Origin of the sequence: Ramlibacter albus, from assembly GCF_014297445.1 — a bacterium.
GTDB classification, from domain to species: Bacteria; Pseudomonadota; Gammaproteobacteria; order Burkholderiales; family Burkholderiaceae_C; genus Ramlibacter; species Ramlibacter albus.
Window position 1 is genome coordinate 281,532 of record NZ_JACORU010000002.1, and the last position, 56,885, is coordinate 338,416.

The window sequence follows — 56,885 nt, forward strand, 5'->3', positions numbered from 1 at the left end:
GCTCAGGCCATTGACCGTCTCAAGCTTCAACTTCTGGTGGGCGAGCGGGAAGCGCTGCCGCAGAAGCTCGTGCAGCTTGCGGAACTCGGCTTCGTTGGCCTTCGGGTCCTCGCGGACCGAAACCGTGCGCAGCCGCACCGCCTGGGCAAGCTTGTCGGCGACTGCCTTCTCGTCGACGGCCACCGGCGGCGCAGGCGGCACGTCGAGCTGGCGCGAACCCTGGCGCACGGTATTGATCGCCACTGCCGCAACCAGCAGGGCGAGCAACGCCAGGACAGCCAGGACCGCGCGCTTCAACACGTCGTCAGTTGAACGTCTTGCCTTCGGCGGCCAGCTTCGCCAGCAGCGGCGCCGGCTCCCAGAACTTCGCGTCGTCGCGCGGGTTCTTCGCGAAGCGCTTCATGGCCTGCGCCACATTGAAGAGGCCCACCTGGTCCGCGTAGAGCATCGGGCCGCCGCGATGGATCGGGAAGCCGTAGCCCGTGATGTAGACCATATCGATGTCGCTCGCGCGGGCGGCGATGCCCTCTTCCACGATGCGCGCGCCTTCGTTCACGAGCGCGAACACGAGGCGCTGCACGATCTCCTCATCGCTGATCTTGCGTGGCTCGATCCCCAGCGACTTGCGGTGCTCGACGATCATCTCCTCGACCAGCTTGGACGGGATCGCGTCGCGCTTGCCTTCCTTGTAGTCGTACCAGCCGGCGCCGGTCTTCTGGCCGAAGCGGCCCAGCTCGCACAGCTTGTCGGCGGTGCGGCTGTAGATCATGTTCGGGCGCTCGGCCGCGCGGCGCTTGCGAATGGCCCAGCCGATGTCGTTGCCCGCGAGGTCGCCCATGCGGAACGGGCCCATCGCGAAGCCGAACTTCTCGATGGCCTTGTCCACCTGCTGCGGCGTGGCGCCTTCGTCCAGCAGGAAGCCCGCTTGCCGGCTGTACTGCTCGATCATGCGGTTGCCGATGAAGCCGTCGCACACGCCGGAGACCACGGCGGTCTTCTTGATCTTCTTCGCGACGGTCATCACCGTGGCCATCACGTCCTTGCCGGTCTTGTCGCCGCGCACCACTTCCAGCAGCTTCATCACGTTGGCCGGGCTGAAGAAGTGCAGGCCGACCACGTCCTGCGGGCGCTTGGTGAAGGACGCGATCTTGTTCACGTCGAGCGTCGAGGTGTTGGAAGCGAGGATCGCGCCTTGCTTCATCACGGAGTCGAGCGTCTCGAACACCTTCTGCTTGACGCCCATCTCCTCGAACACGGCCTCGATCACGAGGTCGGCGTCGGCGATGTCCTTGTAGTCCAGCGTCGTCTTGAGCAGCGACATGCGCGTGTCGTACTTGTCCTGCTTGAGCTTGCCCTTCTTGACCTGCGCCTCGTAGTTCTTGCGGATCGTCGCGACGCCGCGGTCGATGGCCTCCTGCTTCATCTCCAGCATCGTCACGGGGATGCCGGCGTTCAGGAAGTTCATCGTGATGCCGCCGCCCATGGTGCCGGCACCGATGACGGCCACCTTCTCGATCTTGCGCTGCGGCGTGTCTTCCGGCACGTCGGGGATCTTGCTCGCGGCGCGCTCGGACACGAACAGGTGGCGCAGCGCGCGCGACTCCGGCGTGAGCATGAGGTTCATGAAGATCTCGCGCTCGGTCGCCAACGCGTCGTCGAACTTCTTCTTCGTGGCGTTCTCCACCGCGTCCACGCATTTGGCCGGCGCCGGGAAGTTTTTCGCCATGCCCTTGACCATGTTGCGCGCGAACTGGAAGTACGCGTCGCCCATCGGGTGCTTGCATGGCAGGTCGCGCACGCGCGGGTGCGTCTTGTTGCCCGCCACTTCACGCGCATAGGCCAGCGCCTCTTCGGCCAGCGACTCGGGCGACTTCGCCATCCGGTCGAACAGCTTCTGGCCCGGCAGCATGGCGAGCATCTCGCTCTTGACCGGCTCGCCACTCACGATCATGTTGAGCGCGGGCTCGACACCCAGCACGCGCGGCAGGCGCACCGTGCCGCCGGCGCCGGGGATCAGGCCCAGCTTCACTTCGGGCAGTGCAATGCTCGTGCCGGGCGCGGCGATGCGATAGTGGCAGCCCAGCGCCAGCTCGAGGCCGCCGCCCATGGCAACCGAATGGATGGCCGCAACGACCGGCTTGGTGGAGTTTTCCACCGCGGCAATCACAGACAGAAGGTTCGGTTCCGCCGACGCCTTGGCCGTGCCGAACTCCTTGATGTCCGCCCCGCCCGAGAACGCCTTGCCGGCGCCGGTGATCACGATCGCTTTCACAGCCGGGTCCGCTGCCGCCTGCTCCAGGCCCTGCGCAATGCCTTGCCGCACCGCGTAGCCCAGGCCGTTGACCGGCGGGTTGCTCATCGTGATCACGGCCACGTCGCCGTGCACCTTGTATTCAGCCGTCATGGCGGTTCCTTTGAAGAAAGAAAAAGAACGGTCGTTCGCTTTCGCGGATTCTAGGGGGGAGCGCGGCTGCGCCGAATTTCATTTGTCGCAGCGGGGACAAGAGTGACGGTCTATCACCAAGAGGCGCGGATTGCCAGCGCGACCGTGACAAATTCGCCGCTTCGCTCCGATCGGGGGAACGGGTCCTCCCGTTGCGTGACTCAGCACCTGAAGACATCAACTCCCGGAGATCGAAATGCCAGTGAGTCCCATCGCCCATCGCGTCACGCAGGTCGCGGAACAGGTCGCGCCCCCGACCGGCCCGAACACAGCCCAGGCCGCGGAGGTGGCTGAAGCCCCGGCGCACGACGCGCCGGCCGGCCCGCCCAACCTGAACCTGTCGGCTGCGGTCCGTAACAGGCCGGGCGTCAACAGCACCCAGGCGTTCTGGGCCAAGGTGAACGCTTCGGATTCTCACGCGAACGAGGCTACGCCGGCCGCGCAGCCGCTTCTGCCTCCTGCGACCGCAGCTGCCGTGCCGGTTGCCCCGCCGGTGGCCGCAGTGCAAGCCCAGCCCGCCGGAACGGCGCGCAAGCTGCTGGGCATGCTCTCGAAGTTTGGAAGCGCAATTGCCGGCATCTTCCGCAAACCGCAAACCCCGGCTGCCCCGCCACCCGAGCTGAACGACGTGAACTATCCAATGGACCACACGCTCAAGTCCGAGGCCAATCGCACGAAGTTCGAGGCGTACCTGAAAAAGGAATTCAGCTCCGAGAACCTGGAGTTCCAGAAAGATTGCGCCGGCCTCGCCGCGCTTCCACGCGCCGAGCGCGCAGAAAGGGCACGTGAGCTCGTCGAGAAGTACATCGTGCAGGGCGCCGCGGACCAGATCAACATCCCCGCTGGCACCCGTGAAAAGATCGAGAGCGCTGTCAAAGCCAAGAACGACATCGCCTTGCTCAAGGCACTCGGGCAGGCTCAGGTGGACATCAACACGCTCGTGAGGCGCGACTCGTACCCTCGATTTCTGAAGGAGACCTACAAGGGGGACCAAAGGCCTGAAGCTTCACCCGACATTGCCGTCTGGCCTGCCAAACTGCACGAAGCCATCCCGATGATCCTCGCGCGAGACAGGCTCCAGGAAGAGCGAGCGGCCCAGGCGGGACGTCGCGCGCAGGTTGCCGGAGGGTGACGACAGGGTGCTCGGCGAGCTCAGTGCCGCCAGACCTTCAAGCCCCGCAGCGACTCCAGCGCATCGAAGTCCCGGTCGCCATGCAGCAGCGCGTGGTCGTGCTCGATGCAATAGCTGGCCAGCATCACGTCGACGGGGCTGCGCACCGTGACGCCCGCCGCGCGTAGCGCGCGGTAGTGGTGGGCGGCGCGCAAGGCGTTGTCCTCGCCGCCGATCTCGACGATGGGCAGCGCGTGCAGCGCCCGCCGCGCCGCCTGGAAGTCCTGTTCGTGGCGAAAGCCGCGCAGGACCTCGAAGAGCACCAGGTCCGCAACGCCCAGCGGCGCACCGCCGTCCTGCAGCAATTCCGCCAGCCGCTCCTCGGCCGGCCCGGGCTGGCCGTTGAAGAAATCGATCCAGACCGAGGAGTCGACGAGGATCATTTCCTGCGCTTCGCCGGCGCCTTCGCGGCACCGTACGCCGGGCGCGGCTCGGAGACCATGAGGCCGGCCGCCTTTGGCGCGTCGTCCCACCGCAGCTTGCCCCGCAACGCGAGGATTTCGCGATAGGCCGCCTGGCGTGCAAGCAAGCGCAACCCAGCCTCGACAGCGTCCTTCTTGGTGCTGAAAGGGCCGGCTTTCATGGCGGCGTCGAGGAGTTCGTCGTCGATGACGATGTTAGTGCGCATGATGTGTACGGAATCAGCAAACCATGCACATTATGCGCCTGGGCGCGCATCCCGGGGGAGAGGGGGCCGGCTCAGACCTCCAGCCACTCCTTGCGCACATAGGCATCGTCCTTCAGCGTCTGCGGCGTGCCGCTGAAGACGATGCTGCCGTGCCCCATCACGAGGGCGCGGTCGCTGATCGACATCGCGATCGTCAGCTTCTGCTCGATCAGCAGCACCGAAATCCCACGCGCTTTCAGCTTCTGCAGGTACTCGCCGACGAGCTCCACGATCTTCGGCGCCAGGCCCTCGGTCGGCTCGTCGATGATGATCAGGTCCGGGTCGCCCATCAGCGTGCGGCACAGCGTGAGCATCTGCTGCTCGCCACCTGACAACACACCCGCCTCGGTGTGCTGCCTCTCCCGCAGCCGCGGGAACATCTCGTACATGTCGTCGAATGACCAGCGGCCCTTCTGCTTGGCCGACTTCTGCCCGAGCATCAGGTTCTGGTGCACGGTGAGCTTGGGGAAGATGTCGCGGTTCTCCGGCACGTAGCCTAGCCCCATGTGTGCGATCTCGTAGGGCTTGCGGCCCATGATGTGCTGGCCGCGCCAGTCCACGACGCCGGTGCACTCCACCATGCCCATGATGGCCTTCGCGGTGGTCGAGCGCCCGCTGCCGTTGCGCCCGAGCAGCGCGACGATCTCGCCCTGCCCCACGTCGAAATGCACGCCGTGCAGCACGTGGCTCTTGCCGTAGTACGCATGCAGGTCGTTGATCTTGAGGATCGGCTCCATCAGTGGCCCCCCGCCTGCTGGTCGGCGACGGAGGAGCCGAGGTAGGCCTCCTGCACCTTCTGGTTCGCGCGCACGTTCTCGGGTGTGTCGAAGGCGATGACCTCACCGTACACCACCACCGCGATGCGGTCCGCGAGCCCGAACACCACGCCCATGTCGTGCTCCACCGTCAGCAGCGTCTTGCCCACGGTCACTTCCTTGATCAGCTCGATGAAGCGCTTGGTCTCGGGCCGGCTCATACCCGCGGTGGGCTCGTCCAGCAGGATCACGTTGGCGCCGCCGGCGATGGTGATGCCCACCTCCAGCGCACGCTGCTCCGCGTAGGTGAGGTTCATGGCCAGCACGTCGCGCTTCTTGTGCAGGCGGATCATGTCCATCAGCTCCTCGGCGCGGTCGTTCGCGTCGTCGAGGTCGGCGAGGAATTTCCAGAAGCTGTACTTGTAGCCCAGGCTCCACAGCACGCCGCAGCGCAGGTTCTCGAACACCGACAGCTTGGGGAAGATGTTGGTGATCTGGAAGCTGCGCGACAAGCCCATGCGGTTGATCTCGAACGGCTTCTTGCCGTCGATGCGCTGGCCGTTGAGGAGGACTTCGCCGCTCGTGGGCGCGAAACGGCCGGAAATCAGGTTGAACAGCGTCGACTTGCCCGCGCCGTTCGGCCCGATCACCGCAACGCGCTCGCCCTGGTTCACCGCGAGGTTGGCGCCACGGATGATCTCGGTCTTGCCGAAGGACTTGCGCAAGTCCTTCAGTTCCAGTGCGACGGCGCTCACAGCGTCTCCCTCCGCTTCATCTCTTTCTCGATGTATTCCTGGATCTCGCCCCATTGCCGCTTGAAGTGCCTTCGCGTCAGCTCGAAGAGCGCGATGCCGGTGACGATGACGAAGATCGCGCCGAACCAGCTGTTCACGCCGTTGGAGTCGAGCGTCGCGCCCATGAACTTCAGCTCCGAGCCGAGCGCCGCGTTCAGCTTGATGTGGTAGACCATCTCGATGACGGCCGCCGCGCCCAGCAGCGTGAGCAGCGCCGTCGCGCCAAGGGCGAGGTAACTCACCCACAGCTCCTTCAGCCGCCCGAAGGCCGCCACCCGCAGGTTCATCATGATGAGGCTCGCTATGCCGCCCGGCGCATACATCACCATGAAGAGGAACACGAGGCCCAGGTACAGCAGCCACGCCTTCGTGAGCTCCGACAGCAGCACGCCCGCCAGCACCATCAGCACGCCGCCGATGATGGGCCCGAAGAAGAACGTCGCGCCGCCGAGGAAGGTGAAGAGCAGGTACGCACCGGAGCGGTTGCCGCTCACGACCTCCGACGTCACGATCTCGAAGTTCAGCGCGCCCAGCCCGCCCGCGATCCCCGCGAAGAACGCGGAAATCATGAACGCGAGGTAGCGCACGCGCTGCGTGTCGTAGCCCACGAACTCCACGCGCTCGGGGTTGTCGCGCACGGCGTTGAGCATGCGGCCCAGCGGCGTGCGCGTGAAGGCGAACATCAGCGCGGTGCAGATGAACGTGTAGATCGCGATCAGGTAATACAGCTGGATCTGCGGCCCGAAGGTGATGCCCAGGGGCTTGGGGCCCGCCACGCGGTTGCCGGAGATGCCGCCCTCGCCGCCGAAGAACTCGGGGAACATCAGCGACATGGCCCACACCAGCTCGCCGATGCCCAGCGTGATCATCGCGAACGGCGTCCCGGCCTTCTTGGTCGTGACGTAGCCGAACAGCACTGCGAACAGCAGCGCCGACACGCCGCCCACCAGCGGCAGCAGGCTCACCGGAAGGGGCAGCGAACCCTTGCTGATCATGTTCAGCGTGTGCATGGCGAGGAACGAGCCCATGCCGCTGTACACGGCGTGCCCGAAACTCAGCATGCCGCCGTGCCCCAGGAGCATGTTGTACGAGAGGCAGACGATGATCGCGATGCCCATCTGCGACAGCATCGTCTGCGCGAGGCCGCTCGTGAAGATCAGCGGCGCCACCGCGAGCACGAGTGCGAACAGGCTCCAGACGACCCAGCGCCCGACGTTGTACGGCTTGAATTCGTAGTGGGTTTTCATCGGCTCAACCCTCCCGCGTCCCGAGCAGGCCCTTGGGGCGGAAGATCAGCATCAGCACGAGGAACACATAGGGCAGGATCGGCGCGACCTGCGCCACCTTGAGTTTCCACAGCGGAAACCCGAAGGTCTCCGGCGTGATGTTGAAGCCGATGGCGTTCAGCCCGCTCATGAGCGATGCGTCCACGCCCACGGCGAACGTCTGGATGATGCCGATCAGGAGCGACGCGACGAACGCACCCGCCAGCGACCCCATCCCGCCCACAACCACGACGACGAAGATCACCGACCCCACCGTCGCCGCCATGCCCGGCTCCGTGACGAAGGCATTGCCACCGATCACGCCCGCCAGCGCCGCCAGCGCGCAGCCGCCGCCGAACACGAGCATGAAGACGCGCGGCACGTTGTGCCCCAGCGCCTCCACCGTTTCGGGGTGCGTGAGCGCCGCCTGGATCACGAGGCCGACCCGCGTGCGCGTGAGCAGCAGCCACACCGCCAGCAGCATCACCATCGCCACCAGCATCATGAAGCCGCGATAGATGGGGAATTGCGTGCCGTAGATGTGGAACAGCGGCCCGGTCAGCTCCGGCGGGATGCGGTAGTCCGCCGAGCTCGTGCCCCAGACCAGCTGCACCATCTCCAGGATGATGAACGACAGGCCGAAGGTGATGAGCAGTTCCGGCACGTGCCCGAACTTGTGCACGCGCCGCAGGCAGTACTTCTCGAACAGCGCGCCCAGCGCCGCCACGAGCAGCGGGGCGACCACGAGGGCCGGCCAGAACCCCACCAGCTGCGTGGTGGTGTACGCGAAATACGCCCCCAGCATGTAGAAGCTGGCGTGCGCGAAATTGAGCACGCCCATCATGCTGAAGATCAGCGTGAGGCCCGAGCTGAGCATGAACAGCAGCAGCCCGTAGCTGATGCCGTTCAACATCGAGATGGAGAAGAATTCCATGGCGGCGAAGAATAGCCAAAAAAAAGCCGGGGAACTGTCGCCCCGGCTTCAGGTCAGGTCGGTTTTCAGGCGCCGGAGGGCCGCTTCATCTGGCAGCTGGTGGGCGTGCTGGAGACGTACGGGTCCATCTGCTTGACCGGAACGAACGTGTACCCGGTGTTCTCCACCGAGTAGTTGTTCTTGGCGTCCACCTTCTGCCACTTGGTGATGTACATCGTCTGCTGCAGCTGGTGGTCGGAGGCGCGCATCTTCACGTCGCCCGCGAAGCTCTTGACGGTGAGGTCTTCCATCGCGCGCGCCACCTTGACGGGGTCGGTGGACTTGGCCTTGGCCATCGCGCCGGCCAGCAGGTTGATGCCGTTGTAGCTGGCGTAGGTGTAGTAGTCGTCGTTGAACTTCTTCTTGAACTCGTCGACGATCTGGCGGATCTCGCCGGTGGGGTTGGAGTGGTTGTACGACACGCCGTACACCTCGAGGTCCTTGCCCGCCGCCAGCGCCGTGGGCGTGCCGCTCACGCCGGCGTAGTAGGCGTACAGCGGCGTCTTCATGCCGGCGTCGTTCATGGCCTTCACCAGCAGGGTCATGTCGGTGCCCCAGTTGCCGGTGACGATGGTGTCGGCGCCCGCGGCCTTGATCTTGGCGACGTACGGCGCGAAGTCCTTCACCTGGCCCAGCGGGTGCAGCTCGTCGCCCACGATCTGCACGTCGGGGCGCTTGCGCTTCATCGCGTCCTTGAAGTACTTGCTGACCTGCTGGCCGTGCGCGTAGTTCTGGTTGATCAGGTATACCTTCTTGATGGACGGCTGGTCCTTCATGAAGGAGGTCAGCGCCTCCATCTTCATCGACGTGTCGGCGTCGAGGCGGAAGTGCCAGAAGCTGCAGCCCGGGGCGCCATCCTTCTCGGGCGCGTTGGTCAGCGCGGGGTCCACGGCGGCGTAATTGAGGTACACGACCTCCTTGCCGGGGTTGCGCTCGTTGTGCTTGTTCACGGCGTCCAGGATGGCCCACGCGGCGCCGGAGCCGTTGCCCTGCGTGATGTAGCGGAAGCCCTGGTCGATGGCCGCCTTCACGGTGTTCAGGCTTTCCTGCGGGGTGCCCTTGTTGTCGAAGCCGACCACCTCGAACTTCACGCCCGCGGGGTTCTTGCCATTGAGCTTCTCGGCCACCATCTGCCAGCCGCGCAGCTGGTTCTGGCCCACGTTGGCGAACGGGCCCGACAGCGGGTCCATGAAGGCGATCTTCACCGTCTCGCCCTTCTGCGCCATTGCCACGCCCGCGGCCGCGCACATCACGGAGGCCGCCACCAACTTCATCGCAAACTTCATCGCTGTCTCCTGGGTTTTGAGGAACAGCGCGCAGGTTACAAGTGTTTGGTGCAGTGCAACTTCAGGGATTGCCCTGAAGCCGCACCTTACCTATCGCGCAGGCGACAGAGGGTCAACTCGGCAGCTTGTAGTCCTTCAGCTGCTCGCGCAGGCGGGTCTTGAGCATCTTGCCGGTCGCGCCCAGCGGGATGGCGTCCACGAAAACGATGTCGTCCGGGATCTGCCACTTGGCGACGGTCTTGCCCTTGAAGAAGTCCAGCAGCTCCTCGCGCGTCACGTTCGTGCCCGGCTTTTTCACCACGGCGACGATCGGCCGCTCGTCCCACTTCGGGTGCGGCATGCCGACGCAGGCGGCCATCTGCACAGCGGGGTGTGCCATGGCGATGTTCTCGATGTCGATGGAGCTGATCCACTCGCCGCCGGACTTGATGACGTCCTTGCTGCGGTCGGTGATCTGCATGTAGCCGTCAGGGTCTATCGTCGCGACGTCGCCGGTCGGGAACCAGCCCACCCCATTCTGATACTCCAGCGGGTCACCTCCCTCGCCCTTGAAGTATTCGCGCACCACCCAGGGGCCCTTGACCAGCAGGTCGCCGTAGGCCTTGCCGTCCCACGGCTGCTCCTTGCCGTCGTCGCCCACGATCTTCATGTCCACGCCGAAGATCGCACGGCCCTGCTTCAGCCGGATCTTCATCCGCTCGTCGGGCGCCATGTCCAGGTGCTTGTTCTTCAAGGTGCACAGCGTACCGAGCGGGCTCATCTCGGTCATGCCCCACGCATGGAGCACCTCGACGCCGTAGTCCTCCTGGAAGGCGTTGATCATCGCCGGCGGGCAGGCGCTGCCGCCGATGACCGTGCGCCTGAGCGTCGAGAAGCGCAGGCCGGCCGGCTTCATGTGGCCGAGCAGCATCTGCCAGACGGTGGGCACGCCGGCGGCATAGGTCACCTTCTCGGCCTCGATCAGCTCGTACACCGACTTGCCGTCGAGCGACGCGCCCGGGAAAACGAGCTTGCAGCCGGTGAGCGCGGCCGAATACGGGATACCCCAGGCGTTGACGTGGAACATCGGCACCACCGGCAGCACCGAGTCGCGCGCCGACAGGCACATCACGTCCGGCAAGGCAGCGGCGTACGCATGCAGCAGGGTGGAGCGGTGGCTGTAGAGCGCGGCCTTGGGGTTGCCCGTGGTGCCGCTCGTGTAGCACATGCTCGACGCCGAGTTCTCGTCGAACTTCGGCCAGTCGTAGTCGGTGGGCTGGCCGCCGATCCAGCTCTCGTAAGCCATCAGGCCCGGGATGCCGCTGTCCTTGGGCAGCCGGTCCGCGTCGCACAGGGCGACGTACGACTTGATCGTGGGGCACTTCGCATGGATCGCCTGCACCAGCGGCAGGAAAGTGAGGTCGAAGCACAGCACCTGGTCCTCGGCGTGGTTGGCGATCCACGCGATCTGGTCGGGGTGCAGGCGCGGGTTGATGGTGTGAAGGACCCGCCCGGAGCCCGACACGCCGAAGTACAGCTCCAGGTGGCGGTAGCCGTTCCACGCCAGCGTGGCCACGCGGTCGGAGAACAGCAGGCTCATGCCGTCGAGCGAGCGCGCGACCTGCTTGGCGCGCCGCGCGACGTCACGCCACGTGTAGCGGTGGATGTCGCCCTCGACGCGGCGCGAGACGATCTCGCCGTCGCCATGGTGCCTTTCGGCGAACTCGATCAGGGACGAGATCAAAAGGGGTTGGCTCTGCATCAGGCCCAGCATGGGAAGCTCCTCTTGTGTTCGACTGCAGGAGCGAATGCTAAACCTAGACCGGCACGAGCCCCGCGTAACTGCACAGGACCTGCAGCACCGCGTCCATCGACAGCTTGCTCGTGCCCGCGAAGCCCCGTGTGCAGAAGTGCTCGAAGTCGTACTTCGACACCTCGTCGCCCACGTACAGGCGCACGACCTCGAACAGTACCGCGGGCAGGTCGATGTCCACGCCCACCACCACGTCCACGCCGTTGGGAAGCAGGACGCGAAAGCCGGGCAGGCCCGTCTCCGCACCCTCGATCGCGCCGAGCTGCGCGCGCGGGTGGGCAGCACGTATGAGCGGGGCGAGGCGGCGCAGCGGCGCGGCCGGGGTGGCTTGGGCTGGCATGGACTGGCGGCACTTTAGACAGCTTCAGCCGAAATGCCTACTGTCGGAACTGACAGGGTGCACCCCGTATCCGGTATCCTTTCACGCCAGCAGTGACCGGGGAGCGACAGCGATGGATCCACAACCGACGGGCCAGTTGCGCGCCGCGCGCGCGCAGATCGTGCAGGAGCTCGGGACCGAGCAGCTCGCCCGCCTGCACCGCGGCAACCTCTTCCTCGACGCACTGGCCATCTTCGGCGCCCCCCTGCTTTTCCTGGCCTGCGCCTGGCACCTCGCCACCGGCAGCGTGCGCGACGTGTTGTGGTGGGTGGCGCTCATCGTCCAGGGCGACCTGGTCCTGGTGATGGCCTTCATCAACCACGACGCGTTCGTGCACCGCAAGCTGTTCGCGCCGCGCTTGCGCTGGGTGCTGGGCTCCATCCTCGTGTGGCCGACGCTCGTGCGGGCCGCGGTCTACGAGAAGCAGCACCTCACGCACCACCGCGCGCTGGGCACGGAGGACGACTCCGAGCTGTACAAGATGGGCATCGACACGCCTCTCAAGCGCCTGGCCTATGCCTCGCCGCTGGTGGTGGTCTACCGCTCGTTCTTCCTCGGCGGCAAGACGGCGGCGCTGGGGCGCTCCGACGCCGCCACCGCCGTCAAGCGGGCCGACCCGGCGCGCGACCGCTGGGAGCGCGGCACGCGCCTGGCCCTCTTCGCCACGGCCGCGGCCAGCCTCGCGTGGGACTGGCGCTTCGTCGTGCTGGGCTACCTGCTGCCCTTCGTGCTGGTCACGCCGCCCATCAACACCATGCGCATCGTGCTCGAGCACTTCGACCTGGAGCGTGGCAACCCGCTGTGGGTGGGAACCTTCTACCGCACGGGCCCGCTCACGCGTCTGGCTTTCTGGTGGGACGCGGGCGACTGCCACCTCGTGCACCACTTCTACGCCAACATCCCGTTCTACCGGGTCGGCGAGGCGCTGCGGCTGATGCGGCCCATCATGGCGCGCGCCGGCGTGCTGGAGCAGCGGTCGCTGCCCCGGCTGCTGCTGGAGTGGTTCAGCGGCGCGCGCCAGCACTGGTCGGTGCCGGGGCCCGCTAGGAATTCTTGAAGTAGAGCGTGACGGTGGCGCCCGCGCCGGGCGTCGACTGGATCTCGATGCCGCCGCCGATGGATTCCATGACGCGCCGGCAGAACATCAGGCCCATGCCGTTGCCGCCCTGCTCCGCGCGCGTGGTCACCGGCTCGCGCGTGAGCTTGGCAAGGACGTCGGGCGGTATGCCCGGCCCGTTGTCGATGAAGTCGATGCAAGGCCGCCGCTGGCCGCCGGGCTCCTCGCCGATGTCGATCACCAGCCGCGGCCCGTGCCGCCCGCGCAGCGCGATGAGCGCGTTCTTGGTGAGGGTGCACAGCACGAGGTAGAGCAGGTCCCTGCGGCCGGGCAGCGCGAAGTCCTTCGAGACCTGGCGGGTGACGATCGCGCGCTCGTCGCGCTCGAACGGGAATTCGTCGAGCAGCGCCTCCACCAGCTGCGACGCGGCCACCTGCTGCGGCACCGCGCCGGGGTAGGCGTCGCGCGCCGATTGCACGAACGTGGACACGAGCGACTGGCAATACAGCGCGCGGCGCTCCGCGCGTTCGAGCGCCGCCAGCAGCTCGCCCGGCTCGTGCTCCGTGAAGCAGGCCACGCCGGGGGGGTCGCCCGGCTTCGGCGGCAGGTAACGCGAGGCGATGCTCGCGACCGAGCCGCGCACCGTGACGAGCGGGGTGTTCAGCTCGTGCGCGAGGAAGCCCAGCGTCTCGCGCAGGGCCGCCGCGCGGCGCTCGTTCATCGCGCGTTCGAGGCTCTGCGCGCGGTACAGCGCCACCGCCTCGTGCAGGGCGGCCCGCGTCTGGGCCGGGTCGAGCGGTTTCTCCAGGATGCGCAGCACCTTCGCGTCGTTGACCGCCTCGATCGCGACGTGCTTCTCCGCGTACGCCGTCGCGAGCAGGCGGATGACGTGGCGGTGGTCGCGCTGCACGGCGCGCAGCAGCTTCATGCCGTCGCGCTCCGGCATGCGGTAGTCGGTGACCAGCACCGCGAATTCGTGGGCGCCCGCGGCAAGCACGTCCAGCGCCTCGGCCGCGCTCTCCGCCGTGACGATGGTGAACTCGTCGGCGTACATCCGCGCGAAGATCTTGCGCGAGACGGGGTCGTCGTCGACGAAGAGGACGGCCACGGCGTGCCGGCTGGCCGGCGGCGCAACCTCCGTCATGCGCGGCTGCGAGCCTCGGCCGCCCACTCCCGAAGCGCCGTGCCGGTCTGGCCGGCGAGTTCGCGGATGCGCGGCAGCCACTCGGCCGACGCGGGCCACACGTGCTGTTCGAGCATCGGGATGTAGGTCTGGCGCGCGTGGCGGTAGAGCGCCTGCGCGCCCGCCTCGCCGCTCATGCCCACCAGCGAGTGCAGGCCGTCGATCGCTTCCTGCAGGTCGCCGCTGTCGACAGCGTCCTGCAGGCGGTCCACCAGCCGGTCGATCTCGGGAAGGAACTCCTCGACCAGTTCGTCCAGCATGCCGATGCGCACGTAGCCCATGAGCCGATTCTCGTCCAGGAGCGCCCCCGCGGGTGCGGGCGGCGCGGCCGGAGCCGCTCGCTGCGGCGGCTCCACGCCCATCAGCATCGCGAGCTTCTCGTGCAGCAGCGGCGCCTCCACCGGCTTGAGGATGAAGTCGCCGAAGCCGGCCTCGCGACCGGCCGCGACCAGCGCGGGGTCGGCATGGGCCGTGATCGCGAGCAGCGGGACCGAGCTTTGCGCGATGTCGGCGCCGCGGATGGCACGCGCCGTCTCGATGCCGCCCAGCACGGGCATGTGGATGTCCAGCAGCACCACGTCGAACAGGTCCACGCCCGCGAGCTCGCGCAGCGCCGCGTCGCCGCTGCCCACCTCCACCACCTGCGCACCCGCGTGGCGCAGGTAGCCGCCGACCGCCGCGCGGTTGTAGGCGTTGTCGTCGGCGAGCAGGAAGCGCCGGCCGCTGAGCCAGCCCTTGCCGCGGCCGCGCGATGCTTCGCGCGCCGCCATGGCGTCGCACAGCACGCGAACCAGCGTCGCCTGGTCGCTCGGCTTGGAGACGAAACCGTCAAAGCCGGCACTTTGCGTCTTGACGCGGGCCAGGTGCGGCGGCTCGCTCGTGTACGCGACGAGGCAGGTGCCGCGGTTGGCCGGCGCGCGGCCGCTGCGCAGCGCGTCCGCCAGCTCGTAGCCGTCCATGCGCGGCATGTTGAGGTCGGCAAGCACCAGGTCGTAGGTGCCCGACTGCAGGGCCTGCATCGCTTCCACGCCGTCGGCGGCCTCGCGCACGACGCAGCACAGCTCCAGGAGTTTCAGGCGCGTGGCGGCGCGGATCGCGGCATCGTCCTCCACCACCAGCACGCGGCGGTCGGCAAAGACGCGGCGTGCCTGCGCGGTGGCCTCGGCCTGCTTGGCGCGCAGCTCCTCGCCGGCCACGACCGGGAAAGCCAGCGTGAATTCGGTGTGGCTGCCTTCCACGGAGTCGCAGCGGATCGTGCCGCCGAAAGCGGCCACCACGCGGCGGCAGTACGACAGCCCCAGGCCGGTGCCGCCCGCCTTGCCGCTGGTGCGGAAGGGCTGGAAGAGCCGCGCCAGCACATCCGGCTTGATGCCCGGGCCGGTGTCGCGCACGCGGATCTCGCCGCCCGCGACCGTGACCTCGATGCGCAGGCCCGGCGATGCCGGCAGGTAATACAGCGCGTTCTTCAACAGGTTGAACAGCACGAAGACGAAGGCCGTCTCGTCGCCGCGGAAGAAGAAGTCCTCTCGCACGTGCAGCTGCACGCTCGCTCGCTCGTGCTCGTTCGCGTACCCGTACTCTTCCACGGCCTTGCTGCAGGCGTCGCCTGCCGACAGGCATCCCAGCCGGCTCGCGTCCAGCGGCTTGGCGTTCACCTCGTCCAGCGTCATCGCGATGACCTGCAACCCGCGCTTGACGGCCATTTCGCCGTGCGCCACGTGCCGGTACAGCTGGTCCACGGCCCGGCCGTCGACGAGGTGCGTCTGCGCGTTCAGGCTCGGCAGCGGCAGCGCCTGCCGGATGTTCTCCAGGCTGTGGCGCACCTGCGCCATCGGGTTGCGCATCTCGTGGGCGATGGAGCCGGCCAGCGACGCGTACGCCTGCCGCACCCGCTCGGCCGTGGCCTCCTCCAGCGCGAACTTGAAGAGGCTGCCGCCCACCACGCCGACGAGCAGCACCGGCAGGCGTGCGACGTAGTCCATCGGCAGCCGGGGCGCCGGGTCCAGCACCGCGTACGCAAGTGCAGCCAGCCCGATGCCCGCTGCGAGCATCACGATGACGTTGCGCCAGTCCGCCAGCAGGATCAGCAGGAAAACCGCCATGAAGGTGTTGCCGACTGCCGCCGGGCCGCCGCCGTTCTTCAGCGACGTGAAGACGAAGAGGAACGGCAGGGCGAAGGTGACAGCGAAGTAGGAGAAGTGCAGGTAGTACGCCTTCAGCGCCTTCGGCCACAGGTCGCGCAGCAGCAGCACGAGCAGTGACGCGACCACGGCCAGGCGCAGCCAGAAGTCGTCGTAGCCGGTGCCGCCCTTGACGAAGCGCAGCAGGTACAGCAGGGGGTAGCCGACCAGCCCAAACAGGCAGATGTAGCGCAGCAGCAGCGGGCTGGGCTGGTGGTAGGCGCGGTAGTACGCGAACAGTCGCGCGGGCCAGGTACGGATGGAGGTCACAACGTTCGCCTTATTGGGGCCGGGCAACGGCAGAGCGCGTCCCCACCGCGGCGGCCACGGTGGCGCAGTCCCCGCGGATGAGGGTATAGACCTTCTCGGTCCCGGGCAAGCACACGTCGCGGGCGATCACGGAGTAGCCGAAACGGCGGTAGAGGCGGCTGAGCGCATGGGTGCATGTGCCGTAGAGGGCGTCGATGCGGGCCAGCGAGCAGACATGTTCCAGGCCGACCTGCAGGCAGTGGCGCAGCACCTCGACGTCGCCGCGCCAGGCGGGCGCCAGCACCAGGCGCCCGACCTCCCATTCGCCCGGCCGCGGCGGCGGGACGGTGCCGGCAAGGGTGTCCAGCAGCTGCTCGGTGAGCGTCAGGCCCAGGCCGAGAGGGACGATGCGGATGGTGCCGATGCGCTCTCCGTCCAGGTCGAAACCGACCACCACCCCGAATTCATCTCTTTTTTTTCGAGCGAAAGGAATTGCTCCACGCCGCCGCGCGTGTGCACGGACAGGTCGATCTCGTCGCGCAGGTGCAGCACCGAGGCGATCTCGGCGGCGCCATGCAGCGGCGTGACGACGATGTCGGAAACGTCGAACTCGGGGCGGGCCGCCGGGTTGGCTTGGTAGGCAGGCTGCTCGCTGGCGTGGATCATGGACATGGGAACTGCTCCGTACTTCTTCCGTAACGATTATCCGGACCCGTAAGCCCTTGCAACACTGTCAGAACTGACAGGGGGGCAAAATGCCGGCATGAAGAACGACGCACTTTTCCCGGTCCAGAAGAGCGACGACGAGTGGAAGGCCCTGCTCGCCGCCAAGGGCGCCGAGGCGGGCGCCTTCCAGGTGACGCGCCGTGCCGCCACGGAGCGGCCGTTTACCGGAAAGTATGAACGGGTGTGGGCGGACGGCAGCTACCACTGCATCTGCTGCGGCGCCAAGCTCTTCGACAGCGACACGAAATTCGACGCGGGCTGCGGCTGGCCCAGCTTCAACCAAGCGGTGCCGGGTGCCATCAAGGAGATCCGGGACACCAGCCACGGGATGGTTCGCACCGAGACCGTCTGCGCGCAGTGCGGCGCCCACCTCGGCCATGTCTTCGACGACGGCCCCGGCCCCACGGGGCTGCGGTATTGCATGAACTCGGCCTCGCTGGACTTCAAGCCCGAGGGACAATAGGGGGCAATGAAGCTTTTCCTCGACTTCTTCCCGATCGTCCTTTTCTTCGCCGCCTTCCAGTTCTGGGGCATCTACGTCGCCACCGGCGTGGCCATGGCGGCGCAGGTGGCCACCATCGTCTACGTGTGGGCCACCACGCGCAAGGTGGAGCCGATGCAGTGGGTGAGCCTGGGCATCATCCTCGTGTTCGGCGGCGCGACCATCCTCGCGCACGACGAGACGTTCATCAAGTGGAAGCCCACGGTGCTCTATTGGGTGATGGGCGCCACGCTCATGGCGGGCCAGCTGTTCTTCCGCAAGAACCTGCTCAAGACGCTCATGGGCTCGCAGATGGAGCTGCCGGACGACGCCTGGCGCGTGATGAACTGGAGCTGGATCGCGTTCTTCGCCGTCATGGGCGTGCTGAACCTGTGGGTGGCGTACAGCTTCGAGACGGCGACGTGGGTCAAATTCAAGCTGTTCGGCGGCTTGGGGCTGATGGCCTTGTTCGTCGTGGGCCAGGCGTTCTACCTGGGCCGCTACATGAAGCCGGACACGCCCGACGCATGACCGTGGGCACCGGCATCACCGTGGACGCCCTGCGCGCCCGCCTCGACGAGACGCTGGCGCCGACCTCCGTCGAAGTGATCGACGAGAGCTGGCAGCACGCAGGCCACGCCGGCGCCGACGGCACCGGCTTCGGCACCCATTTCCGCGTGCGCATCGCCTCGCCGCTCTTCGCCGGCAAGGCCAAGGTGGCGTGCCACCGCCTTGTGTATGATGCGCTGCGCCCGTTCATCGACCGGGGCCTGCATGCCCTGGCGATCGAGACGCTGCAACCTCCCCCCTGAGCTGGAACCCTCCATGAAGAAGATCCTCATCGCGGCCGCCGCTGCCGCAGCCTTCTGCGCCCACGCGCAGAACATCGCCATCGTCAACGGCAAGCCCGTGCCGACCACCCGCGTCGAGATGCTCAAGCAGCAGCTGGCCAAGGCCGGCCGCCCGGTCTCCGCCGAGATGGACGGCCAGCTGAAGGACGAGGTCATCGCCCGCGAGATCTTCATGCAGGAAGCGCAGAAGCGCGGCCTGGACGCCAACGACGACTACAAGGCGCAGATGGAGCTGGCCCGCCAGACCATCCTGATCCGCGAGCTGTTCGCCGACTTCCAGAAGAAGAACCCCGTCACCGACGCCGAGATCAAGGCCGAATACGACAAGTTCGCGGCGGCCAACGGCGGCAAGGAATACCGCGCCCGCCACATCCTCGTGGAGAAGGAAGACGAGGCCAAGAAGATCATCGCGGACCTGAAGAAGGGCCAGAAGTTCGAGGACATCGCCAAGAAGCAGTCGAAGGACCCGGGGTCCGGCGCCAACGGCGGCGACCTCGACTGGGCCACGCCGAACAGCTACGTGCCCGAGTTCGCGCAGGCGCTGATCAAGCTGAACAAGGGCCAGGTCACCGAGGCCCCCGTGAAGTCCCAGTTCGGCTGGCACGTCATCAAGCTGGAAGACACGCGCGAGGCGCAGCTTCCGAAGCTCGATGACGTCAAGCCGCAGATCGCGCAACAGCTGCAGCAGCAGAAGCTGGCGAAGTTCCAGGACGAGCTGCGGCAGAAGGCGAAGGTCGAATAACGAGGCTGTCATGCCGGGCTCGACCCGGCATCCATGCCTTCAGCGGCCCGCGGGCCGCTTTTTCTTTGCCTGCCCCTGCCCCTGCAGCTGCTGCTGGCGTTCCCGCATCTGCTCACCGAGCGCCGCGAGGTCCACGCCGCGCGCAGCCTTGGCTTTCGCGAACAGGTAGCAGCGCTCCTCCTTCACGTGGTGCTCCACGGACGTCGCCAGCTTCGAGACGAGCTCGTCCATCGTCTCGCCCGCCGCGCGCTCGGCCTGGATCTGCGCGATGAGTTGCTTCGCTTCGGCGTGTTCGGACTCGGCTTCGTCCAGCAGCTCGCCCGCATCCGGCACACCCCGCAGCGCCGGATAGAAGATCTCCTCTTCGATCTGCGCATGCACGGTGAGCTCGTCGCAGATCTGCATCGCGAGCGAGCGGCGCTCACCCGCTTCGTCCATGCCGGACACGGCCATGCGCGCGTACTCCACGAACAGGTGCTTCACGGCGATGTGGTCCGCATCCAGCAGTTCCACCGCGTCCTTGTCGGTCACTTCGATCATTCCGGTTCCTCCTAGATCAACGGCGGGTCCATCTCGCGGCCGAAGTGGCGGTGCTTGGCCACATCCGCGATGAACTGCGCAACCGCCGCATCGGCCTGCGCCGCCGCGGCAAACGTGAGTCCGGTGCGGCCCTGCGCCTGGCTCTTGTCCATGGTCACTGGCAACCCGGCCTTGGCCATCAGCAGCTCGGACGCGCCGAGCACGAGGATCATCTTGCAGTGGCGGAACTGGTCCTTGATGAATTCGACGGTGTGGCCATCCTGCGCGAGCGCCGCAACGGCCTCTTCGCCATCGGGCAGCACGAGCGCATCGAACAGGAAGCCCGGTTCGTTCTCCATCGACGCGTCCGCGTCGATGACTTCGCCCGACGCGGTCTTCATCGGCCCGATGCGACCGCCAACGAGGCGCGCCACCGCGCCCTGCTCCACCAGCGCGGCCTGCACGGCCTGCAGCGATTCACCTTCGACACCCGGCGCGACGAGCAGCGCGATCTTGCGGCCCGCAATGGAGCCGTCACCCGGCCGCGACAGCAGCGACAGCGCGGGCGACTTCGCCACTTCAGGCTCGGGCGGGTTCTCCAGCGCGAGCGGCAGCGGGTCGGGCAGCGGGTCGATGCCCAGGCCCATCGCGACGTTCTTCGCGAGTTCCTCCGACGCATTGCGCAGCATCGCGACCGTGCGCTCGCGGATCGCGGGCACCGTCACCTTCGACAGCTCGAAGCGGAAGGCGTTGGCGATGTGGTCCTGCTCCACCGGCGTCTGGCTCTCGAAGAACAACCGCGCCTGCGTGTAGTGGTCGGCGAACTTCTCGGGCTTGGCGCGCACCTTGCCCTGCTCCTCGCGCGCCTCGATGCGTGCGGGCACGCTGACGAACCCCTGCGCCGCACCGGCCTGGAACGGGCAGCCACCCGCCAGCGAGTTCGGCTCGTAAGACACGCGCCCGCGCGGGATCGCCTGCCGGTGGAAGCCGTCGCGCTGGTTGTTGTGGACCTGCACGACCGGCGCGTTGATCGGGATCTCGTGGAAGTTGGGCCCGCCCAGGCGCGTGATCTGCGTGTCGACGTACGAGTGGATGCGGCCGGCCAGCAGCGGATCGTTGCTGAAGTCGATGCCCGGGATGATGTTGGCGGTGCAGAAGGCTACCTGCTCCGTCTCGGCGAAGAAGTTGTCCGGGTTGCGGTTCAGCACGAGCCGGCCCACGGGGCGCAAGGGCACGAGTTCCTCGGGGATGATCTTGGTCGCGTCGAGGATGTCGAAGGTGAACTGCTCCGCCTCTTCTTCCGTGAAGACCTGCAGGCCCAGCTCGTACTCCGGGTACACGCCCGCCTCGATGCGCTCCCACAAGTCACGGCGGTGGTAGTCGGGGTCCGGCCCCGAGATCTTCACCGCCTCGTCCCACACCAGCGAGTGCGTCCCGGCAATAGGCGTCCAGTGGAACTTGACGAACACTGACTCGCCCGCCTCGTTGACCATGCGGAAAGTGTGCACGCCGAAGCCCTGCATCGTGGCGTAGCTGCGCGGGATGGCGCGGTCGCTCATCACCCACATCAGCATGTGCGTGGACTCGGGCATGAGCGACACGAAGTCCCAGAACGTGTCGTGCGCGCTCGCCGCCTGCGGCATCTGGTGATGCGGCTCCGGCTTGACGGCGTGGACGAGGTCCGGGAACTTCATCGCGTCCTGGATGAAGAACACCGGGATGTTGTTGCCCACGAGGTCCCAGTTGCCTTCGTCGGTGTAGAACTTCACCGCGAAGCCGCGCACGTCGCGCGCGGTGTCCTTGGAGCCGCGCTCGCCCTGCACGGTGGAAAAGCGCACGAACACCGGCGTGCGCTTGCCCGCCTGGCGGAAAGGCGCGGCCTTCGTGATGTCCCTGAGCGGCTCGTAGCACTCGAAGAAGCCATGCGCCGCCGAGCCGCGCGCGTGGACGATGCGTTCGGGGATGCGCTCGTGGTCGAAGTGCGTGATCTTCTCGCGCAGGATGAAGTCTTCCAGCAGCACGGGCCCGCGCGTGCCGTACTTCAGCGAGTCCTGGTTGTCGGCGATCGCGACGCCCATGTTGGTGGTGAGCGCGCGGCCGGAGGAATCGACGCGCACGCGGTCCAGCGGCTCAGTGGTGGCGTTCAGGCCGGGGATGGCCTGGCTGCCGACCTTCTCGGACATCGCACCTTCGCTGAGCGTGCTGGCCGTCGGTAGCGTCGACGGCGGCTGCACGCTGGCGCCCTGCTGCGGCTGCACGCCGTTGGCGAAGCCGTGTTCGCCCGGCTTGGTGGGGTTGAAGGGCATCGCGGCGGCAAGGGCCTGCGTATCGGCCATCTTGCGCGAGGGCGGGTCGCCTTCGGCGGCGGCGACGTGGGCCGGCCCGCTGTCCGTATTGCGGGCGGCAGACTTGGCCGCGGCCTTGCGCGGCGACGCAGGTCCCTTCGGGATCATTGGCATGGGTACTTCTTCTTGGTTTGGCGGCGACATTGCCGACCCGCCAAAGTACGGGGCGCGAAGCGCGACGGTTTGTAGGCCGAAACCGACTAAACAGCCTTGCGCACGAGCATCAACAAGCCGATGAGCACCGGCTGGTGGACCATGTACCACGAGAGGCTCCATCGCCCGAGCCAGCTCAACGCGGCGGGCGCGGGCCGCTGCACCCATTGCGGCCGCTCGCGCAGCAGCCACTGGCCCGCGGCCATGCCCCACCACATCACGCCCAGCCATGGGAAGAGCGGCACGTAGTCTTCGGTGAGCGGCTTGTGCGTGACCCAGCCGACCCAGTTGAGGGCCGGGTGATCGAACGCTTCGAGCGCAATGAGCTTCGACGCGATCGCCACGGCCCCTACGAGCCACAGCCACGGCCCCCAGCCCGCGGTGAGCCGCACGATCACCAGCATCACCGCGATGCCGTGCAGCACGCCGAACCAGATGAAGCTGCGCGGGTACATCCAGTACGAGCCGATCGTGACGAGCAGTGCGCAACCGGCGACCTGCGCCCAGCGCTTCCAGAACCTCGGCCACGTCTGGCCCTGCACCACCGCCACGGCTTGCCCGAGCCCGGCGCAGAAGAGGAACAGGCTGAGGATGCAGGTGCGCTGCCAGGTCCACACCGGGTCCTCGTAGAAGTCCTGGTGGATGAAGCGGAAGTGGTTCAGGTCGAAACAGAAGTGGTAGGCCGTCATCCAGAGGATGGCCACGCCCCGCAACGCATCGATCGCGTCATAACGCTTCGGCTTCATTGCGGCGCAGTCTAACGAAACGCACAATCGCGCCATGAACAAGAAACTGCTGTCCCTCGCCTTCGTCGCCACCCTCCTCGCCGGATGCGCAAGCGCTCCGCCGGCGCCAACCGCCCAAGCCGCGCCCACCGCCAAGCTGCGTGCCGTCATCAACTACGGCAACCCCGTGCTCGCCAAGCGCGGGCCGGACGGGCAGCCCACCGGCGTGTCCGTGGACCTCGCGCGAGAAATGGCCAGGCGCCTCGGCGTGCCGGTGGAGTTCACCACGGTGGACAGTGCGCGCGTCACGAGCGAGCTGCTGCGCGACGGCAAGGCCGACGTGGGGTTCGTCGCCCGCGACCCGGCGCGCAGCGCGGACTTCGACCAGACCACGCCCTACGTGATCATCGAAGGTGCTTACATGGTCCGCGCGAACTCGCCCGTGCAGCGCAACGAGGAGGTCGACAAGGCCGGCACACGCATCGCGGTCGGCCGCGGCAGCGCCTACGACCTGTACCTCACCCGCGAGATCAAGGCGGCGACGCTCGTGCGCACGCAGACCTCCGCGGTCGTCGTGGACGAATTCATGAAGCAGAACCTCGAAGTGGCCGCTGGGGTGAAGCAGCAGCTCGAAGCAGACGCGAAGCGCGTCGGCGGCGTGCGCATCCTGCCCGGCCGCTTCATGGTGATCGAGCAGGCGGTCGGCGTACCCAAGGGCCGGCCGCAGGCCTATGCCTGGCTCGGCAATTTTGTGGAAGAGATGAAGGCGAGCGGCTTCGTGGCGGAGGCCCTCAAGCGGCACGGGATCGAAGGGGCGGCGGTGGCGCCGGCGGCGGCCGGCCGGTAAAATCGCGGGCTCCCCGAGGCCCGCCCCATGTCCCTGCTGAGCCACCAGCTCGAACTCCTTTCGCCCGCGCGCGACGCCGACATCGGCATCGAGGCCATCAACCATGGCGCCGACGCCGTGTACATCGGCGGGCCGGAATTCGGCGCGCGCGTGTCGGCGGGCAACACGGTCAAGGACATCGAGCGGCTGTGCAAACACGCGCACCGCTTCGGCGCGAAGATCTTCATCACGCACAACACGATCCTGCGCGACGACGAGCTGGAGCCCGCGCGCAAGATGGCGTGGGACGTGTACAACGCCGGCGCCGACGTGCTGATCGTGCAGGACATGGCGCTCATCGAGATGGACGACATGCCGCCCATCCAGCTGCACGCGAGCACGCAGACGGACATCCGCACGGTCGAGAAGGCGAAGTTCCTGCAGGACGCCGGCTTCTCCCAGATGGTGCTGGCGCGCGAGCTCACGCTCGAGCAGATCCGCGAGATCAACGCCGCCATCGACCCCGAGCGCTGCAAGCTGGAGTTCTTCATCCACGGCGCCTTGTGCGTGGCGTACAGCGGCCAGTGCTACATCAGCCACGCGCACACGGGCCGCAGCGCCAACCGCGGCGACTGCTCGCAGGCCTGCCGGCTGCCCTACCACGTGATCGACGACAAGGGCCGCTACATCGCGCACGACAAGCACGTGCTGTCGATGAAGGACAACAACCAGAGCGCCAACCTCGCGGCGCTGGTGGGTGCGGGTGTGCGCAGCTTCAAGATCGAAGGCCGCTACAAGGACATGGGCTACGTGAAGAACATCACGGCCCACTACCGCAAGCTGTTCGACGAGCTGATCGAGTCGCGCGAGGGCTCCGCGCAGCCGTTCGCGCGCGCGTCGAGCGGGCGCACGACGTTCACCTTCACGCCCGACCCGAACCAGAACTTCAACCGCGAGTTCACCGACTACTTCGTCAACGGCCGCAAGGACGACATCGGCGCGTTCGATTCGCCGAAGAACCCGGGCCAGCCCATCGGCTTCGTGACCAAGGTCGGCGCGGACTGGATCGAACTCGCGCTCGACAAGCCCGGGACCGAGCTGCACAACGGCGACGGGCTGTGCTACTTCGACCTGCAGAAGGAGCTGGTGGGCGTGGCGATCAACCGCGCCGAAGCGCTGCACGCGCAGGGCCAGTGGAGAGTCTTCCCGAAGGACCCGATCGCGGGCATGAAGGACCTGCGCAAGGGCACCGTCATCAACCGCAACCGCGACATGAGCTGGGTGCGCGTGCTGGAGAAGAAATCGAGCGACCGGCGCATCGGCGTCTGGGCGAAGTTCGCGGAGACGGCGGATGGCTTCTCGCTCACGCTGACGGACGAAGACGGGCACGTCGGCAGCGCTTCGGTCGCGCATGCGAAGGAGCTGTCGAAGGACGTTGCGAAAGCGGAGTCGAGCCTGCGCGAGCACCTCGCCCGCTTCGGCGGCACCATCTTCGAGCCGATCGACATCGCGCTCGCGATCACGAAGCCCTGGTTCGTGCCGTCATCGCTCGTCAACCACCTGCGCCGCGACGCGACGGCCGCGCTCGAGGAAGTGCGCCTGAAGGCCTACCAGCGCCCGCAGCGCACGAAGCCCGTCGAGCCTCCGGTACCGTTCCCCGAGGACACCCTCACCTACCTCGGCAACGTGTTCAACCAGAAGGCGCACGACTTCTACGCGAAGCACGGCGTCAAGGTGATCGGCGCCGCCTACGAAAGCCACGAGGAAGACGGCGAAGTGAGCCTCATGATCACCAAGCACTGTGTGCGCTGGTCCATGAGCCTGTGCCCCAAGCAGGCCAAGGGCGTGGTGGGCGTCAAGGGCACGATCAAGGCCGAGCCCCTGCAGCTGGTGAACGGCAGCGAGAAACTCACGCTGCGCTTCGACTGCAAGCCGTGCGAGATGCACGTGGTGGGCCGAATGAAGGCCGGCGTCAAGAACCGCTTCGCGCAGGAAGCGGCCGAATCGCCCCTCACCTTCTACCGGACCCGGCCGGCGCCCGCTCGTTGAGCCGCTGACGGGTTTGGCTTACCCTTCGGGCAGGCCGCTCGAGGCTGCCCGTTGGGGGGTGCCATCCGTATCCTGCTCGCCATTGCCGTCTTGTTGCTCGCCTTCCGCGCCGAAGCGGCCGGGGCAGCCGGCGGCAGGCTGGACCTCGGCGCGTGGGCCTTCGACAGCCAGGGCCCGGTGTCGCTGGCCGGCGAATGGCAGTTCGTGCGAGGCAGGTTCGTCGGCCCGGCCGATCCCTGGCCGGCCGATTCCACCCTGATCAAGGTGCCGGGCGCCTGGACCGGCATCCGCAGCTTCGGCTACGGCGCCGGCACGTACCGCCTCACCGTCGACTGCAGCTGGCCACGGACGCTCGCGGTGAACACCCCTTACCAGCACACCGCGATGGCGTTGTCTGTCAACGGCCGCGAGCTCGCGCGGCAGGGCACGCCGGGCACGACGAAATCGACCCATGTGCCGGGTGTCGCCGGCCAGACCGTGCTGCTGCAGGGCCTCCATTGCCCGCTCGACATCCGGGTGCAGGTCTCCAATTTCGAGATCTACCGCGCGGGCATGGTGCGCGCGCTGACGCTCGGCCCGCCCGCCCGGCTGCTCACGCAGCGCGAGTCCGAAGTGACCCTGACCACGATCGGGGCCTCGGCCGCCGCGGCCATCGGTGTGTTCGGCCTGTTTTCCGTGCTGGCCCGGCGGCGCGACTGGAGCAGCATCGTCCTGGGGCTGTACGCGCTGACGCTGGCTTCCTACGTGGCGTTTTCGCCCGACGGCGCGCTGCAGTCGTGGCTGGCCGGTGTCGGCTTCGAAGGCCGCCAGCGCATCTGGTTCGGCAACTCGTACCTGCTCTGGGCCATGCACCCCGTGCTGGCGCAGGCGCTCTTCCCGCGCCACAGCTGGCGGCCCGCGGCCGCGGCGCTCGCGGCGTTCTGCGCCGCCGGCTTCCTGCTGGCGCTGCTGGCGCCGCTGGACGTGTTCCTGCGCTCCGGGCCGCTGTCGTGGCTCGGCTGGATGACGACGTCGGCCTACCTCGCGGTCGTCCTGCTGCGTGCCGTGCGCCATGGGGACCGCAGCGCCCGCATCCTGCTCGTGGGCCTGTGCGCGCTCGTGGGCGCCGTGATCCATGACCTCGCCAGCCCGTCGGCCTCGTACCTCGGGCGCCTCGTCCCCATCGGCAACAGCATCTACCTCGTGACGCTGGCGATGCTGCTCGGCCAGCGCTACGCCCGCGCCCTGGCCACCGAGGAGCTGCGCGCGGCTGAACAGAAGCACCGCGCCGACCTGCTGGTCACGGCGACGAAGGCCGGCGTGCTCGACTGGGAGACGTCCACGGGCGTCGTGCGCGCATCCGCCCGCTACCGGGAGATGCTGGGGCTCGATGCCGGCCGCGATGCGGCCGAGTTGCCCGCGCTGCCCACCCTCGTCCACCCCGACGACCGAGAAGCGGTCCGGCGCGTGCTGGAAACCCACGAAAACGACCGCGCCGGGCCCGGCCTGCGGCGCTGGGAGCCGCTCGAGTTCCGCATGCGCGCGGCGACCGGCGAAACGGTGTGGGTGCACCTGGAAGCAGTCACCGTGGCCGCCGAGGACGGGCGGCCCCTGCGCCACATCTGCACCTTCATCGACATCTCGGAGCTCAAGTCCGCCGAGGAGCGCCTGCAGGAGGCGCAGGTGCGGCTCGCCAGCGAGGCGCAGCGCGCGGGCCTGGCGCAGGTCACGACCAACGTGCTGCACAACGTGGGCAACGTGCTGACCAGCGTCAACGTGTCCGCGCACGTGCTGTCGGGGCGGCTGGAGAGCGGGCGCTCGGGCCGGCTGCGCGACGTGGCCGACCTGCTGGAGGCGGAGATGGCGCGCATCGAGGCCGGCACGCGCGGCGAGAAGATGCAGCTGCTGCCGGGTTACGTGCGCGACCTGGCCAACGCGCTGGAGGCCGAGCGCAGCGAGATGCTCGGCGAGGTGCACCGGCTGTTCTCGAGCGTGGACCACATCAAGAACGTCGTGGCCATGCAGCAAAGCTACGCGGGTGGCGGCGGCGGCGGCAGCCGCGAGCAGGTCTCGATGGCCACGCTGGTGGGAGACACCCTGACCTTGCAGCAGGACGTGCTGGCCCGCAACCGCGTGACGGTGCAGCGTGACTTCGCCCGGGTGTCGCCGGCGCCGCTGGACCGCACGCGCATCATGCAGGTGCTGGTGAACCTGGTGGGCAACGCCTGCGACGCGATGGCGGCCAACGGCGGCGAGAGGATCCTGCGCGTAGCGGTGCGCCAGGGCTCCAGCGATGTGTCGGTCAGCGTCTCCGACAACGGCAGCGGCATCTCGCCGGAACATCGCGCGAAGCTCTTCGCGCACGGCTTCACCACACGCGCCGAGGGCCACGGCTTCGGGCTGCACAGCTGCGCGCAGGCGGCGCGCGAGATGGGCGGCGAGCTGACGGTGGAGAGCGACGGCCCCGGCAAGGGCGCGACGTTCACGCTGCGGCTGCCGCGATGAGACGGCTCACGGAAGGAAGTCCGCCAGCTGCCGGCCGGACCGCAACCCGTCGATCGCCGCGAAGTGCGCGTCGAAGGTGAGTAGCGCGGCGCCGTGTTCGAGCGCGCTGGCAGCGATCCACAGGTCATTGGTCGGCACCGGCTTGCCCTTGCGGCGCAAGGCGGCATACACCAGCGCGTAGTTATCCGCCGTGGCTTCGGTCGCGTGCACGATGCGCACTCGCGGCGACACGGAGAACTCGGCGAGTTCCAGCCGATTTCGCGATTCGCGTGTGCCGGCCGCGAAGCCGGCGAGCAGTTCACCCAGCACTGTGGTCGAAAGCAGGATTTCCCCGGCGCGCCTGAGCACTTCGAGCACGGCCTCCTCGCCGCGCTTGAACGCGACGTAGGCGTTGGTGTCGAGAGCGACCGGCTTCATTTCCAGAGCGACTCGTCGACCTCGCAGAACGGCGCGATGGCCTCCTCGAACGCCTTCGCGTCCGCGGCCTTCCACGTGCCGGCCAGCGAGTCGAGATCGTCGTAGGTGCGCGGCTTGGGCGGCTCGGGGCGGGCGCTGCCCTGCCCCTCCAGCAGCCGCACAGCCAAGGCGTTGAGGCTGATGCGCTCGCGCTGGGCACGGTGCTTCAGGCGGGCCAGCGCCTTCTCGTCGAGGCCACGGATGCTGATGGCTGCCATGAGATCACCTTGCTATCAGTGTGACAGCACAATGCTAGCACATCGAGCGCCGGCGCTCAGCCCACCCACTTGCGCGCATTGCGCCAGATGCGGATCCATGGGCTCAGGTCGCCCTTGTCCCCGCTCGTCCACGACATCTGCACGTTGCGGAAAACCCGTTCCGGGTGCGGCATCAGCGCCGTGAAGCGGCCGTCGGCCGTGGTCACCGCGGTGAGGCCCTGCGGACTGCCGTTCGGGTTGAACGGGTAGCGATCGGTCGGTGCGCCGTGGTTGTCCACGAAGCGCATCGCCGCGATCACCTTGTCCTTGTCGCCGCGGTACGCGAAGTTGGCATAGCCCTCCCCGTGCGCCACGGCGATGGGTAGCTTGCTGCCTGCCATGCCCGCGAAGAAGAGGCTCGGCGACTCCAGCACTTCCACCATCGACAGGCGTGCCTCGAAGCGCTCGCTCCTGTTGGTGGTGAACCGCGGCCACGCCTGCGCGCCGGGGATGATGTCCGCGAGCTCGGCGAACATCTGGCAGCCGTTGCACACGCCGAGGCCGAACGTGTCCTTGCGCGCGAAGAACGACTGGAACTGCTCCGACAGCACCGGGTTGAAGGTGACGCTGCGCGCCCAGCCGATGCCCGCGCCCAGCGTGTCGCCGTAGCTGAAGCCGCCGCAGGCGACGATGCCGGCGAAGTCGGCCAGCGTCGCGCGGCTGGTCTGCAGGTCGGTCATGTGGACGTCGACCGCGTCGAAGCCGGCTTCGGTGAAGCAGTACGCCATCTCGACGTGCGAGTTGACGCCCTGCTCGCGCAGGATCGCGACCTTGGGACGGGCGAGGTTGAGGAAGGGCGCCGCGACGTTGTCCTTCGGGTCGAAGGTGAGCGACACCGACAGGCCCGGGTCGTTCGGCTCGCCGGCCGCCGCGTGCTCGCTGTCGGCGCCGACAGGGTTGTCGCGCTGCTGGCAGATCTTCCAGCTCACGCTGTCCCACACCTGGTGCAGGTCGGAGAGCTTCGCTGAGAACACCGACTTGGTGTCGCGCCACACCTGCACCTCGCCCTTGCCCACGTCGATGGACGAATCGGCGGGACGCGTCTTGCCGACGAAGTGGCTGTACTTGGACAGGTTGTGCCGGCGCAGCACCTGCATCACGTCGTTGCGGTCGTCGGTGCGCACCTGCAGCAGCACGCCCAGCTCCTCGTTGAAGAGGGCCTTGAGCGTGAGCTCCTCGCGCCGTGCGCTGACCTGCGACGCCCAGTTCTTGGCGTCACCGTATTCGGCCCTGCTGTCGGTGATGCCGTCGCCTTCGGTGACGAGCATGTCGACGTTGAGCGATACGCCGACGTGGCCCGCGAACGCCATCTCGCACGCGGCGGCGAACAAGCCGCCGTCGCTGCGGTCGTGGTACGCGAGGATGCGGCCTTCGTCGCGCAGCTCGTTCACCGCGTTGACGAGGTTCACGAGGTCCTGCGGGTCGCCCAGGTCCGGTACCTCGCCGCCCGGCTGCTCCAGCGCCTGCGCGAGGATGCTGCCGCCCATGCGGTGCCTGCCCTTGCCCAGGTCCACGAGCACGAGCGTCGTGTCCTGTGTCGGCTCCAGCTGGGGCGTGAGCGTGGTGCGCACGTCGTCCAGCGAGCAGAACGCGCTGACGATCAGGCTCACCGGCGAGACGACCTTCTTGTCCTCCCACTGGGTTCGCATGGACAGGCTGTCCTTGCCGACGGGCACCGACACGCCCAGCGTGGGGCAAAGCTCCATGCCGACGGCGCGCACGGTGTCGTACAGCGCCGCGTCTTCCCCTGGCTCCCCACAGGCCGCCATCCAGTTGGCCGAGAGCTTCACCTTGGACAGCTGGATCGGCGCAGCCAGCAGGTTCGTGATCGCCTCGGCGACCGCCATGCGGCCGGAGGCAGGACCATCGACTGCCGCAAGCGGCGTGCGCTCGCCCATGCTCATGGCCTCGCCCGCGAAACCGTTGTAATCGGCAAGCGTGACGGCGCAGTCGGCCACCGGCACCTGCCAGGGGCCCACCATCTGGTCGCGCGAAGACAGTCCGCCCACGGTGCGGTCGCCGATGGTGACGAGGAAGCGCTTGGAAGCCACCGTCGGATTCGACAGCACCTGGATCGCGGCATCCTGCAGCGACACGCCCGTCAGGTCGATCGCCGGTACTTCACGCGCGATGCGCTTCACGTCGCGATGCATGCGCGGCGGCTTGCCGAGCAGCACGTCCATGGGCATGTCCACCGGCGTGTCGTGGCCCTCGTCGGCGACGACCAGTTGCCGCTCTTCGGTGGCGACACCGACCACCGCGAACGGGCAGCGCTCACGCTCGCAAAACGCGCGGAACTGCTCCAGCGATTCCGGCGCGATCGCCATCACGTAACGTTCCTGGCTCTCGTTGGACCAGATCTCCTTGGGCGCGAGGCCGCTTTCCTCCAACGGTACCGCGCGCAGGTCGAAGCGCGCGCCGCGGCCCGCGTCGTTGGTCAGCTCGGGGAACGCGTTGGACAAGCCACCCGCGCCCACGTCGTGGATCGCGAGGATGGGGTTGTGCTCGCCGAGCGACCAGCAGTGGTTGATGACCTCCTGCGCGCGCCGCTGGATTTCCGGGTTGCCGCGCTGCACCGAGTCGAAGTCCAGCTCCGCGGTGTTCGCGCCCGTGGCCATCGAGCTGGCCGCGCCGCCCCCCATGCCGATGCGCATGCCGGGGCCGCCCAACTGCACCAGCAGCGTGCCGGCCGGGAACAGGATCTTCTTCGTCAGCCTGGCGTCGATCGTGCCGACGCCGCCCGCGATCATGATCGGCTTGTGGTAGCCGCGCTGGACGCCCGCCACCTCCTGCTCGTACTCGCGGAAGTAGCCCAGCAGGTTCGGCCGTCCGAACTCGTTGTTGAAGGCGGCACCGCCCAGCGGGCCTTCGGTCATGACCTGCAAGGGGCTCGCGATGTGGCCGGGCTTGCCGAACTTCGGGTCCCACAGCTTCGATACCGTGAAGCCCGTGAGGCCCGCCTTCGGCTTCGCGCCGCGGCCGGTGGCGCCTTCGTCGCGGATCTCCCCGCCCGCACCGGTGGACGCACCGGGAAAGGGCGAGATCGCCGTCGGGTGGTTGTGCGTCTCCACCTTCATCAGCACGTGGTGCGTGGCCGCGGCCTTCGCGTAGTGCCGCTGCGAATCCGGCAGGAAGCGCTCGACGTCGTGGCCTTCCATCACCGCCGCGTTGTCGGCGTAGGCGATCATGGTGTGCTGCGGGTTCTTCTGGTGCGTGTTGCGGATCATGCCGAACATGCTCTTTTCCTGCGGCTCGCCGTCGATGGTGAAGCTCGCATTGAAGATCTTGTGCCGGCAGTGCTCGCTGTTCGCCTGCGCGAACATCATCAGCTCCACGTCGGTGGGGTTGCGCTTCAGCGACTTGAAGGCGTCGACCAGGTAGTCGATCTCGTCGTCCGCCAGCGCCAGGCCGAAGCGCGTGTTGGCCTCCTCCAGCGCGCCGCGGCCGCCCTCCAGCACGTCGACGTGCTCCATGGGCGCGGGCTGCAGCTCCGTGAAGAGCTTCCACGCCTGGTCCCGCGACGGCACCACGCTTTCGGTCATGCGGTCGTGCAGCAGCGCCGCCACGGCGCCCAGCTGCTCCTGCGACAGGGACGGCTTGCCCAGCAACCCGCCTTTGAGCTGCACGCGGTATTCGACGACGCGCTCGACGCGCTTGAGGGCGATGCCGCAGTTGTGCGCGATGTCCGTCGCCTTGGACGCCCACGGGGACACGGTGCCGATGCGCGGCGTGACCACCACAAGCGGCCCTTCCAGCGGGCCCTTGTACGGGTCGCCGTAGGTCAGCAGCGCGGCGAGCCTCTGCCTTTCGGCCGCATCGGGGGCGTGGTCGGCCGCCACGAGGTGCACATAGCGGGCGGCGATGCCGGAAATCCTGTCGTGGAGGGCCTGGAGTTGCGGCAGGAGCTGCCGGGCCCGGAACTCGCTAAGGGCATTGCCGCCCTCGAACTCGGTGATGTGGAGGGACACTGGTGGCGTCTACAGGGGTTAGCCCCCTATTCTACCGGCGAGGACTTTATCGCTCTGGGATAATCCCGGCCATGAGCATTACGTACAAGGACGCTGCAGGTATCGAGGGCATGCGCACGGCCGGGCGGCTGGCCGCCGAGGTGCTGGACCACCTCACGCCCTTCATCAAGCCGGGCATCACCACCCGCGAGATCGACCAGCTGGCCGCCGAGTACATGAAGAAGCAGGGCACGCTGTCCGCCACGCTGGGGTACCAGCCGGCCGGCTACCCGCCCTACCCTGCGTCCCTGTGCACCTCCGTCAACAACGTGGTGTGCCACGGCATCCCCAACGAAAAGCCGCTGAAGAAGGGCGACATCGTCAACGTCGACGTCACCGTCATCAAGGACGGCTGGTACGGCGACACCAGCCGCATGTTCCTCGTGGGCGAGGCGTCGATCGCCGCGAAGCGGCTCGTGCAGATCACCTACGAGGCCATGTGGCACGGCATCGTGCAGGTCAAGCCGGGCGTGCGCCTGGGCGACATCGGCTGGCAGATCCAGAAATTCGCCGAGAGCAACGGCTTCTCGGTGGTGCGCGAGTTCTGCGGCCACGGCATCGGCCGCAACTTCCACGAGGAGCCGCAGGTGCTGCATTACGGCAAGCCCGGCACGCTGGAAGAGCTCAAGCCCGGCATGACCTTCACCATCGAGCCCATGATCAACGCGGGCCGCCGCGAGGTGAAGGAGTTCGGCAACGACGGCTGGACCATCGTCACCAAGGACCATTCGCTGTCCGCGCAGTGGGAGCACACGGTGCTGGTCACCGACACCGGCTACGAGGTGCTCACGCTGTCGGCCGGCAGCCCGCCGCCGCCGGCGTTCGTCAACAAGTAAAGGATGAACGCCGTCCTTGAAGGCAACGGCTCGTCGCTGCAGCAATTGCGGGGCGACTACCGTGCCCGCAAGGAGCAGCTGCTCGCCGGCCTGCGCACCACCGGCAGCTCCACGCGCGGCATCGGCAAGCTGCTGAAGGACCTGGCCGGCCTCGCCGACGGCCTTCTGCGCACGCTCTGGGACCAGGCCGGGTTTCCGGCGTCCTTCGCGCTCGTGGCCGTGGGTGGCTACGGCCGCGGCGAGCTGTTCCCGCATTCGGACGTGGACGTGCTCGTGCTCATGCCCGATGGCACCCATGCCGACGGCGACGACGACCTCAAGCAGAAGCTCGAGGCCTTCATCGGCAGCTGCTGGGACGCGGGCCTGGAGATCGGCTCCAGCGTGCGAACCGTGGGCGAGTGCGTCGCGCAGGCGCAGGCCGACGTCACCGTGCAGACCTCGCTGCTCGAGTCGCGCGTCATCGCGGGGGACAGGAAGCTCTATGCGATGTTCTGGCGCGCCTTCAAGGACACGCTGGACCCCAGCGCCTTCTTCATCGCCAAGACGCTGGAGATGCGCCAGCGGCACAACAAGTACGAGAACACGCCTTACGCGCTGGAGCCCAACTGCAAGGAGTCGCCTGGCGGCTTGCGCGACCTGCAGGTGATCCTGTGGGTGGCCAAGGCAGCCGACCTGGGCAGGAGTTGGGACGAGCTCGCGCGCAAGGGCCTTGCGACCGCTTTCGAGGCGCGGCAGATCAAGCGAAATGAAGCGCTGCTGAACCTCATCCGCGCCAAGCTGCACGTGCTGGCCAACCGGCGCGAGGACCGCCTCGTGTTCGACCTGCAGACGGCCGTGGCCGAGTCCTTCGGCTACAGCAACGTCACCAAGCCCAACGGGAAGATCGTCACGCGCGCCAGCGAGCAGCTGATGAAGCGCTTCTACTGGGCGGCCAAGGCCGTCGATCAGCTCAACCAGATCCTGCTGCTCAACATCGAGGAGCGGCTGAACCCGAGCACGCATGCGCCGCGGCCGATCAACGAGCGCTTCTTCGAGAAGGCCGGGATGATCGACGTGGCGAGCGACGACCTGTACGAGAAGAACCCGCACGCCATCCTCGAGACCTTCCTGCTCTACCAGACCACGGTGGGCGTCAAGGGCCTGTCGGCGCGCACGCTGCGCGCGCTCTACAACGCGCGCGACGTGATGGACGCGAAGTTCCGCGACGACCCCGTCAACCACAACACCTTCCGCGCCATCCTGATGCAGCCGCGCGGCATCACGCACGCCATGCGGCTGATGAACCAGACCTCGGTGCTGGGGCGCTACCTGTGGGTGTTTCGCCGCATCGTGGGGCAGATGCAGCACGACCTGTTCCACGTGTACACGGTCGACCAGCACATCCTGATGGTGCTGCGCAACGTGCGGCGCTTCTTCATCCCGGAGCATGCGCACGAGTACCCGTTCTGCTCGCAGCTGGCCGCCGGCTGGGACAAGCCGTACGTGCTGTACATCGCGGCGCTCTTCCACGACATCGCCAAGGGCCGCGGCGGCGACCACTCCGAGCTGGGCGCGAAAGAGGTGCGCCACTTCTGCAAGCAGCACGGCATCGAGAAGGAAGACTGCGCGCTCATCGAGTTCCTCGTGCGCCAGCACCTGGCCATGAGCCACATAGCGCAGAAGGCGGACCTCGGCGACCCGGACGTGATCAAGGCTTTCGCGCAGCGCGTGGGCAACGAGCGCTACCTCACGGCGCTTTACCTGCTGACCGTGGCCGACATCCGCGGCACCAGCCCCAAGGTGTGGAACGCCTGGAAAGGCAAGCTGCTGGAGGACCTGTACCGCTACACGTTGCGCGTGCTGGGCGGCCGCGCGCCCGACCCCGGTGCCGACGTCGAGGCCCGCAAGCGCGAGGCGCTCGTGCAGCTGCAGCTCTACGCGCTGCCGTTCGAGGCGCACAAGAAGCTGTGGGACTCGCTGGACATCGGCTACTTCATGCGCCACGACGCGTCGGACATCGCTTGGCACACGCGGCACGTGTCGCGGCACGTCGGCAGCGGCAAGACCATCGTGCGCGCGCGCATGTCGCCCGTTGGCGAGGGGCTGCAGATCCTGGTGTACACGCCGGACCAGACGGACCTGTTCGCGCGCATCTGCGGCTATTTCGACCAGGCGGGCTTCAGCATCCTCGACGCCAAGATCCACACCGCCACCAACGGGTACGCGCTGGACACGTTCCAGGTGGTGACGAGCATGCTGCCGGACCATTACCGCGAGCTGGTGAGCATGGTGGAGTCGGAGCTCGCGGCCACGTTGCAGGCCGCCGGCCCGCTGCCGCCGCCGGGCCGCGGGCGCGTTTCGCGGCGCGTTCGCAGCTTCCCCATCGCGCCGCGCGTGGACCTGCGCCCGGACGAGAAGGCGCAGCACTGGCTGCTCACCGTGTCCGCGAGCGACCGCGTCGGGCTGCTCTACTCCATCGCGCGCGTACTCGCGAAGCACAAGCTCAACCTGCAGCTCGCGAAGGTCACAACGCTCGGCGAGCGCGTTGAAGACACGTTCCTGATCGATGGGCCGGAGCTGCAGCAGAACCGCCGGCAGATCGAGATCGAGACGGAGTTGCTGGAAACGCTGGGCGCGTAGCGGCGGCGAGGCCTCTGTATGTGGCAAAGGGGAGGAAACGGGAAATAGCATCCGGGCACCGTCACCCGGAGACCTTCATGACCGTTCCCGCCAGTTCTTCACGCCCCGCCGCCACTCATGCCGCGCACGGCGCACCCGCCGCGGCTTCCGCCGCTGCCGCCGCGGCAGCCCCGCAACCGCAGCCCGAGGCCGCACCGGTCGCCGAGGAGGCCGTGCAGGACGCCGGATCCAAGCCGTCGCTGGCCGCAACCGCCAACCTCAGCCGGCATGCGACGCACCTCAATACCGGCTACTTCAGGAACCTGCAGGTCCCGGCGGCACGGCCCGCGCCTGCGGCCCATGAAAGCGCCGAGGCTGACGAGCAACCGCACCTCGTGCGCACGCCGTCCCAGGCGCTCGACGCTGCCGCCGCTGCGCTTCAGCACAACGAAGAAGACTGATCGGCGCCTGATATCGGCCTGATGACGGCGCCGCAGCCGGGTTTTCAATGCCCGACGACGCCGTTCCAGAACTCGCCCACCAGCCGCGCCGTCTCCTCCCGGCGGTACGCATCCGCCGTCTGCCGGCCGCGCGCCACCATCGCCTCGTAGGCCAGCCCGCGCTCCAGCACCATCTCGCACGCGCGCGCGAGCTGGTCGGTGCAGCCCTCGATGTCGTCGTCCCCGGCCCACAGGCCGTTGGCCGCGTGGGCGGAGTCGCTCCCGCCGGGTGAACCATGGAAACCGGCCACGAGGCAGCCGCAGGCCATCGCCTCCAGCAGCGTCATGCCATGCGCCTCCAGCCGTGCCAGCGACAGGAAGATGGCCGATTGCCCAAGCGCCTGCGCCACCTGCTTCTCCGTCGCCTGTTCGATGATGGCCCACTTGACGTGCGCGAACTTCGGGTGGGTCGCGCGCAGCAGGTCGCGCACCGCCATCACCTCCACCGGCCGCTTGCGCGGCACGCAGGCGATCTGGAACTCGCGGCGCGGCGCGGGCTGGAACAGCTCGTGGTCGATGTAGAACGGCGCGTAACCCAGCTTCATGGCCGGCATGCGCTTGCGCATGTAGTGCAGCGTGGTCTGGCTCACGCACACCACCTGCTCCACGCCGAAGTCGGCGTACGAGGCCTTGTTGCCCACGCCGCTCCACACGTAGAACGGGTTCTGGCAGAACACGAGCTTGCGGTTGGGCGTCGCGGCGAATTTCTCCAGCAACTCGAAATTGTTCTCGGGGAAGACGAGCACGTCATCTTCCGCGATGTCGTCCAGCGTGGTCGTGGCGGCCGGGCTGTCGAACCACCACGGCGCCTTGCCGTCGGGTGTTGCGACCACCGCTTCGCGGCCGGCTTCGGTGAGCAGCGTGACGTGCTGGTAGATCGCCTTCACGCCGCCCGCGACTTCGGCGGTGGGCCAGGAGGTGTAGACGATCCTGGGCATCAGTCGTCCTCGTGGGCCGCCATCTCCGGGAAGAGGATGTCGGTGTAGCCGAATTGCGTGAAGTCGCGCATGCGCATCGGGTAGAGCTTGCCCACGAGGTGGTCGCACTCGTGCTGCACGACGCGCGCATGGAACCCGTCCACGGTGCGGTCGATCGGCTGCCCCTTCGGGTCGAAGCCGGTGTAGCGGATCTTCGCGTGGCGCGGCACCAGCCCGCGCAGGCCGGGGACCGAGAGGCAACCCTCCCACCCCAGCTCCTCTTCGCTGCCGACGGGCGTGATGGACGGGTTGAGCAGCACCGTGCGCGGCACGGGCGGCGCGTCGGGATAGCGCGGGTTGACGGTGTCGGTGCCGAAGATCACGAGCTGCAGGTCCACGCCGATCTGCGGCGCGGCCAGGCCGGCGCCGTTGGCGGCCTTCATCGTGTCGAACATGTCGTCGATGAGCGCGCGCAACTCGGGGGTGTCGAACTTCTCGACTGGCTTGGCGACGCGCAGCAGGCGCGCATCGCCCATCTTCAGGATTTCTCGGGCTGCCATGGCCGCCAGCATACCGGGCAAAATCGGCCGATGCTCAAGGCCGGGGTCCGCTGGTTCTATTTCGCGATGGCGCTGCTGTCGCTGGGCCTGGGCATCCTCGGCGCGTTCCTGCCGATCCTGCCCACGGTGCCGTTCATCCTGCTGGCGGCATGGTTCGCGGCGCGCAGCTCGCCGAGGTTGCTCGCCTGGCTGGAGAACCACGCGCACTTCGGCCGCTACATCCGCGACTGGCGCAACGGCGGGGTGGTGAGCCGCAAGGCGAAATGGGCCGCGACGATCATGATGTCGATCAGCGCGGTGATCATCGTGCTGACCGTGGCCAATCCGTGGGCCCGGTTCTTCTCCATCGGCACGATGGTGGTCGTGGGCAGCTGGCTGTGGCGGCGCCCCGAGAGCCCGCCGGCCTCAGCCCCCGGCGAGTAGGCGGCGCAGGCCGTCCTCGTCCAGCACCGGCACGCCCAGCTCCTGGGCCTTGTCGAGCTTGCTGCCGGCCTCGGCACCGGCAACGACGTAATCGGTCTTCTTGCTCACCGAGCCCGCCACCTTGGCGCCGGCGGCTTCGAGCATTTCCTTGGCTTCGTCGCGGCTCAGCGTCGGCAATGTGCCGGTGAGCACAACTGTCTTCCCCGCAAGCGGTTTGGGCGCACCGCGGTCCGGCTCGCCCTCTTCCCACGTGACGCCGCATGCGCGCAACTGCTCCACCACCTCGCGGTTGTGCGGCTGCTGGAAGAAGGTGTGGATGCTCTCGGCAACCACCGGGCCCACGTCGGGCACCTCGAGCAGTTGCTCCGGCGTCGCGTCCATGATCGCATCGAGCTTGCCGAAGTGCTTCGCGAGGTCCTTCGCCGTCGCCTCGCCGACGTGGCGGATGCCGAGCCCGTAGATGAACCGCGGCAAGGTCGTCGACTTGGACTTCTCCAGGTTCGCGAGCAGGTTCTGCGCGGACTTCTCGCCCATGCGCTCCAGCGCCACCAGGTTCGCGAAGCCGAGGCGGTAAAGGTCGGGCAAGGTCTTGACGACGCCCGCATCGACCATCTGGTCCACGAGCTTCTCGCCCAGGCCCTCGACTTCCACGGCGCGCCGCTGCGCGAAATGCAGGATCGCCTGCTTGCGCTGCGCGCCGCAGAAGAGGCCGCCGGTGCAGCGGTAGTCCGCCTCGCCCTCTTCGCGCACGGCTTCGGAGCCGCACACGGGGCAGCGCTTCGGCATGGTGAACTGCGGCGGGTTTCCATGGCGCTTCTCGGGCACCACGGCCACAACCTCAGGGATAACGTCGCCCGCTCGCCGCACGATCACCGTGTCGCCCACGCGCACGTCCTTGCGCCGCGCCTCGTCCTCGTTGTGCAGCGTGGCGTTGGTCACCGTCACGCCGCCAACGAACACGGGGTGCAGCTTCGCCACCGGCGTGAGCTTGCCGGTGCGGCCGACCTGGATGTCGATGGCCTCCACGGTCGTCAGCTGCTCCTGCGCCGGGAACTTGTGCGCCACGGCCCAGCGCGGCTCGCGCGTGACGAAGCCCAGCTGCTGCTGCAGCGCGAGGCTGTTGACCTTGTAGACCACGCCGTCGATGTCGAACGGCAGCTGGTCGCGCGCGCGGCCGACGTCCTGGTGGTAGCGCACGAGGTCGGCCGCGCCCTGCGCCACGGCGATCTTGTCGGAGACCGGCAGGCCCCACGACTTCAGCGCCTGCAGCACGTCGTAGTGCGAGCGGAACTGTGGCCCGCCGACGATCTCGCCCCAGCCGTACGCGAAGAACGACAGCGGCCGCTGCCGCGCGATGTTCGGGTCGAGCTGCCGCACCGCGCCCGCCGCGGCGTTGCGCGGGTTGACGAACGTCTTCTCGTTCTTCGCCCCCATGGCGATCTTCTCGCGCTGCAGCTCGTTGAGCTTCTCGAAGTCGTCGCGGCGCATGTAGACCTCGCCGCGCACCTCCAGCACTTCGGGAAAGGCCTTGCCGTGCAGCTTCAACGGGATCTGCCCGACGGTGCGGATGTTCTGCGTGACGTCCTCGCCCACCTCGCCGTCGCCGCGCGTGGCGGCCTGCACGAGCACGCCGTGCTCGTAGCGCAGGTTGATCGCCAGCCCGTCGAATTTCAGCTCCGCGACGTACTCGATCGGCGGGTCGGACTCTGCGAGCCCCAGCTCCCGCCGCACGCGCGCGTCGAAGTTCTGCGCCCCGGTCGCCTCGATGTCGGTCTCGGTGCGGATCGACAGCATCGGCACCTTGTGCCGCACCTTCTCGAAGCCTTCCAGCGCCTTGCCGCCGACGCGCTGCGTGGGCGAGTCGGGCGTCAGCAGCTCGGGGTATTTCTCCTCCAGCGCCTGCAGCTCGCGGAACAGCTTGTCGTACTCCGCGTCCGGGATCTCCGGCTCGTCGAGCACGTAGTAGCGGTGGGCGTGGTGATGCAGCAGCTCGCGAAGCGCGTCGGCGCGTTCGCGATCGCGAGCAGGCACGGTCATGAGAACAGCCGGCGAGCCTGCGGCGACCCCGCCGAAAGGTCACGCGAATCGAGCGTGTCGTACAGGTGCTCGAGGTCGGCCCCGATCACGTCCAGCGCCTCCGCGCGGATAACCTGCCCGTTGTCGTCGGTGATCATCCCGTCCATCGATGCGGCCAGTGCGATCGCGGCGTCGCGCATCTTCACGAACGGCTGCTCGCTGCGGGCGACGTGCGTCACGTCGAGGCTGAGCGTCACCTCGCGGATCGCCGACTGCGCGGGGTCTTCGGCGAGCGCGGCCTGCGGGTCGAAGGACAGGCCCAGGATGGGCGAGCTCGCGTTCACCGCAGACGGCAGCACCATGCGGCCGGGGATCGCCCCGGCGACGAAACCGTGCTTGCCGGCATGCTGCTGAACGTACCCGGGGCTCCACGCCGCATTGCGGGCGCGCAGCGTGAAGCCGAGCTGCGCATCGTGCGTGCCGGCGAACTGGTCCAGCTCGCGCGCGCGGTTCACCACGTCCAGCATCTCGGGGAATTCCGGCGCCCCGCCGATCGCGTCCGCGAAAGCCTGCGCCTTCATCACGAACTCGGAGAACTCGATCTCGTTGAGCGCGCCGTTGCGGTTGGCCATCTGCACGCCGGCCTGGAACTTCGAGTAGCGCTGGCCCGCGCGCGGTGTTTCCCACGCCTGCGCCGCATCGTTGAACCCTTCGACCGCGAAAGGCTTGCTGCCCACGCGGCGGGTCGGCGGCATCGCGGCGAGTGCCGCGTCACCCGTGACGACATGGTCCACGGCAATGGGTGCGATCGCGTCGATCAGGTTGTCGAGTGCAGGTTTGCGCTCGGGCGCCGGCAGCGGTGCGATGTCGGCTTCGAGCACGGGCTCGGTGCGCTCGCCCGGTGCTGCTTCGGCAGTAGCGACGGGCACCGCCTCGGGCTGACGTGGCGTATTGCGTCGCGTGGTCCATGCATTCCACGCAACGAGGACGGCGAGCACCAACCCGCCGAGGATCGCCAGGCCGACGGTAAAACTGCTCATGCAGCTTCCGCCATCGACACCGCGGACTCCATGTCCACGGCCACGATGCGCGAGACGCCCTGCTCCTGCATGGTCACGCCGATCAGCTGTTCGGCCATTTCCATCGCGATCTTGTTGTGGCTGATGAAGAGGAACTGCGTGCCCTTGCTCATGGCGGTCACCAGTTTCGCATAGCGCTCGGTGTTCGCGTCGTCCAGCGGCGCGTCCACCTCGTCCAGCAGGCAGAAGGGCGCCGGATTGAGCTGGAAGATCGCGAACACAAGTGCGATGGCCGTCAGTGCCTTCTCGCCGCCCGAGAGCAGGTGGATCGTCTGGTTCTTCTTGCCCGGCGGCTGGGCCATCACCTGGACGCCGGAGTCGAGGATCTCCTCGCCCGTCATCACGAGCTTGGCGTTGCCGCCGCCGAACAGCTCCGGGAACATCCTGCTGAAGTGGTCGTTGACGGTCTGGAAGGTACCCGCCAGCAGCTCGCGCGTTTCGCCGTCGATCTTCTTGATCGCGTCTTCCAGCGTGGTGATGGCTTCGTTGAGGTCGGCCGACTGCGCGTCGAGGAACTGCTTGCGCTCGCGCGCGGTGGTCAGTTCTTCCAGCGCGGCGAGGTTCACCGCGCCCAGCGCCGTGATCTCGCGGTGCAGGCGGTCGATCTCGCCCTGCAGGCCGGACAGGCGCACGTTGTTCTCGGTGACGGACTTGCCGACCGCCTCCAGGTCCGCCTGCGCGTCCGCGAGCATCTGCGAGTACTGCTCCAGGCCCAGTCGGGCGGCCTGCTCCTTCAGTTGCAGGTCGGTGATGCGCTGGCGCAGCGGGTCCAGCTCGCGCTCGAGCTGCAGGCGGCGCTCGTCGCTCGCGCGCAGCTTGGCGGTGAGGTCGTCGTACTCGCTGCGGCGGGCGCCCAGCACCTGCTCACGCTCGCTCTTGAGCTGCAGCGCGGTCTGCAGGCCGGCTTGCGCGGCGGCGTCGGTCAGGCGTGCGAGTTCGGCGGTGGCGCGCTCTTCTTCGGCGGCAATCGATTGCGCCTGTTGCGTGGCCGTCTCGATCGCACGCTGCAATTCGCCGCGCCTCGCTTCCAGCGAACGCTGCGAGAAGGTCGCCTCCTGGGCCTGCCGCTCCAGGGAGCGATGCTGTTCGCGCGCCTCGGTCAGCTTGCGCTCGGCCTCGATCACGCGCTCGTCCAGCTGCGCATGGCGCTCCTGGCTGTCGGCCAGCTGCATGTCCAGCTCTTCGAAGCGGGCTTCGGCGGCGACGCGGCGCTCCTGCAGTTCTTCGAGCAGGGCATCGACTTCGGCCAGGTCGCCGGCGATCTGCTCGCTGCGGGCGCGGGTCTGTTCAGCCAGCTGCGTGAGGCGCAGCGTTTCCACCTGCAGCTCGTGGGCGCGCGACTGCGTCTCGGCCGCTTCGCGGCGCACGGTGACGAGGCGCTGCGAGGCGTCCGTGTACGCGGCTTCGGCGCGGACCAAAGCGGAGCGCGTCTCCTCGGTGATCAGCGCCTGCGCGCGCAGTTGCTTCTCGAGGTTCTCGATCTCCTGCTGGCGCGCCAGCAGGCCGGCCTGCTCGCTGTCCTGCGCGTAGAAGCTCACGCTGTGCGCGGTGACGGCGTGGCCGCTCTTGACGTAGATGACTTCGCCCGCCTTGAGCTTGTCGCGTGCGGCCAGCGCGTCTTCGAAGGAAGCGGCGGTGTAGCAGCCGTGCAGCCAGTCGGAAAGCAGCGCCTTCTGGCCGGCGTCGTTCAGGCGCAGCAGGTCGGCCAGGCGCGGCAGGGCGCCTGCGGCTTCAGGCGTCGCAGCCTGTGGCGGTGAATAGAAGGCCAGCTTCGCGGGCGGCGCGTCGTTCGCGAACGAACGCACCATCTCCAGCCGCGACACCTCCAGCGCGCCCATGCGCTCGCGCAGCGCCGCTTCGAGGGCGTTCTCCCAGCCCTGCTCGATGTGGATGCGGCTCCACAGGCCCTGCAGGCCGTCGAGGCCATGCTTCGCGAGCCACGGTTGCAGCTTGCCGTCGGTCTTGACCTTCTCCTGCAGCGCCTTCAGCGCTTCCATGCGCGCCGACAAATCGGCCTGCTTCGCGCCTTCGCTGTTCACGGCCTGCTGCTGCGTGCGGCGCTCTTCGTCGAGCTGCGGCACCTGCTCCTGCAGCTCGTGCAGGCGCGCGTCGGCGGTCTGCGCGGCTTCCTGCGCGGCGGCCAGCTGCTGCTGCAGGTTGACCAGGCGCGCTTCGTCGGGCGCGGCCAGCGCATTGCGATCGGCCACGAGCTTTTCGCGGCGCACGTTGAGCTGGCGCGACTGCTCCTCGATGTTGCGCTGGTCGGCGGCCAGCACCTGGATCTGCTGCTGCACCTCGGCCACCGACGTGCGCTGCGCATTCGACTTCGCCTGCGCGTCGCGCAGCGCGTCTTCCAGGTCGGGCAGCTTCTGGTCGTGCTCTTCCAGCTGCGCGGCCAGCAGCGCTGCCTTTTCTTCGGCTTCCACGCCTTGCGCAGCCAGCGTCTCGATCTCCGCCGCGGCTTCGTCCTTGCGCGAGCCCCACTGCGCGGCCTGCTCCTTCAGCTGGACGAGGCGTTGCTCCACGCGCTGGCGGCCTTCCACCACGAAGCGGATCTCGGCTTCGAGCCGGCCCACTTCCGCGCTCGCCTCGTACAGCAGGCCCTGCGCCTGGTTCACCTGGTCGCCGGCTGCGTAGTGCGCCTGGCGGATCGTCTCCAGCTCGCTCTCGATGCGGCGCAAATCCGCGACACGCGACTCGAGGTCGTTCACCGCCTTGTCGGCATCGGCCTTGAGCTTGACCTGGTCGGCCTCGGCCTCGGCGCGCTTGAGGTACCACAGCTGGTGCTGCTTGAGCGTCACGTCCGCCTGCAGCGTGTTGTACTGCTGCGCGACCTCGGCCTGCTTTTCCAGCTTGTCGAGGTTGGCGTTGAGCTCGCGCAGGATGTCTTCCACCCGCGTGAGGTTCTCGCGCGTGTCCGAGAGGCGGTTTTCCGTCTCCCGGCGGCGCTCCTTGTACTTGGAGACGCCGGCGGCCTCTTCGAGGAAGAGGCGCAGCTCCTCCGGCTTGGACTCGATGATCCGGCTGATCGTGCCTTGGCCGATGATGGCGTACGCGCGCGGGCCGAGGCCCGTGCCGAGGAACACGTCCTGCACGTCGCGGCGGCGCACCGGCTGGTTGTTGATGTAGTAGCTGCTGGTGCCGTCGCGCGTCAGTACGCGCTTGACCGCGATCTCCGCGAACTGGCTCCACTGGCCGCCCGCGCGGTGGTCGGCGTTGTCGAACACCAGCTCCACGGACGAGCGCGACGCGGGCTTGCGCGACGTGGTGCCGTTGAAGATGACGTCCTGCATGGACTCGCCGCGCAGCTCGCTCGCGCGCGACTCGCCCAGCACCCAGCGCACGGCGTCCATGATGTTGGACTTGCCGCAGCCGTTGGGGCCGACCACGCCGACGAGTTGGCCGGGCAGCATGAAATTGGTGGGTTCGGCAAACGACTTGAACCCGGACAGCTTGATCGATGTGAGACGCACGGCCTGCCTGCTGTTTCGCTTGGCTGGAAAATCCGCGCCCGACCTACAGCGGGCGCACCGGCGGCGATGATACCTTGGGCCTCATGCCCGGTCGGATCCACATCGGTGTCTCGGGGTGGCGCTACACGCCATGGCGCGGGCACTTCTACCCGCCGAAGCTGGCGCAGGCGAAGGAACTGCAGTACGCCTCCCGCGTCTTCAGCTCGCTGGAGTTGAACGGTTCGTTCTACTCGCTGCAGCGGCCATCGAGCTATGCGATGTGGGCGCGGGACACGCCGCCGGGCTTCGTCTTCGCCATCAAGGGCAGCCGCTACATCACGCACATGCTCAAGCTGCGCAACATCGAGGCGGCCATGGGCAACTTCTTCGCGTCGGGCCTCTTCGAGCTGGGGCCGAAGCTCGGGCCGTTCCTCTGGCAGTTCCCGCAGATGATGCGGTTCAACGCGGACCTGTTCGAGGAATTCTTCGCCCGCCTGCCGAAGACCACTCGGGCCGCGGCGAAAGTCGCCCTGCAGCGCGACGAGCGGCTGCAGGGCCGCGAGTCCCTGCAGCCGGATGCCAACCGCAAGCTGCGGCACTGCGTGGAGGTTCGGCACGAGTCCTTCGTCGACGCGGACTTCATCCGCCTGTGCCGCAAGTACGGCGTCGCGTGGGTGGTTGCCGACACGCCGAAGCCGTGGCCGCTCTTCGAGGACGTTACCTCCGATTTCATCTACATGCGCCTGCACGGCTCCACCGAGCTTTACAACAGCCGCTACACCACCGAGGAGCTGGAGCGCTGGGCGCGCCTGATCCGCTGCTGGACGCGGGGCCAGCAGGCGCGCGACGTGCGGCTGATCACGAAGGAGCGGCCCGAGAAGCTCGAATCCCGCGACGTGTACTGCTATTTCGACAACACCGACAAGCGCCACGCGCCGGACAACGCGATCGAGCTGATGCGGCTGCTGGGCCTGGTCAAGGGGGATCCGCTCGCAGCGGCGAACCCGCTCGTGCGCCCGTAGCCGGGTGCACCAGCCGGAACCACAACGGCGGTATCGCCGCCAGCACGATGCAGCCCGCATACCCGGTGGGCAGCTGCGGCGTATCGGGCAGCGCCTGCAGCGCTGGGTACGCCTTCCAGGCGTGCATGTGGTGGTCGGAGTGGCGCTGCAGGTTGGCGAGCAGCGAGTTGGAGATCGCATGGTCCGCGTTCCAGGCGTGCTGGGGCCCGAAGGGCTCGCCGGGTGCGCGCACGAGGCCGTAGTGCTCGATGTAGTTCACCGTTTCCAGCAACCACACGGCAAAGGCCGACTGCGCGAACCAGAACACCACCGCTTTCCAGCCACCGACGGCGGCGACGATGGCAAGCAGGACGATCTGCGCCGAGGTCGCCCACACCATCGGGCTCGACGCCCACCCACGCCTGAACTGCGCCAGCCTCACCGCCTCCAGCCGCCAAGCCCCCATGAAATTCCCCGCCACCGTGCGCGGCAGGAAGCGCCACAGGCTCTCGCCGAGACGCGCCGTCGCCGGGTCGGCAGGCGTCGCCGCGCGCACGTGGTGACCACGATAGTGCTCGACCATGAACTGCGGATAGTTCACGGTGGTCATCAGCACCCAGCCGAGCACGCGGTCCCCCTTGCTGCGGCTGTGGCCGAGCTCGTGGGCGTAGGTGATCCCCTGCGCGCCCGTAACGAAGCCCACGGCGAAAGCCAGCCCGAAGACGACGCCCCAATCGGCGCGCGCCGCGGCGGGCACCGCTGCGGCCAGCAGCGCGAGCTGCAATGGCACATACAGCCGCAGCAGCCACACGAGCCCGTGCTGCTCCCCGACGGGTTCCGGCGAGCGCTTGAACCCGGGCCACACCGCCTCGGCGATGGCGATGAAAGCAAAGATCAGGAACGCGCCCATCGCGGCGTGGCCAGGACGCACCAGCACATTGAACAGGCTGAGCGCGGGCAACGCACATCCCAGCGCAAACCGCGCATCCAGCCAATGCCACCCGGCAGCGTGCATGGCCGCCATTGAACGCCCGCGCGCAGGGGGCGTCAACCGGGTCAGGCGGTCGCCGCCCCGAAGTTGTCTTCGCGCCACTGCAACGCCACGCCGACCGCCTCCTCGAAGACGGCCATGAGGCCAGCCGCAGTGGACTCGCGCATCGGGAAGCCGAACATCAGCGTGGCCGCACCCGTGGCCATGTCTCGGCAGAACACCGGCCGATGATCGCCATGCCACGGGAAGAAATTCGAGACGAGGAGCGAGCGCATGATCGAGCGTGCATCGGTGGCTTGGCCCTCCACCTCGCCAAGCTCGACCCGCACCACGGCCTCCTGGTTGTCGCGGCGCGGGTCGTAAGTGACGGCCGCATGCACGCCCTTCCAGTCGACATCGAACGAGAGCACGCCGTCGTCACCAGCCACGGGCGCCACGGGGGCCCCATCGGCCAGCGTGCAGAAGTCGGCGCACAGGGCCGAGAAGGATGCGATCGTCATGGCTGCGACTCCTCGCACTTGAACGCGTGCGGCACGACGGCCTGGCGCCAGCGCAGCCCGGCCAGCACCCCGCGTTCGACCAGGGCCGCGAGCGGCTCGGCGTCGGGGTCGAACAGCGGCCAGGTGTAGCGCAGCACGGCGTGCCCGGTCGCCGGGTGCAGCGCGAAGAGCGGCGAGCCCTTCTCCTGCCAGCTCACGCAATTGGCGGTGAGCATGCTCGCCGTGGCGAGATCCTCGTCCACGCCCTCGCCCGTGATGGCGCCGAGGTCGAAGCGCACGTCCAGGTGCCGGCACGCGCGGCCGCCCCAGCACGACGCCCGGGCCGCCACGCCGGCCCAGACGAGGTCGAGGACGAGCGGGGCCGTGGGCTCGGCGCCGGCCGATGCGCAGGCCTTGCGCGCGCGGTCGCAATAGTCGATGCATTGCTGGCCGAATGTTGGCTTGTCCATTGCCGTGCTCCAATCAATGAGCACCCTCCGGCACGCAGCCGCTGCCCTTTTTCGTGTACACCTCGATGTTCCGCGTCAGTGCGACCCCCTGGGCCGCCTGCTCGGCAACGCACTCCGCCACAGGGCCGGCCATCGCCGGGGATGCGATCACGACGGCGCCCTTGCAGGTGCCCTCGAGGCACAGTTGCCCGACGAGGTCCCCCTTGCTTTCGCGCTCGACGCTCAGGCCGTCGACGACGGGCTGGGTGAGCGACGCCGAGTCTCCGCGGGTCCCGATGAACAGGTACGAGGTGCCGTTGGGTGCATTGCGCAGCAGCCCGATCAGCGGGCGCGCAGCCGAAGCACGCTCGCCGGCAAACTGCGGCCAGAGCTGCACGATGTTCCATGCCCGGCCCGTGCCCGGCAGGCTGACCGCGCCATCCTTTTCTTGCGCCCACGCCAGCAGAGCTTGCATCTGCACGATGGTGATGTTGTCGTCGCCGTGAAGCAGCGTGGAGGCGTTCGGGTCGCGCAAGTCCAGGGCATGCACTCGCACGCCATCGAGCGCCAGGGAGTGGATGAGGGGGTTCATGTCATGCGCGGTCACGGCGGTCAGCGGGCCGCTGGAAGTCGTGGCCACTTCCTTGCGTCCGGTAGCGAAGCAACTGCGCTCGTCCTGCCACTTCACGAAGCCGTCCGCCTCTGTCTCGAGGTGCACGCCCACCTTTTTCCCTGTGGGGCCGCCCTGGGGGTTCAGCGTCACGGCTTCGACCGCACCGGGCAGGGTCGTGAAATCCGTCTGCCCGCAGCCGAAGACGACGGTCAAGTGCTCGTCCGTTTTGGCGCTCGCACACCGGAGCAACTGGTTCAGGGTGTCGTCGAGGTCGGTGTAAGGGTCATACCGGGTGCCATAGTAGATTCCGCCTTCGACGGCGAAGGCTGTGCCACAGGCACAACCAATGGCTGCCAGGCACTTCAAACAGGCCTTCAAGCAGGCCTTGGAAGGGCGCCGCGGCTCACATCGCGGGCGCCGCCGGGCCGATACCGTCGGCCTCGCCGCGTCCCTCGGCTTCGTGGTTCTTCTGGCGGCGTCAAGCTCGATTGCGCGGGGGCCCGCGAGGGGGTCGGTTTCCTTCGTGTCCCGGTCGCCGGCGTCCAGGCCGGGACGTACGTGGAAAGTCGCTGGCTCGAAGGAAACGGGTTTCTTGGATTCGGATCTCATGGCATCTCCAGGTACCGGGACAAGAGGTGTTCGGCCAAGAGGCCGCACCACTCAGTCACCTGCTGAAGAGCCCGGTTCCCGGGCGTTCGCGATAATCCCGGGAATGAATCCCCTGCTGGCCCGCCTGCAGCCCTACCCTTTCGAGCGGCTGCGACAACTCTTCGCGGGTGTCACCCCCAACCCCCAATACAGCCCCATCTCGCTGGGCATCGGCGAGCCGCGGCATCCCACGCCAGGCTTCATCAAGGACGCGCTCGTCGGTTCGCTCGGCGGTTTGTCGGTTTACCCATCGACGGTCGGCGACCCCAAGCTGCGCTCCGCCTGCGCCGGCTGGCTGGAGCGCCGTTACGGCATCGCCGTGGACCCCGCCACCCAGGTGCTGCCGGTCAACGGCACGCGCGAGGCGCTGTTCGCTTTCGCGCAGACGGTGGTGGACCCGTCGAAGCCGGCCGTGGTGGTCTGCCCCAACCCCTTCTACCAAATCTACGAAGGCGCCACGCTGCTCTCGGGTGCCGACCCGTACTACGCGCCCGTCGACCCCACGCGCAACTTCGCGATCGACTGGGACAGCGTGCCCGCCGACGTCTGGGCGAAGACGCAGCTCGTCTTCGTGTGCTCGCCGGGCAACCCCACGGGCGCGGTGATGCCGCTGTCGGAGTGGCGCAAGCTCTTCGAGCTGCAGAACAGGCATGGCTTCGTCATTGCGTCCGACGAGTGCTACAGCGAGATCTACTTCCGCGACGAGCCGCCGCTGGGGGGCCTCGAAGCGGCGCACAAGCTGGGCCGCCGCGACTTCCGCAAGATGCTGATGTTCACGAGCCTGTCCAAGCGCAGCAACGTGCCCGGCATGCGCACCGGCTTCGCCGCGGGCGACGCCGAGCTGGTGAAGAAATTCCTGCTCTATCGCACCTACCACGGCAGCGCGATGTCGCTCCCCGTGCAGGCGGCCAGCATCGCGGCGTGGGAGGACGAGGCCCACGTGGCGGCCAACCGCGACATGTACCGGCAGAAATTCGCGGAAGTCACGCCGCTGCTCGCGCAGGTGCTGGACGTGAAGCTGCCCGACGCGGCGTTCTACCTGTGGGCCGGCGTGGGCGGCCCGGACACCGAATTCGCCCGGGAGCTCTACGCTCAATACAATGTCACCGTGCTGCCGGGCAGCTACCTTGCGCGCGAGGCGCAAGGGGCCAACCCCGGCGCCGGCCGTGTGCGCATGGCGCTCGTCGCCGACACGGCCGAGTGCCTGGAAGCCGCGCATCGCATCTTGCAATTCGTCCAAACCAACCCGCAATTCCAGGTTCGCCCCCAATGACCCAGCAGCTCCAGAGCATCATCGACACCGCGTGGGAAGACCGCGCCAACATCTCCGCCAAGTCCGCCCCGAAGGAAGTGGCCGACGCCGTGGAGCACGTGATCGCCGAGCTGAACAACGGCCACCTGCGCGTCGCCACGCGCGAAGCCGTGGGCCAGTGGACGGTGCACCAGTGGATCAAGAAGGCGGTGCTGCTGTCCTTCCGCCTGAAGGACAACGTGGAGATGCGCGCGGGCGACCTCGCCTTCTACGACAAGGTGCCGACGAAGTTCGCGCACCTCTCGCCGGAGGAACTCGCCGCCACCGGCGTGCGCGTGGTGCCGCCCGCCGTGGCGCGCCGCGGCAGCTTCATCGCCAGGGGCGCCATCCTGATGCCCAGCTACGTGAACATCGGCGCCTACGTCGACGAAGGCACCATGGTGGACACCTGGGCCACCGTGGGCTCCTGCGCGCAGGTGGGCAAGAACGTGCACCTCTCCGGCGGCGTGGGCCTGGGCGGCGTGCTGGAGCCGCTGCAGGCCAACCCGACGATCATCGAGGACAACTGCTTCATCGGTGCCCGCTCGGAGATCGTGGAAGGCGTGATCGTCGAGGAAAACTCCGTGATTTCCATGGGGGTTTACATCGGGCAAAGCACGAAGATCTACGACAGAATGACCGGCGAGGTGCACTACGGCCGCGTGCCGGCGGGCTCCGTGGTGGTCAGCGGCAACCTGCCTGCCGCCGACGGCAGCCACAGCCTGTACTGCGCGGTGATCGTCAAGCGGGTGACGGCCGCGACGCGAGCCAAGGTGAGCCTCAACGAGCTGCTGCGGGACTGAACGATTTGTTGTAAGAGGGGTGCGACATGTCCACGATGGAACGGATCCTGCGCCTGATGGCCGAGAAGAAGGCCTCGGACGTGTATTTGTCGGCCCATTCGCCGGCGCTCATCAAGATCAACGGCCAGTGCCTGCCGATCAACAACCAGCTGCTGCCGCCTGAAGCCACGCGCGCGCTGCTCGCCGAAGTGCTGCCCGAAAAACGCATGGAGGAGCTGGACGAGTCGCGCGAGCTGAACATGGCCTATGCCATCGAGGGCATCGGCAACTTCCGCTTCAGCGCCATGTACCAGCGCGGTACGGTGGCGGCGGTCATCCGCTACATCCAGGGCGAGGTGCCGGCGCTCGGCTCACTGAACGTGCCGATGATCCTGGGCGACATCATCATGGAAAAGCGCGGCCTGGTGCTGATGGTGGGCTCCACCGGCTCGGGCAAGAGCACGACGCTCGCGGCCATGATGGACCACCGCAACGAGCGCGTGTCCGGCCACATCCTCACCATCGAGGACCCCGTCGAATTCATCTTCAAGAACAAGAAGTGCGTGGTGAACCAGCGCGAGGTGGGCAGCGACACGCAGGCGATGCAGATCGCGCTGAAGAACGCGCTGCGCCAGGCGCCGGACGTCATCCTGATCGGCGAGATCCGCGACCGCGAGACCATGTCCGCCGCCATCGCCTACGCGCAGTCCGGCCACCTGTGCCTGGCGACCATGCACGCCAACAACAGCTACCAGGCGCTCAACCGCATCCTGTCCTTCTACCCCGTGGAAGTGCGCCCGGCGATGCTGGGCGACCTGGCCGCGGCGCTGAAGTCCATCATCTCGCAGCGCCTGCTGCGCACCGTCACCGGCGGCCGCGCGCCGGCGGTGGAGGTGATGCTCAACACCAAGCTGATCTCCGAGCTGATCGAGAAGGGTGACTTCTCCGGCGTGAAGGAGGCGATGGAAAAGGCCATGGCCGAAGGCTCGCAGACCTTCGAGATGGCCATCGCCAAGCTGATCATCGACGGCGTGGTCGACAAGAAGGAAGGCCTGGCCTACGCCGACTCGCCGACCAACCTGCAGTGGCGCCTGCAGAACGACGCGGCCGCCGCCGGCAAGGCCACCGAAGAGGCCACGGACGGGGACGAGGCCGACGACACGCCCACGTTCACCGAGATCACGCTGGATGTGAAGCATTGAACCGGGCCCTCCACCTCACCGAACACCTCATCTCGCGCCGCTCGGTCACGCCCGACGACGGCGGCTGCCAGGACATCCTGAAGGCGCGGCTGCAGCCGCTGGGGTTCGCGTGCGAGACGATCGTGAGCGGGCCCGAGAGCTTCCGCGTGACCAACCTGTGGGCCAAGCGGGCCGGATCGTCCGGGCGCACGCTGGTGTTCGCGGGGCACACCGACGTGGTGCCGACCGGTCCGCTGGAGCAATGGTCGAGCGACCCCTTCACGCCTTCGCATCGCGAAGGTTTGCTCTACGGGCGCGGGGCCGCCGACATGAAAACCTCGATCGCCGCGTTCACCGTGGCGGCCGAGGAATTCCTGCAGGCGAACCCGCAACCGAAGATTTCCATCGCGATGCTGGTCACGAGCGACGAGGAAGGCCCCTCCGTGGACGGCACTGTGGTCGTCTGCGAGCAGTTGCAGAAGCGCGGCGAAAAGCTCGACTGGTGCATCGTCGGCGAGCCCACGTCCGTGGAAAAGCTCGGCGACATGATCAAGAACGGCCGGCGCGGCAGCCTCTCGGGCAGGCTCACCGTCAAGGGCATCCAGGGCCACATCGCCTACCCGCAACTCGCGCGCAACCCCATCCACCAGGCGATGCCCGCGCTGGATGAACTCGCGAAGACGGAGTGGGACAAGGGCAACGAGTTCTTCCCGCCCACGAGCTTCCAGGTGTCCAACATCCATGGCGGCACGGGCGCGACGAACATCATCCCGAACTCGGTGGTGGTGGACTTCAACTTCCGGTTCGCCAGCGTGAGCACGGCCGAATCGCTGCAAAAGCGCGTGCACGACATCCTCAACCGGCACCAGCTGGAGTACGACCTCGCGTGGGTGGTGGGCGGGCAGCCCTTCCTCACCACGCCGGGCGAGCTCGTGGGCGCCGTGCAGGCGGCGATTCGCGGCGAGACGGGTGTTGAGACGGAGCTGTCGACAACGGGCGGCACCAGCGACGGCCGCTTCATCTCGCGCATCTGCCCGCAGGTGATCGAGTTCGGGCCGGTCAATGCGAGCATCCACAAGATCGACGAGCACGTGCGCGTCGCGGACATCGAGCCGCTGAAGAACATCTACCGCCGCACGCTCGAGAACCTGAACGCGCTGGGATGAAGGTCCGTGCGCTGGTGGAAGTTTGCGCCGCGCGGCTGGAGCGCGCCGGCGTGGCTTTCGGCCACGGCACCACCAACGCATTCGACGAAGCCGCGTGGCTGGTGCTGTGGCGGCTGGGCCTGCCGGTCGATTCGCTCGACGAGCATGCGCGCCGCGCGGTGTCGCCGCAGGACCAGTCACTGGTCGAAGGACTCATCGCGCACCGCATCGAGACCAAGAAGCCCGCCGCGTACCTGACGAACGAGGCCTGGCTGCAGGGCGTGCCCTTCTACGTGGACGAGCGTGCGATCGTGCCGCGCAGCTTCATCGCGGAGCTGCTGGCCGACGGCAGCATCGACCCGTGGTTGTCGGACCGCACGCGCAAGGTGCTGGACTTGTGCACGGGCAATGGCAGCCTTGCCGTGCTGGCGGCGATGGCGTATCCGGAGGTGGAGGTCGAGGCGGCCGACATCTCCGAGCCGGCGCTGGAGGTGGCGCGCATCAATGTGGACCGGCACGGGCTGGGCGAGCGCATTTCGCTGCGGCTGTCGGACGGGTTGCAGTCGCTCAAGGGCCCCTACGACCTGATCCTGTGCAACCCGCCTTACGTCAATGCGCAGAGCATGGCCAAGCTGCCGGCCGAGTACCGGGCGGAGCCGCAGCTCGCGCTGGCCGGCGGCGAAGACGGAATGGATTTCATCCGCTCGCTGTTCCGCGATGCGCCTTCGCGGATGAGCGACGAGGCCGTGCTCGTGCTGGAAATCGGCAACGAGCGGGAGAATTTCGAGCGGGCCTTCCCGAAGCTGGAGGTGGTCTGGCTGGAGACCAGTGCGGGTGAAGACCAGGTGCTGCTCGTGACTGTGGACAACCTGCGAAAATGCAGGTAATGCCACACGACATCTCCACCCGCATCCTCCACGCCGACCGCCTGGCCGCGCCCGAGCACGGCGCCACGCACAAGCCGCTGCACATCGCCACCGGCTACGGCTACGAGACGGCCGAAGAGCTCACCGCCGTGTTCCAGGGCGAGAAGGCCGGCCATGTGTACGGCCGCCAGGGCAACCCCACCACGCAGGCACTCGAAGCCAAGATCTCCATGATGGAAGACGCCGTGGGCACGGTGTGCTTCGCGACCGGCATGGCGGCGATCACGGGGACGATGTTCGCGCTGCTGCGCGCCGGCGACCACGTGGTGGCCAGCCAGTTCCTCTTCGGCAACACGGCTTCGTATTTCAAGACGCTGCAGCTGCTCGGCTGCGAAGTCACGCTGGTCGATGCGACCGATGCCGCCAACATCGCCGCGGCGCTGCGCCCCACCACGCGCATGGTGTTCGTCGAGACCATCGCCAACCCGCGAACGCAAGTCGCGGACCTCGCCGCCATCGGCCGCCAGTGCAAGGACCTGGGCATCGTCTACGTCGTGGACAGCACCCTCACCTCGCCCGCCACCTTCAAGCCGAAGGACGTGCATGCATCGCTGATCGTGCATTCGCTGTCCAAGGCAATTTGCGGCCACGGCAACGCCCTCGGCGGCTCGATCTCCGACACGGGCCTGTACGACTGGACGAAGTACCCCAACATCCTGCCCGCGTACAAGAAGGACGCGGCGGCGAAGTGGGGCCTGCTGCAGGTCCGCAAGAAGGGCCTGCGCGATCTGGGCGGCACGCTCAGCTCGGAGCATGGCCACCGCATCGCCGCGGGCGCCGAGACGATGACGCTGCGTGTCGAGCGCGCCTGCTCGAACGCGCTGGCACTCGCGCGCTGGCTCGAAGCCGAGCCCAAGGTGGCGCGCGTGCACTACCCGGGCCTCGCCTCGCACCCGCAGCACGAGCGTGCGGGCAAGCTGTTCAAGGGCTTCGGTTCGCTCCTGGCGTTCGAACCCAAGGCGGACCCGTTCGACGTGCTCAACCGCCTCAAGCTGGTCATCAAGTCCAGCCACCTCGGCGACAACCGCACGCTCGCGCTGCCGGTGGCCCGAACCATCTTCTGGGAGATGGGCGAGGAGCAGCGCCAGTCGATGGACATCGCCGAGTCGCTGATCCGCGTGTCGGTGGGTATCGAAGCGGAGGCGGACCTGCTGGACGATTTCAAGCAGGCTTTCGCGCAGCTGTGATCAACCTTAAAGAGGTCAGCCTTCGCCGCGGCGCGAAGGTGCTGCTGGATCGCGTCTCCGTCACCATCAACCCGGGTGAAAGCGTGGGCCTCGTCGGCCGCAACGGTGCGGGCAAGTCGACGCTGTTCGCATTGCTGCTGGGGCAACTGCACGAGGACAGCGGCGAGTTCACGATGCCCGCGCAGTGGCGGATCGCGCAGGTCGAGCAGCACATGCCCGAGACGAGCGAGTCGGCCACCGACTTCGTGCTCGCGGGCGACACACGGCTGATGTCGCTGCGCGAGGAACTCACGCGCGCGGAGACCGACGGCGACGGCATGGCCATCGCCCACGCGCACTCGGACCTTGCCGATGCCGGCGAGCACGACGCCGTACCGCGCGCGCAGTCGCTCATCCTCGGCCTCGGCTTCAAGCCGCACGAGCTGGACAACCCCGTCGACAGCTTCTCCGGCGGCTGGCGCATGCGCCTCCAGCTCGCCCGCGCGCTGATGTCGCCGTCGGACCTGCTGCTGCTGGACGAGCCCACGAACCACCTGGACCTCGACGCACTGGTCTGGCTCGAAGCGTGGCTCAAGCGCTACCAGGGCACGCTGGTCGTCATCAGCCACGACCGCGAGTTCCTCGACGCGGTGACGAAGGTCACGCTGCACATCGAGAACCAGAAGCTCACGCGTTACGGCAGCAACTACAGCGGCTTCGAGACGCTGCGCGCGCAGCAGATCGCGCTGCAGAGCGCCACTTTCGCGAAGCAGCAGGAGAAGATCGCCCACCTGCAGAAGTTCATCGACCGCTTCAAGGCCAAGGCGAGCAAGGCCAAGCAGGCGCAAAGCCGCGTCAAGGCGCTGGAGCGCATGGAGAAGATCGCGCCGGTGCTGGCGGATGCGGAGTTCACCTTCGAGTTCAAGGAGCCCGCGAACCTGCCGAACCCGATGCTGGCGATCAGCGATGCGTCGTTCGGCTACGGCGAGGATGCGGTGATCCTGCGCGACGTGAACG

Annotated in this window: 51 protein-coding genes (2 of these 51 cut by a window edge); 21 read left to right on the forward strand and 30 right to left on the reverse strand. The window is 67.8% G+C overall.

All coding sequences use genetic code 11. From position 1 onward, the window contains the following. Positions 1-300 carry the beginning of a M20 family peptidase gene (locus H8R02_RS08120; protein WP_187080882.1) on the reverse strand. 1,182 nt of this gene lie to the left of the window's left edge, so 300 of the gene's 1,482 nt are visible here — the first part of the coding sequence; its start codon is at positions 298-300; its stop codon lies off the left edge, out of view. Positions 301-304: 4 nt separating this feature from the next. Beyond that, entirely contained in the window at positions 305-2,404 is a 2,100-nt protein-coding gene (locus tag H8R02_RS08125) for a 3-hydroxyacyl-CoA dehydrogenase NAD-binding domain-containing protein (protein ID WP_187080883.1), read from the reverse strand. Positions 2,405-2,645: 241 nt separating this feature from the next. On the opposite strand from H8R02_RS08125, the gene H8R02_RS30760 reads away from it, so the two are divergent. After that, positions 2,646-3,575, forward strand: a complete 930-nt coding sequence (locus H8R02_RS30760; RefSeq protein ID WP_187080884.1) for a hypothetical protein — start codon at positions 2,646-2,648, stop codon at positions 3,573-3,575. A 20-nt stretch (positions 3,576-3,595) separates the two neighbouring features. Here H8R02_RS30760 and vapC read toward each other — a convergent pair whose 3' ends face one another. From vapC to H8R02_RS08175, 9 genes are all read right to left on the reverse strand, one after another. Further along, entirely contained in the window at positions 3,596-3,997 is a 402-nt protein-coding gene (vapC, locus tag H8R02_RS08135; protein ID WP_187080885.1) for a type II toxin-antitoxin system VapC family toxin, read from the reverse strand. Next, positions 3,994-4,242 carry a type II toxin-antitoxin system VapB family antitoxin gene (locus tag H8R02_RS08140; protein WP_187080886.1) on the reverse strand — a complete coding sequence of 83 codons (249 nt, stop codon included), beginning with the start codon at positions 4,240-4,242 and terminating at the stop codon, positions 3,994-3,996. The genes vapC and H8R02_RS08140 overlap by 4 nt, the downstream gene beginning before the upstream one ends. A 71-nt stretch (positions 4,243-4,313) precedes the next feature. Next, the gene (locus H8R02_RS08145) at positions 4,314-5,009 is read right to left on the reverse strand and encodes an ABC transporter ATP-binding protein (protein WP_187081114.1); all 696 of its coding nucleotides are present in this window, start codon (positions 5,007-5,009) and stop codon (positions 4,314-4,316) included. A gap of 8 nt (positions 5,010-5,017) precedes the next feature. Continuing rightward, positions 5,018-5,845, reverse strand: a complete 828-nt coding sequence (locus H8R02_RS08150) for an ABC transporter ATP-binding protein (protein WP_187080887.1) — start codon at positions 5,843-5,845, stop codon at positions 5,018-5,020. Further along, positions 5,788-7,077, reverse strand: a complete 1,290-nt coding sequence (locus H8R02_RS08155) for a branched-chain amino acid ABC transporter permease (RefSeq protein WP_187080888.1) — start codon at positions 7,075-7,077, stop codon at positions 5,788-5,790. The genes H8R02_RS08150 and H8R02_RS08155 overlap by 58 nt, the downstream gene beginning before the upstream one ends. Positions 7,078-7,081: 4 nt before the next feature. Continuing rightward, entirely contained in the window at positions 7,082-8,029 is a 948-nt protein-coding gene (locus tag H8R02_RS08160; RefSeq protein ID WP_187080889.1) for a branched-chain amino acid ABC transporter permease, read from the reverse strand. A 65-nt stretch (positions 8,030-8,094) separates the two neighbouring features. Next, positions 8,095-9,354 (reverse strand): branched-chain amino acid ABC transporter substrate-binding protein, encoded by a 1,260-nt coding sequence (locus H8R02_RS08165; protein WP_187080890.1) that lies wholly within the window; start codon positions 9,352-9,354, stop codon positions 8,095-8,097. 112 nt (positions 9,355-9,466) lie between these two features. Continuing rightward, positions 9,467-11,107: a 3-(methylthio)propionyl-CoA ligase gene (locus tag H8R02_RS08170; RefSeq protein WP_187080891.1), complete on the reverse strand. Its 1,641-nt coding sequence runs from the start codon at positions 11,105-11,107 to the stop codon at positions 9,467-9,469. A 43-nt stretch (positions 11,108-11,150) separates the two neighbouring features. Next, positions 11,151-11,486 (reverse strand): hypothetical protein, encoded by a 336-nt coding sequence (locus tag H8R02_RS08175; RefSeq protein WP_187080892.1) that lies wholly within the window; start codon positions 11,484-11,486, stop codon positions 11,151-11,153. 112 nt (positions 11,487-11,598) lie between these two features. Between H8R02_RS08175 and H8R02_RS08180 the strand changes: the two genes are divergently transcribed. After that, the gene (locus tag H8R02_RS08180) at positions 11,599-12,582 is read left to right on the forward strand and encodes a fatty acid desaturase family protein (RefSeq protein WP_187080893.1); all 984 of its coding nucleotides are present in this window, start codon (positions 11,599-11,601) and stop codon (positions 12,580-12,582) included. Here the strand turns inward: H8R02_RS08180 and H8R02_RS08185 are convergent. The 4 genes from H8R02_RS08185 to H8R02_RS08200 are packed head-to-tail and all read right to left on the reverse strand — an operon-like array spanning position 12,569 to position 16,866. Further along, the gene (locus tag H8R02_RS08185; RefSeq protein WP_187080894.1) at positions 12,569-13,726 is read right to left on the reverse strand and encodes a hybrid sensor histidine kinase/response regulator; all 1,158 of its coding nucleotides are present in this window, start codon (positions 13,724-13,726) and stop codon (positions 12,569-12,571) included. The two genes, H8R02_RS08180 and H8R02_RS08185, sit on opposite strands and share 14 nt — an antisense overlap. Then, positions 13,723-16,215 (reverse strand): response regulator, encoded by a 2,493-nt coding sequence (locus H8R02_RS08190; RefSeq protein WP_187080895.1) that lies wholly within the window; start codon positions 16,213-16,215, stop codon positions 13,723-13,725. Before H8R02_RS08190 ends, H8R02_RS08185 begins: the two co-directional genes overlap by 4 nt. 10 nt (positions 16,216-16,225) lie before the next feature. Further along, positions 16,226-16,648: a GNAT family N-acetyltransferase gene (locus tag H8R02_RS08195; RefSeq protein WP_187080896.1), complete on the reverse strand. Its 423-nt coding sequence runs from the start codon at positions 16,646-16,648 to the stop codon at positions 16,226-16,228. After that, on the reverse strand, positions 16,579-16,866 hold the full coding sequence (locus H8R02_RS08200; RefSeq protein ID WP_187080897.1) for a hypothetical protein: 288 nt from the start codon (positions 16,864-16,866) through the stop codon (positions 16,579-16,581). Before H8R02_RS08200 ends, H8R02_RS08195 begins: the two co-directional genes overlap by 70 nt. 91 nt (positions 16,867-16,957) lie before the next feature. Between H8R02_RS08200 and msrB the strand changes: the two genes are divergently transcribed. Genes msrB through H8R02_RS08220 form a run of 4 tightly spaced genes read left to right on the forward strand, consistent with a single transcriptional unit; the run spans position 16,958 to position 18,994 of the window. Beyond that, complete coding sequence (gene msrB / locus H8R02_RS08205; RefSeq protein ID WP_187080898.1) at positions 16,958-17,383, forward strand: peptide-methionine (R)-S-oxide reductase MsrB; 426 nt, start codon at positions 16,958-16,960, stop codon at positions 17,381-17,383. A 6-nt stretch (positions 17,384-17,389) separates the two neighbouring features. After that, a complete protein-coding gene (locus tag H8R02_RS08210; RefSeq protein ID WP_187080899.1) occupies positions 17,390-17,932 on the forward strand; it encodes a septation protein A in 543 nt (180 codons plus the stop codon). Continuing rightward, complete coding sequence (locus tag H8R02_RS08215; protein WP_187080900.1) at positions 17,929-18,213, forward strand: BolA family protein; 285 nt, start codon at positions 17,929-17,931, stop codon at positions 18,211-18,213. Before H8R02_RS08210 ends, H8R02_RS08215 begins: the two co-directional genes overlap by 4 nt. Positions 18,214-18,226: 13 nt before the next feature. Next, a complete protein-coding gene (locus H8R02_RS08220) occupies positions 18,227-18,994 on the forward strand; it encodes a peptidylprolyl isomerase (RefSeq protein ID WP_187080901.1) in 768 nt (255 codons plus the stop codon). Between the two features lie 39 nt (positions 18,995-19,033). On the opposite strand, the gene H8R02_RS08225 is transcribed toward H8R02_RS08220, so the two are convergent. The 3 genes from H8R02_RS08225 to H8R02_RS08235 form a co-directional block, all read right to left on the reverse strand. Continuing rightward, complete coding sequence (locus H8R02_RS08225) at positions 19,034-19,534, reverse strand: hemerythrin domain-containing protein (protein ID WP_187080902.1); 501 nt, start codon at positions 19,532-19,534, stop codon at positions 19,034-19,036. Positions 19,535-19,545: 11 nt separating this feature from the next. Further along, positions 19,546-21,966, reverse strand: a complete 2,421-nt coding sequence (locus tag H8R02_RS08230) for a catalase (protein ID WP_222622417.1) — start codon at positions 21,964-21,966, stop codon at positions 19,546-19,548. A 92-nt stretch (positions 21,967-22,058) separates the two neighbouring features. Beyond that, positions 22,059-22,757, reverse strand: coding sequence for an acetyltransferase domain-containing protein (locus H8R02_RS08235; RefSeq protein WP_187080904.1), 699 nt, complete (start codon positions 22,755-22,757; stop codon positions 22,059-22,061). A gap of 34 nt (positions 22,758-22,791) precedes the next feature. Here H8R02_RS08235 and H8R02_RS08240 point away from each other — a divergent pair, with 34 nt between their 5' ends. Genes H8R02_RS08240 through H8R02_RS08250 form a run of 3 tightly spaced genes read left to right on the forward strand, consistent with a single transcriptional unit; the run spans position 22,792 to position 28,095 of the window. Beyond that, positions 22,792-23,583 carry an ABC transporter substrate-binding protein gene (locus H8R02_RS08240; RefSeq protein WP_187080905.1) on the forward strand — a complete coding sequence of 264 codons (792 nt, stop codon included), beginning with the start codon at positions 22,792-22,794 and terminating at the stop codon, positions 23,581-23,583. 27 nt (positions 23,584-23,610) lie between these two features. After that, complete coding sequence (locus H8R02_RS08245; protein WP_187080906.1) at positions 23,611-25,611, forward strand: peptidase U32 family protein; 2,001 nt, start codon at positions 23,611-23,613, stop codon at positions 25,609-25,611. Between the two features lie 51 nt (positions 25,612-25,662). After that, positions 25,663-28,095 carry an ATP-binding protein gene (locus tag H8R02_RS08250; protein WP_187080907.1) on the forward strand — a complete coding sequence of 811 codons (2,433 nt, stop codon included), beginning with the start codon at positions 25,663-25,665 and terminating at the stop codon, positions 28,093-28,095. A gap of 6 nt (positions 28,096-28,101) precedes the next feature. Here H8R02_RS08250 and H8R02_RS08255 read toward each other — a convergent pair whose 3' ends face one another. The 3 genes from H8R02_RS08255 to purL are packed head-to-tail and all read right to left on the reverse strand — an operon-like array spanning position 28,102 to position 32,776. After that, positions 28,102-28,512: a type II toxin-antitoxin system VapC family toxin gene (locus H8R02_RS08255; protein WP_187080908.1), complete on the reverse strand. Its 411-nt coding sequence runs from the start codon at positions 28,510-28,512 to the stop codon at positions 28,102-28,104. Then, positions 28,509-28,769, reverse strand: coding sequence for a FitA-like ribbon-helix-helix domain-containing protein (locus H8R02_RS08260; RefSeq protein ID WP_187080909.1), 261 nt, complete (start codon positions 28,767-28,769; stop codon positions 28,509-28,511). Before H8R02_RS08260 ends, H8R02_RS08255 begins: the two co-directional genes overlap by 4 nt. A gap of 56 nt (positions 28,770-28,825) precedes the next feature. Next, complete coding sequence (gene purL / locus H8R02_RS08265) at positions 28,826-32,776, reverse strand: phosphoribosylformylglycinamidine synthase (RefSeq protein WP_187080910.1); 3,951 nt, start codon at positions 32,774-32,776, stop codon at positions 28,826-28,828. A gap of 71 nt (positions 32,777-32,847) precedes the next feature. Here purL and map point away from each other — a divergent pair, with 71 nt between their 5' ends. From map to H8R02_RS08280, 3 genes are all read left to right on the forward strand, one after another. Next, positions 32,848-33,651, forward strand: coding sequence for a type I methionyl aminopeptidase (gene map, locus H8R02_RS08270; RefSeq protein ID WP_187080911.1), 804 nt, complete (start codon positions 32,848-32,850; stop codon positions 33,649-33,651). A gap of 3 nt (positions 33,652-33,654) precedes the next feature. Continuing rightward, positions 33,655-36,270, forward strand: coding sequence for a [protein-PII] uridylyltransferase (locus H8R02_RS08275; protein ID WP_187080912.1), 2,616 nt, complete (start codon positions 33,655-33,657; stop codon positions 36,268-36,270). Between the two features lie 77 nt (positions 36,271-36,347). Continuing rightward, complete coding sequence (locus H8R02_RS08280) at positions 36,348-36,710, forward strand: hypothetical protein (protein ID WP_187080913.1); 363 nt, start codon at positions 36,348-36,350, stop codon at positions 36,708-36,710. A gap of 44 nt (positions 36,711-36,754) precedes the next feature. On the opposite strand, the gene H8R02_RS08285 is transcribed toward H8R02_RS08280, so the two are convergent. After that, complete coding sequence (locus H8R02_RS08285; protein ID WP_187080914.1) at positions 36,755-37,687, reverse strand: glycosyltransferase; 933 nt, start codon at positions 37,685-37,687, stop codon at positions 36,755-36,757. Then, positions 37,687-38,226 carry a peptide deformylase gene (def, locus tag H8R02_RS08290; RefSeq protein WP_187080915.1) on the reverse strand — a complete coding sequence of 180 codons (540 nt, stop codon included), beginning with the start codon at positions 38,224-38,226 and terminating at the stop codon, positions 37,687-37,689. Before def ends, H8R02_RS08285 begins: the two co-directional genes overlap by 1 nt. Positions 38,227-38,256: 30 nt before the next feature. Between def and H8R02_RS08295 the strand changes: the two genes are divergently transcribed. Continuing rightward, entirely contained in the window at positions 38,257-38,649 is a 393-nt protein-coding gene (locus H8R02_RS08295) for a YbaN family protein (protein ID WP_187080916.1), read from the forward strand. Here H8R02_RS08295 and ligA read toward each other — a convergent pair. The 3 genes from ligA to smc are packed head-to-tail and all read right to left on the reverse strand — an operon-like array spanning position 38,632 to position 45,217. Continuing rightward, positions 38,632-40,686 (reverse strand): NAD-dependent DNA ligase LigA, encoded by a 2,055-nt coding sequence (gene ligA / locus H8R02_RS08300; RefSeq protein WP_187080917.1) that lies wholly within the window; start codon positions 40,684-40,686, stop codon positions 38,632-38,634. The genes H8R02_RS08295 and ligA overlap by 18 nt on opposite strands. After that, positions 40,683-41,705 carry a cell division protein ZipA C-terminal FtsZ-binding domain-containing protein gene (locus tag H8R02_RS08305; RefSeq protein WP_187080918.1) on the reverse strand — a complete coding sequence of 341 codons (1,023 nt, stop codon included), beginning with the start codon at positions 41,703-41,705 and terminating at the stop codon, positions 40,683-40,685. The genes ligA and H8R02_RS08305 overlap by 4 nt, the downstream gene beginning before the upstream one ends. Next, entirely contained in the window at positions 41,702-45,217 is a 3,516-nt protein-coding gene (gene smc, locus H8R02_RS08310) for a chromosome segregation protein SMC (protein ID WP_187080919.1), read from the reverse strand. The genes H8R02_RS08305 and smc overlap by 4 nt, the downstream gene beginning before the upstream one ends. A gap of 83 nt (positions 45,218-45,300) precedes the next feature. Between smc and H8R02_RS08315 the strand changes: the two genes are divergently transcribed. Continuing rightward, entirely contained in the window at positions 45,301-46,218 is a 918-nt protein-coding gene (locus tag H8R02_RS08315; protein WP_187080920.1) for a DUF72 domain-containing protein, read from the forward strand. Here H8R02_RS08315 and H8R02_RS08320 read toward each other — a convergent pair. From H8R02_RS08320 to H8R02_RS08335, 4 genes are read right to left on the reverse strand one after another with little or no spacing between them, the layout of a single operon-like run. Then, the gene (locus tag H8R02_RS08320; RefSeq protein ID WP_187080921.1) at positions 46,172-47,212 is read right to left on the reverse strand and encodes an alkane 1-monooxygenase; all 1,041 of its coding nucleotides are present in this window, start codon (positions 47,210-47,212) and stop codon (positions 46,172-46,174) included. The two genes, H8R02_RS08315 and H8R02_RS08320, sit on opposite strands and share 47 nt — an antisense overlap. Before the next feature lie 41 nt (positions 47,213-47,253). Further along, complete coding sequence (locus tag H8R02_RS08325; protein ID WP_187080922.1) at positions 47,254-47,688, reverse strand: CesT family type III secretion system chaperone; 435 nt, start codon at positions 47,686-47,688, stop codon at positions 47,254-47,256. Beyond that, entirely contained in the window at positions 47,685-48,137 is a 453-nt protein-coding gene (locus tag H8R02_RS08330; RefSeq protein ID WP_187080923.1) for a CesT family type III secretion system chaperone, read from the reverse strand. Before H8R02_RS08330 ends, H8R02_RS08325 begins: the two co-directional genes overlap by 4 nt. Before the next feature lie 13 nt (positions 48,138-48,150). Beyond that, a complete protein-coding gene (locus H8R02_RS08335; protein ID WP_187080924.1) occupies positions 48,151-49,107 on the reverse strand; it encodes a hypothetical protein in 957 nt (318 codons plus the stop codon). A gap of 334 nt (positions 49,108-49,441) precedes the next feature. Between H8R02_RS08335 and dapC the strand changes: the two genes are divergently transcribed. The 7 genes in view from dapC to H8R02_RS08370 are tightly spaced (at most 26 nt apart) and all read left to right on the forward strand, a layout consistent with a single transcriptional unit that may run on beyond the window. Beyond that, entirely contained in the window at positions 49,442-50,650 is a 1,209-nt protein-coding gene (gene dapC, locus H8R02_RS08340; RefSeq protein WP_187080925.1) for a succinyldiaminopimelate transaminase, read from the forward strand. Then, a complete protein-coding gene (gene dapD / locus H8R02_RS08345; protein ID WP_187080926.1) occupies positions 50,647-51,471 on the forward strand; it encodes a 2,3,4,5-tetrahydropyridine-2,6-dicarboxylate N-succinyltransferase in 825 nt (274 codons plus the stop codon). The genes dapC and dapD overlap by 4 nt, the downstream gene beginning before the upstream one ends. 26 nt (positions 51,472-51,497) lie before the next feature. Then, positions 51,498-52,652, forward strand: a complete 1,155-nt coding sequence (locus H8R02_RS08350) for a PilT/PilU family type 4a pilus ATPase (RefSeq protein ID WP_187080927.1) — start codon at positions 51,498-51,500, stop codon at positions 52,650-52,652. Continuing rightward, complete coding sequence (gene dapE / locus H8R02_RS08355; RefSeq protein ID WP_187080928.1) at positions 52,649-53,797, forward strand: succinyl-diaminopimelate desuccinylase; 1,149 nt, start codon at positions 52,649-52,651, stop codon at positions 53,795-53,797. The genes H8R02_RS08350 and dapE overlap by 4 nt, the downstream gene beginning before the upstream one ends. Beyond that, the gene (gene prmB / locus H8R02_RS08360) at positions 53,794-54,663 is read left to right on the forward strand and encodes a 50S ribosomal protein L3 N(5)-glutamine methyltransferase (RefSeq protein WP_187080929.1); all 870 of its coding nucleotides are present in this window, start codon (positions 53,794-53,796) and stop codon (positions 54,661-54,663) included. Before dapE ends, prmB begins: the two co-directional genes overlap by 4 nt. Beyond that, on the forward strand, positions 54,663-55,889 hold the full coding sequence (locus H8R02_RS08365) for a cystathionine gamma-synthase family protein (RefSeq protein WP_255429229.1): 1,227 nt from the start codon (positions 54,663-54,665) through the stop codon (positions 55,887-55,889). The genes prmB and H8R02_RS08365 overlap by 1 nt, the downstream gene beginning before the upstream one ends. After that, positions 55,886-56,885, forward strand: partial view of an ABC-F family ATP-binding cassette domain-containing protein gene (locus H8R02_RS08370; RefSeq protein WP_187080931.1) — the 5' portion only. Its footprint extends 893 nt past the window's final position; 1,000 of the gene's 1,893 nt are visible here — the first part of the coding sequence; it begins with the start codon at positions 55,886-55,888; its stop codon lies off the right edge, out of view. Before H8R02_RS08365 ends, H8R02_RS08370 begins: the two co-directional genes overlap by 4 nt.

Bases quoted from the DNA above. Each gene is read 5' to 3' on its own strand.
- H8R02_RS08125 (WP_187080883.1), bottom strand. From the start codon at position 2,404: ATGACGGCTGAATACAAGGTGCACGGCGACGTGGCCGTGATCACGATG.
- vapC (WP_187080885.1), bottom strand. From the start codon at position 3,997: ATGATCCTCGTCGACTCCTCGGTCTGGATCGATTTCTTCAACGGCCAG.
- H8R02_RS08140 (WP_187080886.1), bottom strand. From the start codon at position 4,242: ATGCGCACTAACATCGTCATCGACGACGAACTCCTCGACGCCGCCATG.
- H8R02_RS08150 (WP_187080887.1), bottom strand. From the start codon at position 5,845: ATGGGGCGAGATCCAGGAATACATCGAGAAAGAGATGAAGCGGAGGGA.
- H8R02_RS08155 (WP_187080888.1), bottom strand. From the start codon at position 7,077: ATGAAAACCCACTACGAATTCAAGCCGTACAACGTCGGGCGCTGGGTC.
- H8R02_RS08160 (WP_187080889.1), bottom strand. From the start codon at position 8,029: ATGGAATTCTTCTCCATCTCGATGTTGAACGGCATCAGCTACGGGCTG.
- H8R02_RS08165 (WP_187080890.1), bottom strand. From the start codon at position 9,354: ATGAAGTTTGCGATGAAGTTGGTGGCGGCCTCCGTGATGTGCGCGGCC.
- H8R02_RS08170 (WP_187080891.1), bottom strand. From the start codon at position 11,107: ATGCTGGGCCTGATGCAGAGCCAACCCCTTTTGATCTCGTCCCTGATC.
- H8R02_RS08175 (WP_187080892.1), bottom strand. From the start codon at position 11,486: ATGCCAGCCCAAGCCACCCCGGCCGCGCCGCTGCGCCGCCTCGCCCCG.
- H8R02_RS08180 (WP_187080893.1), top strand. From the start codon at position 11,599: ATGGATCCACAACCGACGGGCCAGTTGCGCGCCGCGCGCGCGCAGATC.
- H8R02_RS08185 (WP_187080894.1), bottom strand. From the start codon at position 13,726: ATGACGGAGGTTGCGCCGCCGGCCAGCCGGCACGCCGTGGCCGTCCTC.
- H8R02_RS08200 (WP_187080897.1), bottom strand. From the start codon at position 16,866: ATGTCCATGATCCACGCCAGCGAGCAGCCTGCCTACCAAGCCAACCCG.
- msrB (WP_187080898.1), top strand. From the start codon at position 16,958: ATGAAGAACGACGCACTTTTCCCGGTCCAGAAGAGCGACGACGAGTGG.
- H8R02_RS08210 (WP_187080899.1), top strand. From the start codon at position 17,390: ATGAAGCTTTTCCTCGACTTCTTCCCGATCGTCCTTTTCTTCGCCGCC.
- H8R02_RS08215 (WP_187080900.1), top strand. From the start codon at position 17,929: ATGACCGTGGGCACCGGCATCACCGTGGACGCCCTGCGCGCCCGCCTC.
- H8R02_RS08220 (WP_187080901.1), top strand. From the start codon at position 18,227: ATGAAGAAGATCCTCATCGCGGCCGCCGCTGCCGCAGCCTTCTGCGCC.
- H8R02_RS08225 (WP_187080902.1), bottom strand. From the start codon at position 19,534: ATGATCGAAGTGACCGACAAGGACGCGGTGGAACTGCTGGATGCGGAC.
- H8R02_RS08230 (WP_222622417.1), bottom strand. From the start codon at position 21,966: ATGATCCCGAAGGGACCTGCGTCGCCGCGCAAGGCCGCGGCCAAGTCT.
- H8R02_RS08235 (WP_187080904.1), bottom strand. From the start codon at position 22,757: ATGAAGCCGAAGCGTTATGACGCGATCGATGCGTTGCGGGGCGTGGCC.
- H8R02_RS08240 (WP_187080905.1), top strand. From the start codon at position 22,792: ATGAACAAGAAACTGCTGTCCCTCGCCTTCGTCGCCACCCTCCTCGCC.
- H8R02_RS08245 (WP_187080906.1), top strand. From the start codon at position 23,611: ATGTCCCTGCTGAGCCACCAGCTCGAACTCCTTTCGCCCGCGCGCGAC.
- H8R02_RS08255 (WP_187080908.1), bottom strand. From the start codon at position 28,512: ATGAAGCCGGTCGCTCTCGACACCAACGCCTACGTCGCGTTCAAGCGC.
- H8R02_RS08260 (WP_187080909.1), bottom strand. From the start codon at position 28,769: ATGGCAGCCATCAGCATCCGTGGCCTCGACGAGAAGGCGCTGGCCCGC.
- map (WP_187080911.1), top strand. From the start codon at position 32,848: ATGAGCATTACGTACAAGGACGCTGCAGGTATCGAGGGCATGCGCACG.
- H8R02_RS08275 (WP_187080912.1), top strand. From the start codon at position 33,655: ATGAACGCCGTCCTTGAAGGCAACGGCTCGTCGCTGCAGCAATTGCGG.
- H8R02_RS08280 (WP_187080913.1), top strand. From the start codon at position 36,348: ATGACCGTTCCCGCCAGTTCTTCACGCCCCGCCGCCACTCATGCCGCG.
- H8R02_RS08285 (WP_187080914.1), bottom strand. From the start codon at position 37,687: ATGCCCAGGATCGTCTACACCTCCTGGCCCACCGCCGAAGTCGCGGGC.
- def (WP_187080915.1), bottom strand. From the start codon at position 38,226: ATGGCAGCCCGAGAAATCCTGAAGATGGGCGATGCGCGCCTGCTGCGC.
- H8R02_RS08295 (WP_187080916.1), top strand. From the start codon at position 38,257: ATGCTCAAGGCCGGGGTCCGCTGGTTCTATTTCGCGATGGCGCTGCTG.
- ligA (WP_187080917.1), bottom strand. From the start codon at position 40,686: ATGACCGTGCCTGCTCGCGATCGCGAACGCGCCGACGCGCTTCGCGAG.
- H8R02_RS08305 (WP_187080918.1), bottom strand. From the start codon at position 41,705: ATGAGCAGTTTTACCGTCGGCCTGGCGATCCTCGGCGGGTTGGTGCTC.
- H8R02_RS08315 (WP_187080920.1), top strand. From the start codon at position 45,301: ATGCCCGGTCGGATCCACATCGGTGTCTCGGGGTGGCGCTACACGCCA.
- H8R02_RS08320 (WP_187080921.1), bottom strand. From the start codon at position 47,212: ATGCACGCTGCCGGGTGGCATTGGCTGGATGCGCGGTTTGCGCTGGGA.
- H8R02_RS08325 (WP_187080922.1), bottom strand. From the start codon at position 47,688: ATGACGATCGCATCCTTCTCGGCCCTGTGCGCCGACTTCTGCACGCTG.
- H8R02_RS08330 (WP_187080923.1), bottom strand. From the start codon at position 48,137: ATGGACAAGCCAACATTCGGCCAGCAATGCATCGACTATTGCGACCGC.
- dapC (WP_187080925.1), top strand. From the start codon at position 49,442: ATGAATCCCCTGCTGGCCCGCCTGCAGCCCTACCCTTTCGAGCGGCTG.
- dapD (WP_187080926.1), top strand. From the start codon at position 50,647: ATGACCCAGCAGCTCCAGAGCATCATCGACACCGCGTGGGAAGACCGC.
- H8R02_RS08350 (WP_187080927.1), top strand. From the start codon at position 51,498: ATGTCCACGATGGAACGGATCCTGCGCCTGATGGCCGAGAAGAAGGCC.
- prmB (WP_187080929.1), top strand. From the start codon at position 53,794: ATGAAGGTCCGTGCGCTGGTGGAAGTTTGCGCCGCGCGGCTGGAGCGC.
- H8R02_RS08365 (WP_255429229.1), top strand. From the start codon at position 54,663: ATGCCACACGACATCTCCACCCGCATCCTCCACGCCGACCGCCTGGCC.